This is a genomic window from Vibrio sp. V01_P9A10T6 (assembly GCF_963877065.1).
GTDB classification, from domain to species: domain Bacteria; phylum Pseudomonadota; class Gammaproteobacteria; order Enterobacterales; family Vibrionaceae; genus Vibrio; species Vibrio anguillarum.
In genome coordinates this window covers 1-42,209 of record NZ_CAWNTB010000076.1, presented here as the reverse complement: position 1 = coordinate 42,209, position 42,209 = coordinate 1, and the positions used below count along the sequence as shown (strand labels likewise).

Annotated in this window: 41 protein-coding genes, 2 tRNA genes, 1 rRNA gene and 1 riboswitch; of the genes, 10 read left to right on the top strand and 34 right to left on the bottom strand. The window is 45.4% G+C overall.

The features are described from left to right. Positions 1 to 279: 279 nt before the first annotated feature. The 4 genes from AACQ21_RS17395 to hemB form a co-directional block, all read right to left on the bottom strand. Positions 280 to 327, bottom strand: coding sequence for a hypothetical protein (locus tag AACQ21_RS17395; protein ID WP_438356636.1), 48 nt, complete (start codon positions 325 to 327; stop codon positions 280 to 282). Positions 328 to 521: 194 nt separating this feature from the next. Then, positions 522 to 3,314, bottom strand: coding sequence for a DNA polymerase I (gene polA / locus AACQ21_RS04430; RefSeq protein ID WP_026028799.1), 2,793 nt, complete (start codon positions 3,312 to 3,314; stop codon positions 522 to 524). Then, positions 3,298 to 3,465 carry a hypothetical protein gene (locus tag AACQ21_RS04425; protein WP_156117117.1) on the bottom strand — a complete coding sequence of 56 codons (168 nt, stop codon included), beginning with the start codon at positions 3,463 to 3,465 and terminating at the stop codon, positions 3,298 to 3,300. Before AACQ21_RS04425 ends, polA begins: the two co-directional genes overlap by 17 nt. A gap of 583 nt (positions 3,466 to 4,048) precedes the next feature. Next, a complete protein-coding gene (gene hemB / locus AACQ21_RS04420; protein ID WP_026028265.1) occupies positions 4,049 to 5,095 on the bottom strand; it encodes a porphobilinogen synthase in 1,047 nt (348 codons plus the stop codon). 188 nt (positions 5,096 to 5,283) lie between these two features. Here hemB and AACQ21_RS04415 point away from each other — a divergent pair, with 188 nt between their 5' ends. Further along, entirely contained in the window at positions 5,284 to 6,045 is a 762-nt protein-coding gene (locus AACQ21_RS04415) for a TatD family hydrolase (protein ID WP_105977175.1), read from the top strand. 280 nt (positions 6,046 to 6,325) lie between these two features. Here the strand turns inward: AACQ21_RS04415 and tatC are convergent, their stop codons facing one another. From tatC to rmuC, 7 genes are read right to left on the bottom strand one after another with little or no spacing between them, the layout of a single operon-like run. After that, on the bottom strand, positions 6,326 to 7,078 hold the full coding sequence (tatC, locus tag AACQ21_RS04410) for a twin-arginine translocase subunit TatC (protein ID WP_088721434.1): 753 nt from the start codon (positions 7,076 to 7,078) through the stop codon (positions 6,326 to 6,328). 60 nt (positions 7,079 to 7,138) lie between these two features. Further along, the gene (tatB, locus tag AACQ21_RS04405) at positions 7,139 to 7,546 is read right to left on the bottom strand and encodes a Sec-independent protein translocase protein TatB (RefSeq protein WP_105977174.1); all 408 of its coding nucleotides are present in this window, start codon (positions 7,544 to 7,546) and stop codon (positions 7,139 to 7,141) included. A gap of 3 nt (positions 7,547 to 7,549) precedes the next feature. Continuing rightward, on the bottom strand, positions 7,550 to 7,786 hold the full coding sequence (gene tatA, locus AACQ21_RS04400; RefSeq protein ID WP_010319841.1) for a Sec-independent protein translocase subunit TatA: 237 nt from the start codon (positions 7,784 to 7,786) through the stop codon (positions 7,550 to 7,552). 51 nt (positions 7,787 to 7,837) lie between these two features. Continuing rightward, a complete protein-coding gene (ubiB, locus tag AACQ21_RS04395; protein ID WP_013855638.1) occupies positions 7,838 to 9,472 on the bottom strand; it encodes a ubiquinone biosynthesis regulatory protein kinase UbiB in 1,635 nt (544 codons plus the stop codon). After that, the gene (locus AACQ21_RS04390; RefSeq protein ID WP_047690304.1) at positions 9,469 to 10,074 is read right to left on the bottom strand and encodes a ubiquinone biosynthesis accessory factor UbiJ; all 606 of its coding nucleotides are present in this window, start codon (positions 10,072 to 10,074) and stop codon (positions 9,469 to 9,471) included. Before AACQ21_RS04390 ends, ubiB begins: the two co-directional genes overlap by 4 nt. A gap of 9 nt (positions 10,075 to 10,083) precedes the next feature. Then, entirely contained in the window at positions 10,084 to 10,866 is a 783-nt protein-coding gene (ubiE, locus tag AACQ21_RS04385; protein WP_010319838.1) for a bifunctional demethylmenaquinone methyltransferase/2-methoxy-6-polyprenyl-1,4-benzoquinol methylase UbiE, read from the bottom strand. A gap of 49 nt (positions 10,867 to 10,915) precedes the next feature. Next, entirely contained in the window at positions 10,916 to 12,460 is a 1,545-nt protein-coding gene (gene rmuC / locus AACQ21_RS04380) for a DNA recombination protein RmuC (RefSeq protein ID WP_013855636.1), read from the bottom strand. 140 nt (positions 12,461 to 12,600) lie between these two features. Here rmuC and AACQ21_RS04375 point away from each other — a divergent pair, with 140 nt between their 5' ends. Next, positions 12,601 to 13,494, top strand: a complete 894-nt coding sequence (locus tag AACQ21_RS04375) for a DMT family transporter (RefSeq protein WP_105977173.1) — start codon at positions 12,601 to 12,603, stop codon at positions 13,492 to 13,494. A 47-nt stretch (positions 13,495 to 13,541) separates the two neighbouring features. Here AACQ21_RS04375 and araC read toward each other — a convergent pair whose 3' ends face one another. The 5 genes from araC to AACQ21_RS04350 are packed head-to-tail and all read right to left on the bottom strand — an operon-like array spanning position 13,542 to position 18,992. After that, a complete protein-coding gene (gene araC / locus AACQ21_RS04370; RefSeq protein WP_029189931.1) occupies positions 13,542 to 14,381 on the bottom strand; it encodes an arabinose operon transcriptional regulator AraC in 840 nt (279 codons plus the stop codon). A 47-nt stretch (positions 14,382 to 14,428) separates the two neighbouring features. Continuing rightward, complete coding sequence (locus tag AACQ21_RS04365; protein ID WP_017044513.1) at positions 14,429 to 14,968, bottom strand: hypothetical protein; 540 nt, start codon at positions 14,966 to 14,968, stop codon at positions 14,429 to 14,431. 54 nt (positions 14,969 to 15,022) lie between these two features. Next, the gene (gene araA, locus AACQ21_RS04360) at positions 15,023 to 16,525 is read right to left on the bottom strand and encodes an L-arabinose isomerase (RefSeq protein ID WP_105977172.1); all 1,503 of its coding nucleotides are present in this window, start codon (positions 16,523 to 16,525) and stop codon (positions 15,023 to 15,025) included. 9 nt (positions 16,526 to 16,534) lie between these two features. Beyond that, on the bottom strand, positions 16,535 to 17,296 hold the full coding sequence (locus AACQ21_RS04355) for an L-ribulose-5-phosphate 4-epimerase (RefSeq protein ID WP_105977171.1): 762 nt from the start codon (positions 17,294 to 17,296) through the stop codon (positions 16,535 to 16,537). After that, positions 17,286 to 18,992 (bottom strand): ribulokinase, encoded by a 1,707-nt coding sequence (locus AACQ21_RS04350; protein WP_181185566.1) that lies wholly within the window; start codon positions 18,990 to 18,992, stop codon positions 17,286 to 17,288. Before AACQ21_RS04350 ends, AACQ21_RS04355 begins: the two co-directional genes overlap by 11 nt. 365 nt (positions 18,993 to 19,357) lie before the next feature. On the opposite strand from AACQ21_RS04350, the gene AACQ21_RS04345 reads away from it, so the two are divergent. The 3 genes from AACQ21_RS04345 to araH all read left to right on the top strand — a co-directional run bounded on the left by AACQ21_RS04345 (position 19,358) and on the right by araH (position 22,950). Beyond that, entirely contained in the window at positions 19,358 to 20,359 is a 1,002-nt protein-coding gene (locus AACQ21_RS04345; RefSeq protein ID WP_181185565.1) for an arabinose ABC transporter substrate-binding protein, read from the top strand. Positions 20,360 to 20,434: 75 nt separating this feature from the next. Further along, the gene (gene araG, locus AACQ21_RS04340) at positions 20,435 to 21,946 is read left to right on the top strand and encodes an L-arabinose ABC transporter ATP-binding protein AraG (RefSeq protein ID WP_013855628.1); all 1,512 of its coding nucleotides are present in this window, start codon (positions 20,435 to 20,437) and stop codon (positions 21,944 to 21,946) included. A 14-nt stretch (positions 21,947 to 21,960) separates the two neighbouring features. Beyond that, on the top strand, positions 21,961 to 22,950 hold the full coding sequence (gene araH / locus AACQ21_RS04335) for an L-arabinose ABC transporter permease AraH (protein ID WP_013855627.1): 990 nt from the start codon (positions 21,961 to 21,963) through the stop codon (positions 22,948 to 22,950). A 138-nt stretch (positions 22,951 to 23,088) separates the two neighbouring features. Here araH and AACQ21_RS04330 read toward each other — a convergent pair whose 3' ends face one another. The 4 genes from AACQ21_RS04330 to ftnA all read right to left on the bottom strand — a co-directional run bounded on the left by AACQ21_RS04330 (position 23,089) and on the right by ftnA (position 26,307). Next, positions 23,089 to 24,276, bottom strand: coding sequence for an NAD(P)/FAD-dependent oxidoreductase (locus AACQ21_RS04330; RefSeq protein ID WP_105977169.1), 1,188 nt, complete (start codon positions 24,274 to 24,276; stop codon positions 23,089 to 23,091). Between the two features lie 142 nt (positions 24,277 to 24,418). Next, complete coding sequence (locus AACQ21_RS04325) at positions 24,419 to 25,240, bottom strand: HDOD domain-containing protein (protein WP_019282127.1); 822 nt, start codon at positions 25,238 to 25,240, stop codon at positions 24,419 to 24,421. Between the two features lie 145 nt (positions 25,241 to 25,385). Beyond that, positions 25,386 to 25,709 (bottom strand): universal stress protein UspB, encoded by a 324-nt coding sequence (uspB, locus tag AACQ21_RS04320; protein ID WP_010319583.1) that lies wholly within the window; start codon positions 25,707 to 25,709, stop codon positions 25,386 to 25,388. Between the two features lie 70 nt (positions 25,710 to 25,779). Then, entirely contained in the window at positions 25,780 to 26,307 is a 528-nt protein-coding gene (ftnA, locus tag AACQ21_RS04315; protein ID WP_013855622.1) for a non-heme ferritin, read from the bottom strand. Between the two features lie 154 nt (positions 26,308 to 26,461). Between ftnA and AACQ21_RS04310 the strand changes: the two genes are divergently transcribed. Both AACQ21_RS04310 and AACQ21_RS04305 read left to right on the top strand, forming a co-directional pair. Beyond that, complete coding sequence (locus tag AACQ21_RS04310; RefSeq protein WP_010319581.1) at positions 26,462 to 26,887, top strand: universal stress protein; 426 nt, start codon at positions 26,462 to 26,464, stop codon at positions 26,885 to 26,887. 56 nt (positions 26,888 to 26,943) lie between these two features. Then, positions 26,944 to 27,819 (top strand): carboxylate/amino acid/amine transporter, encoded by an 876-nt coding sequence (locus AACQ21_RS04305; RefSeq protein WP_088733018.1) that lies wholly within the window; start codon positions 26,944 to 26,946, stop codon positions 27,817 to 27,819. A 134-nt stretch (positions 27,820 to 27,953) separates the two neighbouring features. On the opposite strand, the gene AACQ21_RS04300 is transcribed toward AACQ21_RS04305, so the two are convergent. Together AACQ21_RS04300 and AACQ21_RS04295 are read right to left on the bottom strand one after the other, a co-directional pair. Continuing rightward, on the bottom strand, positions 27,954 to 28,400 hold the full coding sequence (locus AACQ21_RS04300) for a hypothetical protein (protein ID WP_013855620.1): 447 nt from the start codon (positions 28,398 to 28,400) through the stop codon (positions 27,954 to 27,956). Between the two features lie 111 nt (positions 28,401 to 28,511). After that, positions 28,512 to 29,291, bottom strand: a complete 780-nt coding sequence (locus tag AACQ21_RS04295; RefSeq protein WP_047690329.1) for a class I SAM-dependent methyltransferase — start codon at positions 29,289 to 29,291, stop codon at positions 28,512 to 28,514. Positions 29,292 to 29,446: 155 nt separating this feature from the next. On the opposite strand from AACQ21_RS04295, the gene asnC reads away from it, so the two are divergent. Further along, on the top strand, positions 29,447 to 29,911 hold the full coding sequence (gene asnC / locus AACQ21_RS04290; RefSeq protein WP_010319577.1) for a transcriptional regulator AsnC: 465 nt from the start codon (positions 29,447 to 29,449) through the stop codon (positions 29,909 to 29,911). Positions 29,912 to 29,988: 77 nt separating this feature from the next. Here the strand turns inward: asnC and tsrA are convergent, their stop codons facing one another. Both tsrA and AACQ21_RS04280 read right to left on the bottom strand, forming a co-directional pair. Then, positions 29,989 to 30,270 carry an H-NS-like global regulator TsrA gene (gene tsrA / locus AACQ21_RS04285; RefSeq protein ID WP_105977168.1) on the bottom strand — a complete coding sequence of 94 codons (282 nt, stop codon included), beginning with the start codon at positions 30,268 to 30,270 and terminating at the stop codon, positions 29,989 to 29,991. A 90-nt stretch (positions 30,271 to 30,360) separates the two neighbouring features. Continuing rightward, a complete protein-coding gene (locus AACQ21_RS04280) occupies positions 30,361 to 31,560 on the bottom strand; it encodes a multidrug effflux MFS transporter (RefSeq protein WP_258174226.1) in 1,200 nt (399 codons plus the stop codon). A 116-nt stretch (positions 31,561 to 31,676) separates the two neighbouring features. Between AACQ21_RS04280 and AACQ21_RS04275 the strand changes: the two genes are divergently transcribed. Continuing rightward, a complete protein-coding gene (locus tag AACQ21_RS04275) occupies positions 31,677 to 32,618 on the top strand; it encodes a LysR family transcriptional regulator (RefSeq protein ID WP_094500756.1) in 942 nt (313 codons plus the stop codon). 158 nt (positions 32,619 to 32,776) lie between these two features. Then, positions 32,777 to 34,567 (top strand): aminopeptidase P family protein, encoded by a 1,791-nt coding sequence (locus AACQ21_RS04270; RefSeq protein WP_181185564.1) that lies wholly within the window; start codon positions 32,777 to 32,779, stop codon positions 34,565 to 34,567. 191 nt (positions 34,568 to 34,758) lie between these two features. On the opposite strand, the gene thiH is transcribed toward AACQ21_RS04270, so the two are convergent. The 10 genes from thiH to rrf all read right to left on the bottom strand — a co-directional run. Next, complete coding sequence (thiH, locus tag AACQ21_RS04265) at positions 34,759 to 35,871, bottom strand: 2-iminoacetate synthase ThiH (protein ID WP_105977165.1); 1,113 nt, start codon at positions 35,869 to 35,871, stop codon at positions 34,759 to 34,761. A 2-nt stretch (positions 35,872 to 35,873) separates the two neighbouring features. Continuing rightward, a complete protein-coding gene (locus tag AACQ21_RS04260; protein WP_105977164.1) occupies positions 35,874 to 36,638 on the bottom strand; it encodes a thiazole synthase in 765 nt (254 codons plus the stop codon). Beyond that, the gene (gene thiS, locus AACQ21_RS04255; RefSeq protein WP_010319419.1) at positions 36,639 to 36,848 is read right to left on the bottom strand and encodes a sulfur carrier protein ThiS; all 210 of its coding nucleotides are present in this window, start codon (positions 36,846 to 36,848) and stop codon (positions 36,639 to 36,641) included. Then, the gene (locus AACQ21_RS04250; RefSeq protein ID WP_105977163.1) at positions 36,836 to 37,624 is read right to left on the bottom strand and encodes a HesA/MoeB/ThiF family protein; all 789 of its coding nucleotides are present in this window, start codon (positions 37,622 to 37,624) and stop codon (positions 36,836 to 36,838) included. Before AACQ21_RS04250 ends, thiS begins: the two co-directional genes overlap by 13 nt. After that, positions 37,614 to 38,918, bottom strand: a complete 1,305-nt coding sequence (gene thiE / locus AACQ21_RS04245; RefSeq protein WP_105977162.1) for a thiamine phosphate synthase — start codon at positions 38,916 to 38,918, stop codon at positions 37,614 to 37,616. Before thiE ends, AACQ21_RS04250 begins: the two co-directional genes overlap by 11 nt. 4 nt (positions 38,919 to 38,922) lie before the next feature. Next, the gene (thiC, locus tag AACQ21_RS04240; protein WP_105977161.1) at positions 38,923 to 40,872 is read right to left on the bottom strand and encodes a phosphomethylpyrimidine synthase ThiC; all 1,950 of its coding nucleotides are present in this window, start codon (positions 40,870 to 40,872) and stop codon (positions 38,923 to 38,925) included. 109 nt (positions 40,873 to 40,981) lie between these two features. After that, positions 40,982 to 41,080: riboswitch (TPP riboswitch) on the bottom strand. Positions 41,081 to 41,132: 52 nt separating this feature from the next. Further along, positions 41,133 to 41,516: a fluoride efflux transporter CrcB gene (gene crcB / locus AACQ21_RS04235; protein WP_013855606.1), complete on the bottom strand. Its 384-nt coding sequence runs from the start codon at positions 41,514 to 41,516 to the stop codon at positions 41,133 to 41,135. 367 nt (positions 41,517 to 41,883) lie between these two features. Beyond that, positions 41,884 to 41,960 (bottom strand) — tRNA-Trp (locus AACQ21_RS04230). A 60-nt stretch (positions 41,961 to 42,020) separates the two neighbouring features. Continuing rightward, a tRNA-Asp gene (locus AACQ21_RS04225) sits at positions 42,021 to 42,097 on the bottom strand. Positions 42,098 to 42,126: 29 nt separating this feature from the next. Further along, positions 42,127 to 42,209, bottom strand: a 5S ribosomal RNA gene (gene rrf / locus AACQ21_RS17390); the annotation flags it as partial.

The following is a 42,209-nucleotide window of genomic DNA, read 5'->3' as shown; positions in this document are numbered from 1 at the left end:
CCTCTGGCTCATCCCAATAAAATCAACATAACATAATGAATACTAATGATATTTAAACATATTCTTTGCGTTTGAGGCGAACTTGATTTCTCATTAGAAATAATCAAAGTGTGACTGTTAGCCAGTTACAGAATTGGGTGTTTATAAAAGAAATAAAGTAACTACTCAGCAATAGAATAGTGTGTTTTTATCACCTAAATTCTCGTAAAAAACAGTGATGAATATTTTCTTTGGCCCAATAAAAAACGCCCCAGTCAAATACTGACTGGGGCGGCTGAATCAGCCTAATCCAATAACGTGAAACAAAAGGTCTGAAAGATAGAACATCTTACCTCTGTACCCTACGAGAGTTAATGTATAACAAATGGTCAGAAATGAAAACTATTTTTGTAGTTTTTTTTCATGAAAATTTTATTAAACAACACAAAGTTTAAAATCAAGAACACTTGTTTCTAGGCCATAAAAAAGCCGACATTTGTGCGTCGGCTCATATAAATTAGCTAATTTTGCTCAAAAAACAACTAATGCGCCTGATCCCAGTTGTCTCCATGACCAGTATCCGCGACCAATGGCACCGCTAGCGTTGCCGCTGATTCCATCAATTGTTGTACTTTAATTTCAATTTCGGCTAAAGCCGTCTCTTGCACCTCAAACACCAGTTCATCGTGCACTTGCATCAAGAGTTTAACGCGTCCCTGTCCATGCTCCTCAATCCAAGCATCGACTAATAGCATCGCTTTTTTGATGATATCCGCCGCCGTACCTTGCATTGGAGCATTGATCGCGGCACGTTCAGCGGCTTTGCGGCGCATCCCATTACGCGATTTAATTTCAGGCAGATGCAAACGACGACCAAATAAAGTTTCAACATAGCCAAGTTCACTAGCCGTAGAGCGTGTATCTTCCATGTATTGCATCACGCCAGGATAACGCTCAAAGTATTTATCCATATATTCTTGGGCTTCATAACGAGGAATGCCGAGCTGCTTAGCTAAACCAAAGGCGCTCATCCCGTAAATCAAACCAAAGTTAACCGCTTTCGCACGGCGACGCTGCTCACTGCTGACTTGCTCAATACTCACTCCAAGAATTTCAGCCGCGGTCGCTGCATGGATATCTTTCCCTTGCTGGAATGCTTCAAGCAGCGCTTTATCGCCGGACAAGTGCGCCATAATCCGCAGCTCAATTTGCGAGTAATCGATGGCCAGAATTTTCCAGCCATGAGGAGCGATAAAGGCTTGACGGATCCGGCGTCCTTCTTCGTTACGGATCGGAATGTTTTGCAAATTTGGATCGGTTGAAGACAAACGACCAGTGGCGGTTACAGCTTGGTGATACGAGGTATGCACTCGCCCTGTGGTTGGGTTGATCATTTTAGGCAGTTTATCGGTATAGGTTGATTTCAACTTAGCTAAACCACGATGTTCAATGATTACTTTAGGCAGAGGATAACCGTCGAGTGCCAACTCTTGCAGTACTTCTTCATTGGTGGAAGGTGTACCTGTTGGCGTTTTCTTAATCACCGGTAGCCCCATCTGTTCAAACAAAATGGTTTGCAGCTGTTTTGGTGAGCTTAGGTTGAAAGGTTGACCCGCGATATCAAACGCTTGCTGTTCTAGTTGCTCTAAACGAGCAGCGATTTCATGCGATTGCGCGCCAAGCAACATATCATCAATCATCACGCCTGTGCGTTCCATACGTGACAACACGGGAACAAGAGGTACTTCTATCTGTTGGTAGATGCGATTGAGCTTCTCATCTTGCTCAATATGACTCATCAAACGGTGATGAAGTCGCAAAGTCACATCAGCATCTTCCGCAGCGTACGGTGCCGCTTGCTCAAGTTCAATTTGGTTGAAGGTCAGTTGGTTTTTACCTTTGCCCGCTACCTGTTCAAATGAAATACAGCTGTGTTGCAAGAATCGTAGCGCCAAACTGTCCATATCATGTTTGCCACCGACGCTGTTGTACACATAAGATGCGAGCATCGTATCGTGCTTGATGCCTTTCATATTGATACCGTAACGCGCAACAATGCTGGCATCGTATTTTAGGTTCTGCCCCACTTTGGCTTGGCTTTCATCTTCTAAAATGGGTTTAAGTTGGGCGAGTACCCAATCACGGTCCAGTTGCTTTGGTGCATCAAGATAGTCATGCGCAACAGGAACATACGCTGCAACGCCCTCTTCGATTGCAAAAGAGAGGCCAACTAAATTCGCTACCATATAATCGAGGCTGTCGGTTTCCGTATCAAACGCAAACACTTCTGCCGCTTTCAGTTTTTCTAACCAAGCATTAAATGTCTCTTCATCTAAAATGGTTTGATATTGGCTGCGATCAATCGTGGCGGCGGTTGTATCCATCTCCCTTGCTTGTGAAGAAGAAGTGTTTACCGCACCCACTTTTTCATCAGCGTCAATCACTCCATTACCACCATCTAGCAATTCTGTTAGCCAAGATTTAAACGTGAGCTGACCATAAAGTTTAATCAACTCATCAATATTGGGCTGGGTTTTGCACAAGGTTTCTGGTTTCTCTTCCAAAGCGACATCCAGCTTGATGGTGGCTAATTGGTAAGAGAGAAAAGCGTTTTCACGGTTATCCGCCAGTTTTTGCGCCATGGTTTTAGAGCCGCGAAAACCCAATTGCGCAATTTTATCGAGGTTATCGTAAATTTGCTCTAGGCTGCCAATGCCTTGTAGTAACGCAATCGCTGTTTTCTCACCGACACCCGGTACACCAGGAATGTTATCGACTTTATCGCCCATCAAGGCCAGATAATCGATGATAAGCTCAGGAGGGATACCGAATTTTTCAATCACCCCTTCACGGTCAAGTACCACATTCGTCATGGTATTGATCAAGGTGACATTCTCGTCCACCAGCTGTGCCATGTCTTTATCACCAGTGCTGATCAGCACTGGCATGCCGGCTTGTGATGCTTGAGAGGCTAGCGTACCAATCACGTCATCGGCTTCGACACCTTCAATCGATATCAGCGGTAGCCCCATCGCACGGATAACATTGTGCAACGGCTCAATCTGACAACGTAGATCATCAGGCATTGGTGGACGGTTAGCTTTGTATTGTGGGTACATATCATCGCGGAAGGTTTTTCCTTTCGCGTCAAAAATAACCACCATACGCTCAGCGGAAAACTGGCGCATCATGCTACGGAGCATATTGACCACGCCATAGACAGCATTAGTTGGAATTTCGCCATTACTCATGGTGCCTGGGTAGGCATGAAATGCACGGTAAAGGTAAGAAGAGCCATCAATCAGAATGAACGGGTTGTCAGGTATGCGAGCCATAGTCTTTTGCAATCCAAAGCGAGTACGAAATGTAATGACTAAGGATGCCATGACTGTCTTGAGGATTCCACGCCAATGCACCTTGAGCAACGAAACATTTTGCTGATTTGTCCACCACCGCAAATGACATTCTGTGGATAACTCTGTTCATAGTTTTTATCCACTGGTTATTAAACAGTGATTAACGAGGAAAACAATGACATTAACTTATTGTTTATAAATGAATAAAACAAAGATCGAACATTCCTATCATGATCTTTTTACGATCATTGATTGTGGAAAAGACTATCGATGGCCTTTTATTCACAACAAAAGCATCCTCTTGAAAATGAGCGATAAAAAAAGCGACACCCGAGGATGTCGCCTAGCAAAAACAGGTAAAACTAAGTGAAGTGATTCATTCAGCCTTACGATAAAGCTATAAATTACACTGGAAGCAATGTGAGCAATGTCGTGTCAAAAAGAACTTGCGCAAGTTCGTCGCCAATTTGTCTTGTTACTTTTAACACCTAGCAATTCGTTAATCGTAAACTCGACGTCCTTGTGAACTTCGCCATTCCCTAAGACAGTGTTAATAATAATGATTCTCATTTAATTATCAACCCCTAAATGAGAAAAAATCTCATTTATTTTCTAATCATGCTAAAAACACCTACCCATCTATTTCATGAAATCTTTTTTTAATTGATTTTCAAATAGATAAAAAAATTCGCTCCCCTGTCTAAATTCACGACTTAGTTATCTTGATGTAAATATTGTGCCGTTTTGGCGTTATCTTCTGCCAGCCACTGCGCAACGTCTTTAGCAAAATAGGTTAAAATGCCGTCTGCCCCAGCGCGTTTAAAGCACAATAATGACTCCATTACGGTTTCACGTTCTTTAAGCCAACCATTTAAAATGGCCGCTTTATGCATCGCATATTCGCCAGACACTTGATACGCAAACGTAGGAACTTGTAATTCAGATTTCACGCGGCGCACCACATCAAGGTATGGCATGCCGGGCTTCACCATCACCATGTCAGCCCCTTCATTGATATCCATCGCCACTTCGTGAATGGCTTCATCGCTGTTGGCCGGATCCATCTGATAGTTTTTCTTGTCTCCCCCTTTCAGGTTCGAAGAGGAACCAACCGCATCGCGGAATGGGCCGTAATAACATGACGCGTATTTCGCAGAGTAAGCCATGATCTGTGTGTGAATAAAACCTGCCTCTTCAAGCGCTTCGCGGATCTTACCAATTCGTCCATCCATCATATCGGAAGGGGCAACCACATCGGCACCGGCTGCAGCGTGAGACAGCGCTTGTTTGATCAACACCTCGGTGGTCTCATCATTCATCACATAGCCACTTTCATCGATGATGCCATCTTGGCCATGGGTCGTGAAAGGATCCAGCGCGACGTCGGTAATGACACCCATTTGTGGTATATGCTCTTTTAATAATTTCACCGCACGTTGCACTAAGCCGTCAGGATTATGCGCTTCAGCAGCACACAAACTTTTAGCATCTTGGTTAACCACTGGAAAAAGTGCGATGGCTGGCACGCCGAGATTAGCCAAATACAGCGCTTCTTCGAGCATTAAGTCGATAGAGAGACGCTCAATACCAGGCATAGACTCCACTGGCTCGCGGCGATCTTTACCCATCAAAATAAACATGGGATAAATTAAATCATTAACCGATAACTGATTCTCAGCCATCAAACGGCGGCTAAAATCATGCTTGCGTAAGCGACGCATGCGACGCCCTGGGAACTGACCTTGAATGGATACTGACACTCTCTTCTCCTTGTTTATACGCGGTGTGAGAAAGCATTCTTTCTTCACTACCGCTATCGCTCAAGTGTGGCGAAATCATATCACTCTCGCTTTTTGACGCTAGCGCCAATCGACAAAAATCAGAAAAATGACCTCAGGCTCACACTTCCGTATACTGTTCTCCCATTCTCTGTTTATCGAGATACACCATGATTGACACTCACGCTCACATTTATGCCACTGAATTTGATCACGATCGAGATGAGGTCGTGCAACGCGCTAAGGCGCAAGGCATTGAGGCTATTTTGTTGCCCAATATCGATCTTGCCTCCATTGAGCCTATGCTTAAAACGGAAGCGGCTTACCCTGAACTTTGCCGATCGATGATGGGGCTGCACCCATGCTATGTAGATGGAAATGTGAAGCAAACGCTAGCGGTTATAGAATCTTGGCTAGATAAACACCCCTTTATCGCCATTGGTGAAATTGGCATTGATCTGTATTGGGACAAAACCTTTCAGGCCGAACAAGAGATGGCTTTCGTCACTCAACTTAATTGGGCCAAAGAGCGCGATTTGCCTGTTGTCATCCACACCCGTGATTCCATCACTCAAACTCTACAACTGCTGGAAAAAGAGCAAGATGGCTCACTTAGCGGTGTATTCCACTGTTTTGGCGGCACGCTTGAAGAAGCTAAAGCAATTAATGAGCTAGGGTTTCATCTTGGGATTGGTGGTGTATCAACGTTTAAAAATGGCGGTATGGATAAAGTATTACCGCATCTCGATATGAACTTTGTTCTGCTAGAAACAGATTGTCCCTATTTAGCCCCTGTCCCTCACAGAGGTAAGCGCAACGAACCAGCTTACACAACGCTAGTTGCCAAACGCATCGCAGAACTCACCGAACTCTCGTTGGTTGAAGTGAATAACATTACAAACACTAATGCTAACTCACTGTTTAAATTATAATTTATAGAACTATAGATAGAGTGACATACACATCAGCGTGATATATATCACAAAAATAATCACACAAACACTATAGTATGCGGCAAAATTTTAATACATAAACGTGGCTAATATGTGTGAACATGGTAATCACTTACAACGTCAACATCGAACCTTCTGGCAAAAACTGCTGGGCATCAAGGAAGTCTATCGATGCTCTCAGTGCGGTTATCTTTTGAAGATTAAATAGTCCACTATCATAGGTACAAAAAAAGCGGCTATTCGCCGCTTTTTTCATGTATTAATGACTTTCATCTTCCTGCTCTTCCTCATCTTTGCGCACATAAAAACGAGCAAAGAAAAGTCCAACCTCAAACAATAAACACATCGGAATGGCGAGCAAGGTTTGCGACACCATATCAGGTGGCGTCAGTAACATACCCACCACAAATGCCCCAACCACGATATAAGGCCTTTTCTCACTCAAGGTTTTCGGCGTCGTCGCCCCCGTCCAACACAGTAAAATGATGGCGACGGGAACCTCAAAGGCGATACCAAAAGCGAAAAAGAGCGCAAGCACAAAATCGAGATAACTGGCAATGTCCGTTGCAAACTCAACACCGCCTAAAGAGATGGCCGTAAAAAAGCCAAACACCAGTGGAAATACCACAAAGTACGCAAACGCCACACCGCAATAGAACAACAATGAGCTTGAAAACATCAATGGCATGACTAAACGGCGTTCATGCTTATACAAACCTGGAGCGACAAAGGCCCAGATTTGATAAAGGATAAAAGGCACCGCGAGAAAAGCGGACGCGATCAAAGTAAGTTTGAGTGGCGTGAAAAAGGGCGAGGCAACATCGGTCGCAATCATCGTCGCCCCTTCAGGCAAACGCTCAACCAATGGTTTGGAGACAAAATCGTAGATGTCGCTAGAGAAATAGACTAAGCCGATAAAAATCACGATCACCGCAGCTATTGAACGCAATAAACGATCGCGCAGCTCTAGCAAGTGACTGATTAAAGGCTGTGTCTGCTCAACGGAAGACATATCGAACCTCGTATAAATAGAGCATAAGAGGAGGAGTTACAGTGGTAACAATAACTCCTCCTACAGAGATGAGTCGGCTTTCTTATCGGCCGTTTCAGGCGACGAAATCGTTGTAGCGGGAATCGCTTCAACGCTTTGTTCATCGCGCTCTGTTTTTGTTTCAGAGGGCGATGAGTTCGCATAAGGGCGTTGTACATCTTGCGCAGCCTGCTTGAGCTGATCCACAGAAGATTTTAGCTCTGGAGATAAATTTTCCATCCCCATTTGCTCTGCTTTACGCAAGTTTTCTTGCAGCTCTTGAATTTTGAGCTCATGTGCTAATTCATCTTTGACACTGTTCGCCATGTTCTTTGCTGTGCTAACAAATTTTGCCACACTGCGAATAGCATGAGGTAAACGCTCAGGGCCAAGAACGACCAACGCGACAACCGATATTAATACCAGCTCCCAAAAACCGATATCAAACACGTGTTAGGCCTGCTCTTTATCTTTTTTAGTCTCAGCAGTCGCTTCTGTCTTCTGCTGCTCTATATTTTTAGGTTCAAAATCTGCGTCTTTCTTGGCTGGCTCTTCATCGCTCATCGCCTTTTTGAACCCCTTAACCGCACCACCGAGATCGCTACCGATACCACGCAGTTTCTTGGTTCCAAATAGTAATACAACAATCACGGCAATAATTAGAAGTTGCCAAATACTGATACCACCCATTCTCTACACCTCAGGAATTTCTCAACAAATTGATTTCAAATAAAAGACCGCTTAACGACGGTAAGCACTCCAACTGAGTAGCCAAAATACAACACCTGCAATTGCACTGGTTATTGCAAACGGCTGATAAGCACTGGTCACTAATATCGCCGAGCATACGACCAAAGTGGCGCCAATACCAAATAAAAACTTTCCTGTTGCCTGTTGACGCTTACTGGCTCGATAACCTTGGTACAACTGATCCAACCTTTGGTTCATTGCTTTACCTTGTTTGAGGCTATCGTAAAGCAGCTCTGGCAACTCAGGTAATTTTTCAGCCCAAAGCGGAGCTCGCTCTTTCACTGCGCGGATAAACGCTTGCGGCCCAACTTGGTTCATCATCCATTTTTCTAAAAATGGTTTAGCGGTTTGCCACAAATCCAATTGAGGATAAAGCTGACGCCCTAACCCTTCGACATACAATAACGTTTTTTGCAGCAAGACCAATTGCGGCTGCACTTCCATATTGAAGCGACGAGCCGTGTTAAACAAGTTTAGCAACACATGACCAAATGAGATTTCGCACAATGGCTTGGCAAAAATTGGCTCACAGACCACACGAATAGCAAACTCAAATTCATCGATGTTGGTTTCACGTGGAACCCAACCAGAATCAACGTGCAATTGTGCCACTCGGCGGTAATCTCGGTTGAAAAAAGCTAAGAAGTTTTCGGCTAAATAACGTTTATCTTCACTGTTTAAGGTACCGACAATACCACAATCTAAGCCAATCCATTGTGGATTGTCAGGATGCGCGGGATTAACAAAGACATTGCCCGGGTGCATATCGGCATGGAAAAAACTGTCGCGGAACACTTGGGTAAAGAATACGCTCACTCCGCGTTCAGCAAGCAACTTCATATTAGTGCCGTTGGCCGCTAAACCTTCAATATCAGAAACTTGAATGCCGTATATTCGCTCAGAAACCATGACAGTTTCATTACTAAAGTCAGGAATTATCTCTGGAATGTATAACTCTTCACTATTTTCAAAGTTACGACGTAGTTGAATGGCGTTGGCTGCTTCTCGGCGTAGGTCGAGTTCAGCAAGCAGAGTTTTTTCGTATTCACGTACCACTTCAACGGGCTTCAGTCGCCTTGCTTCAGGTAATGCTTTGGCAACAATTTTCGCCATGCGATACATGAGTTTGATATCGGCATCAATCACTGGCCGAATATCTGGCCGAATCACCTTGAGTACGATTTCCCGGCCAGATGATTTGAGTTTGGCGGTATGGACTTGAGCAATCGATGCAGAAGCAAGTGGTTCAATATCAAATTCATCAAACCAAGTTTCTAAAGCGCCGCCCAACGCTTTTTCCATCTGAGTTTTAGCAAGTACACCATCAAACGGAGCGACTTTATCTTGCAGTAACGCAAGTTGGTCTGCGATGTGCGGTGGAAACAGGTCACGCCGCGTTGACATCATCTGACCAAACTTAATCCACACTGGACCAAGCTCTTGCAAGGCTAAGCGCAAGCGCTCACCTAATGGTTTGTCCGCATGCTGATTTTTAATCCAGAACAATCCTTTGCGCGCTAATATTGGCGCTTTGGTGAGTTGATGTTCTGGCAACAGTTCATCTAGACCATATTCCAATTGTACCTTGATAATTCGGTACAACCGCTTGAGTTCAGTTGGCGTCATGCTTGCTCCAACAAGTGTTGAATTTTGGCTTCGATACGCGCCGCTTGGCTATTGAGATCATCCACTTGGTCACAAAAATAGGCCACCTCGAGCGAGCTAGGTAATAAACGCCACTCTTCCGTTAACACTTGGCTGAGATGGTTTTGATGCTTGCTTCGTTGTGATTGCAGCGCTTGGCCTATGTCTTTCACACCCTGCACTAAAGCGTGAGCCAGCACATCGCCCGTCAGGCGTGACAACCACTCTTCAACATCCGGCTTGCAATCAGTGATCAACTGGGCAAATTTTTGCGCCAGTTGAATATCGCCCTCCAGCACCAACTTATCTTGTTTGATCAGTTGGGTGATGTTCGCTTGCTCACGTAGCTCGGGCAAAATGGAAACATTGAGCGACAGGTAGCAATTCGACTCGCCTTCGTAAGCCGCTAACACATCAATTTGCTGGCTAAAAATGAAGGTCAGCGTTTTATTGAACTCTTTGAGATGCACTTGGATGACTTGCCCTTTCAGGCGTGATAATCGGCGCACCAACTCAGGATCGTCTTGAATTAAGGTGTTGAGTGTGGTCTCAATCGCGGCGGTAACTAAAGGCTCAAACGGCATGCCCAATCCTTAGAATTTGTAACCACGGTGCAGCGCAACAATACCGCCCGTTAAGTTGTAGTAACTCGTTTGCTCAAAACCAACCTGATCCATCATCCCTTTTAAGGTTTCTTGATCGGGATGCATGCGGATAGATTCCGCAAGATAGCGGTAGCTGTCGGCATCATTGGCAATGATTTGGCCCATTTTCGGCAATAGATGGAACGAATACGCATCGTATACTTTGGATAATGGCTCAAGCACTGGCTTGGAGAACTCAAGTACCAACAAACGACCACCCGGTTTTAAAACGCGGAACATCGAGCTCAGCGCTTTATCTTTATCGGTTACATTACGCAGGCAAAAACTGATGGTAATGCAGTCAAAATAGTTATCAGGAAAAGGCAGTTCTTCGGCATTGGCTTGCACGTAATGTACGTTGCCCACTACACCCTTATCACGCAATTTATCGCGTCCGACATTGAGCATCGAGTTGTTGATATCAGCCAGAATAACATGACCTTTTTCGCCCACAATACGTGAAAATTTGGCGGTGAGATCGCCCGTACCACCACCAAGATCCAAAATACGTTGACCCGGGCGAGCGCCACTGCAATCAATGGTAAAACGCTTCCATAAGCGATGAATGCCACCAGACATCAGGTCATTCATCATGTCGTATTTGGCCGCAACCGAGTGAAAAACTTGCGCGACTTTGGCGACTTTTTCTTCTTTCGCTACGGTTTCAAAACCAAAGTGAGTGGTATTTTGTGTCTCTAATGCTGTTTTTGATTGCACGCTGGTATCCGTCATGAAGGTTCCTCTTGGGCAGCACTGTGTTGTTAAAGGCGACTGCGAGCGATCAGTTTACTTTATCCTCAGCGTGATGTCTTTCTACTAAAGGTGCATTTTCCACCGCACTGTCTGCCCATGCCTCATTTTGTGCTTGTTCGACCCATTCACTGTTTATGGAACGTTTTATCTCGACGCCAAGTTGTTTGAAACTTTCGGCTTGACGCAGTGCGTTGCCACGCCCTGTCGCGAGCTTATTCATCGCCCCTTGATAGTTTTGGTTTGCACGGTCTAACGCGCCACCAAGCCCTTCCATGTCCTCCATAAACAAGCGTAATTTATCGTACAATTTGCTGGCCCGCTCAGCGATCAACTTCGCGTTCTGGTTTTGTCGATCATTGCGCCATAAATTATCGATCGTACGCAGCGCAACCAACAAGGTGGTTGGGCTAACCAGCAAAATATTTTGCTCCATCGCCTCTTTTACCAAGCTGGGATCAGCTTGAATCGCCACTTGGAATGCAGGTTCGACGGGAATAAACATCAGCACGTAATCCAGGCTTTGTAGCCCTTTGAGCTGATGATAATCTTTCTGACCGAGTCCTTTTATATGGGCACGCAGCGCAAGTAAATGCTCACTTAATGCGCGAGCACGTTCACTTTCAGTTTGAGCATGGAAATAACGCTCATAAGCCACCAGCGCCATTTTCGAGTCAATCACCACCTGTTTGTCGTGTGGCAAATTGACGATCACATCCGGTTGATAGCGCTTACCAGCCTCGTTTTGCAAACTGACTTGAGTGTGATATTCGTGCCCTTCACGCAGGCCCGATTCGGTCAGCACCCGCGCGAGAACCACTTCGCCCCAATTGCCTTGCTGTTTATTGTCGCCTTTCAGCGCTTGGGTCAAATTGAGTGCCTCTTGCGCCATCTGTTCATTGAGGCGTTGTAAGTTTTTCAATTCATGAACCAACGTATGGCGCTCTTTCGCTTCATGATTGAAGCTGTCATTGACCTGCTTTTTAAACCCTTCGAGCTGCTCTTTCAGTGGAGAAAGTAGCCCTTCCAAACTTTGACGGTTCTGCTGATCCACTTTCGCAGTTTTGACTTCAAATAACTGATTAGCTAGCTGCTCAAACTGCTGCTTTAGGCGTTCCTCAGCGTGTTCAAGTAACTGTAGTTTTTCTTGGCTCGATTGAATTTGCTGTTCATGCCGTGCTTCTTGCTCACGCAGTTGAGCCTCAAGTTGCGATTTCTGCTCACGCAGAGCGTGCGCATCTTCCATGCTCTGTTGCCGCTCTTGCTTAACCACTTCGAAATAGCGCAACTTTTCCATCGCGGCCATGAATTTCCCGTGCGATTGCTTAAGCTCAAATGCGGCTTTATCTCGTTCTTCATCCAGCTCATCCAACTCTTGTCGCGCCTGCTGCAAGGCTTGTTTGAGTTCGATTATCTGCTGCTGATGATGGGCTTGATGAGTCTCTAACTGCTGTTGTAATAGCTCACTTTTCAAATTGAGCTTCTGCTTAACCCACCAGCCAGCGACTGAGCCACTCAGTACGGCGCTGCCTAACGTTGAAAGCACTAACGCTTGATTTTCGATAATCCATTGCATGATAACGGGTTAACTCATTTTATCAGTCATGGACAAATGGTATTTCGATACTGGATAAATGTCCAGTTTGTACAAGTTAACAGCAAACTATAGACTTGCGCCGCTGAACACTATTTCAACAATTATTCTAACGAGGATTCATGGACGAACGACGCGCACTCGGCTTTGGCTTATCTGCCGTATTATTGTGGTCAACGGTTGCCACGGCTTTCAAACTTACGCTAGCTGAATTTACGCCGATCCAGATGCTGACGGTTGCGAGTGCTGTCTCTGGGTGCGTACTGCTGGGCATTTGCGCGCTGCAAGGCAAGCTCAACCAAGTGGTGAGTACCTTTCTCGCTAACCCTTGGTATTACTTACTGTTGGGCTTAATTAACCCTCTCGCATACTACCTCATTCTGTTTAAGGCCTACTCACTGCTGCCCGCCTCTCAAGCGCAAGCGATCAACTACAGTTGGGCCATCACCCTAACACTGATGGCCGCTGTATTTTTAGGACAAACCATTCGTAAACAAGATTGGATAGCGTGTGCACTGAGCTATTTTGGTGTGGTGGTTATCGCGACTAAGGGTGATATTTTAGCCATGCAGTTTGATAGCCCGCAGGGCGTTGGGCTGGCACTATTATCAACGCTTCTTTGGGCTGGCTACTGGATTCTTAATACCAAAAACACCGCCGACCCCGTGATTGGCGTTTTACTGGGGTTTTTGATCGCCATCCCTTTTGCGATTGGTTTAAGTTGTGATGAAGGTGCAAGCTGGCATCAGATTACGATTAAAGGGTGGAGCGCGGTAACTTATGTCGGCTTGTTTGAAATGGGGATCACCTTCGTGCTGTGGTTGAGTGCATTAAAACTCACGGCCAACACCGCAAGGATCAGCAATCTCATTTTTGCTTCACCTTTCATCTCACTGCTGTTGCTGGCTACTATTATTGGCGAAACTATTCACCCCACCACTCTGATTGGTTTAGTGCTGATCATCACAGGGCTTGTCGTGCAGCAGTTTAAAACGCCTAAAACGATCACTCAATGACAGCGGCCCAAATTGACGAAAAGCCCAAACGGACAGATTGCATAGGTTTACAAAGTAATTTGATCGCGGTAAATCTTAGGGCTCACACCGGCCTTACGTTTAAAAACACGAGAAAAATAGAGTGGGTCTGAATAGCCCACAATTCGACCAATGTGATTGACCGAGTAGTTAGACGTGACCAGTAATTGTTTGGCTCGGCTGATCCTTTGGTCGTCGCGCCATTGGGTTATGGTCATCTCCATTTCAGAACGAAATAGATGGCCTAAACGCGATGGTGATAAACAGATATGGGCCGAAACATCCTCGATAGTGAAGTCTTGATTGAGGTTTTGCGTCATATAATTCATCGCTTCCACCACCCTAGGGTCAAGCGGTTTGCTGACGACATCCGGTTGCAGTGTCTTACATCTAATCAATAATTGTTCGAGCAAGTTAATCGATAAATCATTTCGATAAGGGACATCTTGTTTTGAAGTGTATTCAATATCGATAAACAGGTTTTCAATATATCGAATGGTATTCTCATCCAACCCTTGCGTTAAGTAGACGCCATTTTTTTGCTGTTGCCATGTTAGCCAGTCATGCCAAAAGGCTCGTGGCCGAAAATAAACCCAACGGTGAAACCAAGAAGCACAATCTTTTTTTCGATGATAATAGTGAGCCGCTGTTGGAGGGAAAAGAAGTAAGTCTCCAGGTTTCACGTGAAACTCATCTTCGCCATAAAAAATGGTTCCCTCGCCTTTGCTCGTAAAATTGACAATAAAACCTTTCATGCCATTAGGTCGATCAATCGTAAAATCCAGTTCATCTCCCTCAATAATTGGCGTTAGTCCAGCCACTAAATGAGCATTAAAGTTATATCCAGGTTTTAGAGGGTTATTCTGCATGGGGCAATATTCACTGTAATTTACGTGTAGTGTAAGCAACCTCTTCGTTAAGTACGATTTTTCAGTTCACACTTTTCATCTAAGACTATCCATTGTGTCGCAGAAAAAGCCTCACAGAAGCCATGCCCTACGGGTTCGATTAAGTATTCACTGGGTTGGTCATTACGTTTTCTTTGCCAACCTTTAATCGAAGAGATGATGTCTTCAGGTTGCGTAGCTAGTTGGTGGCTAACGTCTGTTTGAGTAATGTGATGTCGAATATCAAGCCGAGTTGGGATGCTATTTCGCGCAAGATAATCAATCACCAATGCACCTTGAAAAAAGGTGTAAGTCATACTCAATGAGAGTGTTTCGTTAAGCTGAATGTTGCACCACTGCTCTAAATGGTTTTGCTTAGATCTGAAATGCCAAACCACAGAGCGCATATCAATGATAAGCCCATTGTTGATCAGCTCAAGCTGCCCAACGAATACAGGTTTATCCTCACAACACAGCTGAAATTGATCGGGTGTATCGGCTTTTAATTCCAAATACCATTCTTTATAACGCAGTAATGGTAAGCCAGTGGATAAAGGAAGAGCATTCATGTTCACACCATAGCTTAATGAACACTCCCTCAGATGAGGGAGTGTTCCGCGGGTTTAAATACCTGAAGATAAACGGTAATAAACGCTGTTTGTTTTGAGTGCGGACTTGAATGGATACAAGGAGGTTTGGTTATCGATTAATACCATTTCGATCCCCGCCATTTCGGCATAATCCGCTAACATCTCAACGCTCACCGCTTGGCTGTATACGGTATGATGCGCGCCACCCGCATGGATCCATGCTGCGGCCGCCGTCTCAAGGTTGGGTTGCGGCGTCCATAACGCATGCGCCACGGGTAATTTAGGTAGCGATTGTGGTGGAGCTTGAGTATCGACCGTATTGACTATCATGCGAAAGCGATTTCCAAGATCAATCAAGGATACGTTTACCGCAGGCCCCGCTTTTCCGCTGAACATCATACGAGCAATATCGCATTTGCAGCCAATAGTGTGACGATGAATTTCAATCTTTGGCTTGTCTTGAGCAATAGAAGGGCAAACTTCCAGCATATGAGCGCCGAGCACTTGGCTTTGCTGACCAAAGTTGTAGGTGTAGTCTTCCATAAACGATGTTCCGCCCGCTCGGCCTTGCCCCATCACTTTCATGATGCGAGTCATCGCTGCGGTCTTCCAATCCCCCTCACCACCGTACCCGAAGCCTTTTTCCATCAAGCGTTGTGTGGCCAAGCCCGGCAGGTTCGAAATACCCGATAAATTTTCAAAGGTGTTGGTGAATGCCTTCGCGCCCACGGAATCCAAGAAACGCAGCATACCCAATTCCAACTTTGCTTCTTGGGTTAGAATATTGATACTTGCGCTGTCTTTGAAAAGTTCAGGGCTCATGGTGTAGCAAGAAGCGTATTCATCCATTAAAGCCTTAGCATCACTGTCTGAAACTTGATTGACGCTCTCGCTCAGCTCACCCAAGCCATAGCCATGAACTTCATAACCAAATTGAATTTGCGCAGAGACTTTGTTTCCTTCCGTCACCGCGACTTGACGCATGTTGTCGCCAAAACGCGCTACTTTAAGCGACTTCCCTTCATGAATAGCAATCGCTGCACGGCACCAATCATCCACCTGTTGGTGAACAATCGGGCTCTCCCAATGCCCCACGACTACTTTTCGATCAATCCCCAGTCGCGTGCCAATAAAACCAAACTCACGACAACCATGGGCACTTTGATTTAGGTTCATAAAACCCATATCAATTTCATCCCAAGGTAAGGCCGCATTGAATTGAGTATGAAGATGCAAGAACGGCTTGTTGAGCTGACTTAACCCTGAAATCCACATTTTTGCAGGCGAAAAAGTATGCATCCAAAGCACGAGACCAATACATGAATCATCATTATTGGCTTGGCGACAAACCTCTAATATCTCATCTGGCGTCTTCACTGTACCTTTGTTCACCAAAGGAACCGAAATGGCTGGAGAGTGATTTAAACCATGGATAATTTCTTGGCTATTTTGCGCGACATTTTGTAATACTTGAGGTCCGTAAAGGTGCTGCGACCCAGTGACAAACCACACTTGTTGATTGGTAAACGTGTTCATTGTTATCCCTTATTTATTTTTTACATTACTTTGACCGTAATAAGCATTAGCTCCGTGTTTACGTAAGTAATGTTTATCCAGTAGGGCTTGATTGATGAATGTCACTTGAGGATTGATCTGCAAAGTTTGCAGTGCCATTTTGGCGACAACCTCCATGACAACTGAGTTATGAACGGCGTGATCAGCATCCTTACCCCAGCTGAATGGGCCGTGTTCATTAACAATAACCCCAGGAATGGCCAACACTTCGCCACCACTGATCGTTTCAATGATGACCTTGCCTGTATGGTGTTCGTAGTCGGTGGCGATTTCGGCATTGGTCAAGGAGCGAGTACAGGGAATGCTGCCGTAGAAATAGTCAGCATGAGTAGTACCCAATGCTGGGATGGCTTTACCTGCTTGAGCCCAAGAGGTGGCATGAGGAGAATGCGTGTGCACAATGCCGCCAAGTTCTGGGTAAGCGCAATATAAGGCCAAATGGGTAGCGGTGTCAGAAGAGGGTTTAAGATCGCCCTCGACAACCAAGCCATTCAGATCAACCACCACCATATTGTCGGCATTGAGTGCTTCGTATTCGACACCACTTGGCTTAATCACAACTAACCCTGTTAAGCGGTCAATGCCTGATACATTGCCCCAAGTAAAGGTAACTAAACCGTGGGTCTGTAGCGCCATATTGGCTTGCCATACTTGCTGCCGAAGCTCACTCAGACGTTGCTTTGCTTGTGGGTCGCTCGCTAAATCGAAGCCTAGAGAAGTCTTAACACTCATCAGTACACTCCTGTGCCAACAAGAATTCAGAAAATTGTTCGATCTGCTGCCCTAACTGGCGATAAGCATGATAACGCCATTCGCTGGTCCCTTTGGTATCAGCATCTGGGTAGTAAACATCGCAGATTGGGCTCGCCATTTGAGTTTGAGCTTGCTCGGCATCGCTATAAACCCCGGCCGCAACAGCTGCAAAAATGGCCGCACCTAATGCACAACACTGCTCTGAAGCGACAACGGCGATTTCTCGCCCAATGACATTGGCACAGGTTTGCATCACAAATGGTGACTTTTGAGAAATTCCGCCAATGGCGATGACACGTTTCACTTCGACACCTTGCTCAACGAAACAATCGACGATTGATTTCGCGCCATGAGCCGTTGATTCCACCAGTGATGCAAAGATATCTGGTGCACTAGAGCCTAAATTCAGCCCCGTGATTGCGCCCTTGAGACGTTGATTGGCATAAGGCGTTCGCCGCCCGTTATGCCAATCTAAGGCAAGAGGCGTTTCCAGTAGCAGACGTTTTGACTGTGCTTTCGCCGTAAGTTGAGGAATTAACAAGGCCTCAGCGGCGTCCAGATCAATTCCTAATTGTGGGTTTTGCTTAGCCAGTTGTGCGATTGGCCACAACATCACACGTTTGTACCAAGCATAAATATCACCAAATGCTGATTGCCCAGCCTCCAGTGCCATTAAGTCTGGCATCGCACTACCCGTAACTTGGCCACATATTCCATGAATGGTTCGATCACCGATACTTTGTGCATCCACCATCAAAATATCGCATGTTGACGTACCAATAACTTTCACTAAATCATGTTCGCCAGCGCCAGCGCCCACCGCGCCCATATGGCAATCAAAAGCACCAATGGCAATGGCAATTCCCTCTGGTAAGCCTAACCGCTGCGCCCACTCCGCACTCAGATGCCCAGCTAATTGGTCTGAGGTGTATACCTCAGTAAACATTCGATCTCGCATGTCATCGAGCGTGGGAGAAATGGCCGATAAAAAATCTTGCGAAGGTAAACCGCCCCAGCTTTCATGCCACATCGCTTTATGCCCTGCAGCACAAATACCACGGCGTAAATTTGTAGGATGCTGACACCCTGCAAGGAGAGCTGGAACCCAATCACACAACTCAACCCAGCTATGGATATAAGGAACAAGCCCTGCATCTTGTTCCGCTACCCACGCGGCTTTCGCCCAAAACCACTCCGATGAATACAATCCCCCGATGTATTTGGTGTAGTCTGGAAAAGTGTGTGAATGGGCCAGCTCATTAATACGTTCCGCTTTGGTCACGGAAGTATGATCTTTCCACAAGATAAACATGGCATTGGGGTTATGCTCAAACTCAGGAAGCAACGCCAACACATTACCCTCTTTATCGATAGGGGCTGGAGTTGAACCCGTACTGTCCACGCCAATGCCAACAACAGATTGTGCGATCTCTGTGGAAACCTGCGCCAACGTTTCTCGGACAGCAACGGTCAGAGACTCAATATAATCAAGAGGATGATGACGAAATTGAGATTGGTTCGAGTCGCTGTATTGTCCTTTTGCCCACCTTGGGTAGTTAGCCACGCCAGACGCAACCTCTTCACCATTGCGAGCATTCACCAATAAAGCTCGTACAGAATCAGAGCCAAAATCTAAGCCGATCACGTAAGGTGAATCTATATTCAAATTATTCATGGTCACTCCACATCAGACCGATTAACTGCCTATTTTTATAACGGTCTTACGTCAATATCACCATGAACCCAATAGCTAAAAATATGGATAAATTAGTCGACACACTCATTCTGTGCTAATGGTTTTAAAATCATCACTTCAGCTTTTTTCCAGAAAAAAAAGCGCATAAAAACGCTAAATAGCCGATTAACATATAAAATCAAACACATAAAACCATAAAAAGTGAGAGGTACTTCATGCCCTACCTCGCTACATAAATGGACAAAAACGCTACATTTTTCTGCTGTGATTTTCATCACTTCAAAGCTCGTCAACTTCCTTAAGTATGGAGATGAAACAACCCTACCAGTGGACGGACAAATAAGATGAAAAGCATAAAAACCACACTCGCTGCCGCAATACTCACCGGAACCGCATTATTCAGTATTTCTGCTAATGCCTTTTTCGGTAGCAACGATGAACTCAAATTAGGTTATTTGGTAAAACAACCTGAAGAGCCTTGGTTCCAAACAGAATGGAATTTTGCTGAGCAAGCCAGTAAGCAATATAACTTTGAAGTGATCAAAATGGCGGTGCCTGATGGAGAAAAAACACTGAACGCTATCGATACGCTAGCGGCAAGTGGCGCCAAAGGCTTTGTCATCTGCACACCTGACCCTAAGCTTGGGCCTGCAATTATGGCTAAAGCAAAAAGCTACGATTTGAAAGTCATCACGGTTGATGACCAGTTCCTTAATGCGAAAGGCGAACCGATGACAAACGTGCCTTTGGTGATGATGGCTGCCAGTGAAATTGGTTATCGCCAAGGTTCTGAACTGTACAAAGAGATGACAAAACGTAACTGGGATACCGCAACAACGGGCGTTATGGCCATAACCGCAGACGAGCTGGATACCGCGCGTCGTCGTGTCGATGGTTCGATTAAGGCACTGAAAGAAGCGGGTTTCCCATCCAACCAAATTTACCGCGTGCCAACCAAAGCAAATGACATCCCTGGCGCTCTGGATGCAGCAAACTCGCTACTGGTGCAATACCCAATGGTCAAGCAGTGGCTTATCGTCGGTATGAACGACAATACCGTTCTCGGCGGCGTTCGTGCGACAGAAGGACAAGGGTTTAACGCAAGTAATGTGATTGGTGTTGGCATTAATGGCGTCGATGCTGTCAGTGAATTAGCTAAATCGAAACCAACAGGGTTCTATGGTTCTCTTTTACCGAGCCCAGATGTACACGGCTTCAAAAGCATCGAATCACTCTATAAATGGGTGAAAGACGGTGTTGAACCACAAAAATTCGTTGAAGTGACGGACGTTGTCTTAATTACTCGCGACAACTACGAAGCAGAACTGGCGAAGAAAGGCCTGTAAGGCGTTCGTCGTCAATGGCTAAAAGCGGTACAGCTTCTTCGTACCGCTTTCGCGAAGTAAACAGGAGTACAGACTATGGCAGCTTCACACTCTTGCTTAGAGTTTTGCCAAATATCAAAACACTTTACGGGTGTTAAGGCACTGACCGACATTAGCTTTCGCGTTAACAGCGGTAGTGTTCATGCCTTAATGGGAGAAAATGGGGCTGGGAAATCGACTCTATTGAAAACGCTAAGCGGGCTGCATCAACCCACCCACGGCAAGCTGCTCATTGATGGGCATCCAGTAACATTTCAATCGACGGTTGACGCATTAGAGCAAGGTATCGCCATTATTTATCAAGAGCTTAATTTGGTTCCTGAACTCAGCGTGGCAGAAAACATTTTCTTAGGGCAACTTCCCACTAAACATGGCCGGGTCGATACCGAAACCCTCAATCGTAACGCACGTAAACAGTTATTGCGCTTGGGGGAAAATTTTGACCCCTCTCGCCCATTAAAAGAGTTTTCTATTGGCCAGTGGCAAATGGTTGAAATTGCTAAAGCGCTAAGTCGCAATGCACACATCATCGCTTTTGACGAACCAACCAGTAGCTTGTCTCAACGTGAAATTGAAAACCTATTTAAAGTGATCCGCGAATTGCGCGACGACGGCAAAATCATTCTTTACGTTTCTCATCGTATGGAAGAAATATTCGCTCTGTGTGATGCAATCACCATCTTCAAAGATGGTACCCATGTGCAAACCTGTTATGACCTTTCGACTCTCACTCATGACCGTTTAGTTGAGTTAATGGTTGGCCGGGAAATCAATGACATTTACAACTACCGCTCTCGTCCTCTTGGTCAAAGTGGATTAGCGATTAAAAACCTGATGGGCAGAGGGCTCACCGCTCCTCTCTCGCTAGAAATAAAGCAAGGCGAAATATTAGGTTTGTTTGGTCTGGTCGGTGCGGGCAGAACAGAACTTACCCGTTTGATTTTCGGAGCAGAAAAAGCCACCGCGGGCGATGTTTATCTTCACGGACAAAAAATACGGATTACTAAACCTGAAGATGCCATTCGGGCGGGCATTACCTTATGCCCTGAAGATCGCAAAGCAGACGGTATCGTGCCTATTTTATCGGTGCAAGAAAACACCAACATCAGCGCTCGTCCATGGCATCTAAAGCTTGGCGGGTTAATCAACTTCCAGTGGGAGTCGAGCAATGCCCTCAAACAAAACCAGTCATTAAACGTCAAAACCGCTTCGTTAGATCAACCCATTGGCGAGCTCTCCGGTGGCAATCAACAAAAAGTGATCCTTGGTCGTTGGTTATCTACCGATATGAGCGTCATTTTGCTAGATGAGCCGACGCGCGGCATTGATGTTGGCGCTAAGTCTGAGATATACGAATTGATCTTCAAATTGGCAGAAAATGGCGTGACTGTCTTAGTTGTCTCTAGTGACATGCCTGAAGTGCTTGGTATCGCTGACCGATTACTGGTTATGAAAGATGGCAAAGTAACTGGTGAATTAACACGAACTGAATTTAACGAACAATCTGCGTTGCGTCTTGCCATGATTGGCAACGACGTCGCTGCGTAAAAAGGAATATCCTAATGGCTGTAACGAGTTCAACCAAAATAGACAATACCGAGAGCCCGACTCGCTCTTTTAAATTCTCTTCCATCTGGGATAAGTTCGGCATGCTGATGGTCTTTGCTGGCCTATTTTTGCTTTGCAGTTTATTTGTCCCTTATTTTGCTACATTCATTAATATGAAAGGGCTCGGTCTGGCTATCTCCATGAGCGGCATGGTTGCGTGCGCCATGCTCTTTTGCCTAGCCTGTGGGGATTTAGATCTCTCGATTGCTTCGGTTATTGCCTGCTCTGGCGTAGTCACGGCGGTAGCGATTAACGCAACCAGCAGTGTGGTATTGGGTATCGGCGCAGGCTTACTTTCAGGTGTACTCTTTGGTTTGCTAAATGGCTTCGTTATTGCCAAATTGCAGATCAATGCGCTGATAACGACTCTCGCAACGATGCAAATAGCTCGTGGTCTTGGTTATATCATCTCTGACGGTAAGGCGGTTGGGATCACTGAAGAACATTTCTTCACCCTAGGTAACTCCTCTTTACTTGGTATCCCAACGCCAATTTGGTTAACCATAGTCACCTTCGCTATTTTTGCCTTTTTACTAAATCGTACGGTTTATGGGCGCAATACATTAGCGATTGGCGGTAATGAAGAAGCCGCACGATTAGCGGGTGTCAACGTCGTAAAAACTAAAATCATCATTTTCACTATCTCTGGCTTTATCTCTGCGCTCGCTGGGGTCATTTTGGCCGCGCGTATGACCAGCGGTCAGCCGATGACTTCCGTCGGTTTTGAGCTAGTGGTCATCTCTGCTTGTGTGCTCGGTGGGGTATCGCTCAAAGGCGGGATAGGTAAAGTATCTTACGTTATTGCGGGTGTGCTCATCCTCGGTACGGTAGAGAATGCGATGAATCTACTGAATATGTCACCTTTTTCTCAATACGTAGTGCGAGGAACTATTTTGCTCGCGGCGGTTATCTTTGACCGCTATAAACAAAATAAATCCAGCTAGAACCAACCCATTATCACATAACGAAAAAAGGAGGGCTAACATGGGCAGCCCTCCTTTTTTCTAAAAAACTATCCATTGGTTTGACAGTGCTCTTCAGTGACATTTATCGTTGAGGATGGCTTTTTATCTCGAAACAGCTTACACCCATTGCCCGGCGACATAGCCGCTTGACCAACACCATTGGAAATTATAGCCGCCAAGCCAGCCCGTCACATCCATTACCTCACCAATAAAATAGAGGCCCGGAACCGATTTGCATTCCATGGTTTTCGATGAGAGGCAATCGGTGTCTACGCCACCTAATGTGACTTCGGCTGTGCGATAACCTTCAGTACCATTGGGAAGAATCGGCCAATGTTGTAAGTCGTGTGCGATAGCGGTTATTTCGTGTGGGTTTAACTGTTTGAGCGGTTTATCGACAAAAGCTTTGCGCTCAATCAGTACTTCAACTAAACGCTTAGGCAGTACTTTCGCGAGTGTATTTTTTAAGCTTTGATTTGGGTGTGCTTCACGTGATTCATTCAATAGCCGCTCGATGTCTACTTCCGGCACTAAGTTGATACTGACCTTCTGCCCCGCTTTCCAGTAAGAAGAAATTTGCAACACCGCCGGCCCAGATAAACCACGATGAGTAAACAGCAGTGCTTCTTTAAACACTGTGCCATCTTCAGTAGTGATTTCAGTTGGAATGGCAATGCCGGCTAGTTCGGCGAAATCTTCTTTATCTTGTTTATGCAGTGTAAAAGGCACGAGCCCGGCCGTGGTTGGGATCACCGCCAGTCCAAACTGCTCTGCAATTTTGTAACCAAAAGGAGTCGCACCAAGCTTGGGCATCGACAAGCCACCCGTTGCGACCACCAGTGACTGGCACTCGATCGGCCCGTCATTGGTGGTGAGCTGAAAGCCGTTTGGCACCTTATCTATCGATTGAATCTCGACTTGATAACGCTGCTTGACCGTCGGTAAATCGCACTCTTTTAGCAAAATATTGACGATGTCCTTCGCCGAATCAAGGCAAAAGAGCTGGCCATGATCGCGCTCTTCAAACGCAATATTGTATTTACTGACCAGCGAGATAAAGTCCCACTGGCTGTACTGCGATAACGCTGATTTAACGAAATGGGGATTGCGGCATAAATAGTTGGCGGCCGATAGTTCATAATTGGTGAAATTACAGCGACCGCCACCTGAGATCAAAATTTTACGGCCAGGCTTTTTGGCATGATCGAGAACGCATACGCTGCGCCCGCGCAGGCCAGCTTGCGCGGCGCACATTAGCCCGGCGGCGCCAGCACCAATAACGACAACATCAAACGACTGACTCATGCTTTCACCTTCATTTAATTAGACGCACACGCACCTAATGACAAACAAAAAGGATGCAGCGCTAGTGGCGTACATCCTTATCAATGGGGGACATTTTAACGACTAATTGAGTGAAGACAAGGTTAATCCACCAGCGACGGTATTAGACGAGCTGCTCTGCAAGCTCGCGCCCTTTTCCGCGAACGGCGTCAATTGTTTCAGCAAATGTGGCAGATATTGCCAGCACACGAGCATCTGGGTGCTCAGCCAGAAATAAGCGTTTTTCTTTTTCGGTCAGGATATCCCATTGATGGTGGATATCACGGGCAAAATGCAATACACGGGCAAGTTTTGGTGAAAGCTGCGCTTTTTCTGGCTGCGCAGAGTAGGCGATCGCATCGACCATCTCATCAGGAAACTTCCAAGCTTTGGCTAGCTTCGCCCCCAGTACATTCGCATCGGTATGGATGATTTGCTGTTGTGCTTCTAGTTCAACTTCACCAGCATCAACACAAAGGCGAATTTTCAACGCTTCTTGCGGCGCTAATGTGTGGATCATCAATTGGCCAATGTTGTGCAATATTCCGGTAGTAAAGACGCTATTAGCATCGAGTTTACAAGCGGCCCCCAGTTTGCTGGCGATAATGGCAATTTCAAAGGTATCGGACCAATATTGCTGCAGATCCAAGGTGTCAATTTTAGGAAAAGCACTGGATAATACCGATGCCACCACCATAGTTCTCACCGAGCCACTTCCGACACGAATCACCGCATCATTGATAGAGGCCACTGTGCGGCTTCCGCCAAAATGTGCCGAATTTGCAAGGCGAAGCAGCCGCGCACTCAACACTTGTTCCATGGCAATTTTTTTTGTGAGCGCACCAAAATCGACCTCTTCCTTATTAACCATTTCGAGTAGTTCTTGTAATACTTGTTGAATACGAGGTAACTCATTCAAACGTGCGAGCAGTGCTTTTTCATCCATTATTTTTCTCCTTTCGATTGCTCTTGCTAATAATAGTCGCCGCACAATGAAGATGCATAATAGTGAAGAAATAAGTCGATGACTTTATACAGACGATAAAAAAGGAGCACGATAGCTCCTTTAATCAATACAATGACTGGCTCAGTTATACGATACAAGCCGCGAAAGTTGTCACCGCCAGCAATGACATCGACAAGATAAACAGCGCTCTAACGCGATCACACTTGCCCGTAAATAGGGGATCGTGGTGATGGTGATACTCTTTACCTTTCAAATAATGGAAAAGACGAACCTGCTTGGTGACATTACCGTGAGTGGTAAAAAAGCCACCGCCATCCACTTGTTGATAAAGCAATGGATGAGCTTCACGCATGATGTAAATAAGTGAGCGTAGCGCCGTAAGATACCTGACTAGGTTAACCCCAGTGACCAGCATTAGCGCAAATAAAATTGTATCTCCAGTGATCATCTTTTCCTCCCTACACCTTTGCATAGAACCCAAAGAAAAAGACGATCGCTTCATACTCTTTCTGCTGCGATTACACAGCTTGGGTATCCATTACAGAAGATGAGCCGGCTTTTGCCATTGCGGCTAGGTCTTTGTCGATGAAGAACAGCGCCTTACCATCATCACCCACAAGCTCTAGCTTATCTAAAATCCCTTTAAACAACTTCTCTTCTTCATGTTGCTCCGCAACGTACCACTGAAGGAAGTTAAACGTTGAGTAGTCTTGAGATGTGAACGCCGCATGAGCGAGTTTATTAATCTGCTGAGTAATCATCTGCTCATGTTGATAAGTTTCGCGAAACACTTCACCAAGGCTCGTAAACTTATGTTTTGGCGCTGCGATCGCACCAAGGATAGGCAGTGCACCCGTTTCACTCACGTAGGTGAATAAACGCTGCATGTGCTGCATTTCTTCTACGGCATGAGCGCGTAAAAACTCGGCAGCACCTTCAAATCCTTTATCTTCACACCAAGCACTCATTTGTAAGTATAGATTGGATGAAAAAAATTCCAGATTAATTTGTTCATTCAGTTTTTCAACCATAGCTTGTGACAACATGTCGACTCCTAGTTTATGTAACGATTTGAATTGACTATACCATGAACCTCACCATAACACTTTGAGTCAGGTATGCGGATATGAGATCACGGCGACAAAAAACTCTCGGCCTCAGTGCTAATCTTTAATCAGTACCCCATCAGGAGATAATACAATGAGTTATCAACATATTTTGGTTGCCATTGATCTTTCAGAAGACAGTAAACTCTTAGTCGACAAAGCTGTTGCACTGGCAAAACCACTCGATGCTGACGTTTCTTTCATTCACATTGATGTCAACTATGCCGAGCTGTATACCGGACTCATTGATATCAATTTAGCAGAAACTCAACATCACGCGATGGAAGCGTCACAAAAGCAGCTGCAAGCCTTAGCGGAACACGCGCAATACCCTATCCGCCATACACTAGTAGGCAGCGGCGACCTCAGTAATGAGCTCTGCGAAACCATCGCTGAATTCAGTGTTGATTTGGTGGTCTGCGGTCATCATCAAGATTTTTGGAGCAAGTTACTCTCATCCACTCGGCAACTGATTAACTGTTCGCCAGTCGACATGCTTGTAATACCACTTCACGACTGACGACAAGCCAAAACTCGGTTAGACTGCGGGTTATTTACTGTTCAGCGTTGTTTGTTATGGCCTATCTCTCTGCAGTCACCCTACTTTGGGCATTTTCATTTAGCTTGATCGGCGTTTATCTCGCCGGTCAAGTTGATTCTTGGTTCGCGGTTTGGATGCGCGTTGCATTAGCGAGCTTAGTATTTCTACCTTTGATCAGGTTTAAAACCGTTCCCGCTCCGTTGATCGCTAAGTTGATGACCATTGGTGGAATTCAACTGGGCCTGATGTACTGTTTCTACTATCAATCATTTTTACTGCTATCGGTTCCTGAAGTTTTGCTGTTTACGGTGTTTACACCAATCTACGTCACGCTGATCTACGATCTACTGAAAGGCCGCTTTTCTCCGTGGTACTTAGTGACGGCGGCCATTGCCGTAATCGGTGCCGTTTTTATTAAATTTGCGGCAATAAACGAGCACTTTTTGCTGGGCTTTTTGGTGGTGCAAGGGGCTAACCTCTGTTTTGCTATCGGCCAAGTGGCTTATAAATACCTCATGGAAAAAGAGACCATTACTTTAGCGCAACACAGCGTATTCGGTTATTTCTACTTAGGTGCATTGGTGGTAGCAAGCGTGGCATTTTTACTGTTTGGTAATAGTGAAAAACTGCCCACTACCTCTTTGCAATGGGGTATTTTGATCTACTTAGGGGTAATTGCTTCTGGGCTTGGTTACTTCGTGTGGAACAAAGGAGCCTGTTTAGTCAATGCAGGCGCATTAGCGATTATGAATAATGCGCTGGTTCCCGCCGGATTAGTGGTGAACATTCTGATTTGGAATCGCGACGTAGATTTAATCCGCCTTGCAATTGGCGGCGTGATCATTTTGTTCTCACTGTGGGTCAATGAAACTTGGGTAAAGCGCAAAGTCGCTGCCAGCCGTACTCACTGAATCAGGTTGAGCGTTAAAAACAACAAAGCCCGCAATCATCGCGGGCTTTGTTGTTGAAAAAGGGGCTATCGTGGCTCGGTTTAACTCACCATCTGTTTTCAGTAAACCATATATTTTTAGTAAACTATCTGTTTTTAGTGAATCTGCCGTTGTAGTGAACGTTCACTAACCGAAGAAATTCGTTGATTCACATCGGCAAACTTTACTTGTAATGCAGGGTGTTTCTTTAACAGTTTTTGCTGCTGTTTCAGCACTTTTTCTAACTTCTTCAGTACTTTTTTTTGTTTTTTTAACGCTTTCTTGTTCTGTTTTTCCGATCGCTTGGCGGCCTTTTTACCTTTGTCCGTCATGCCATTTGACGTACCAGAGCGCAGTTGTTTCTTCCCTTCCGAAACAAGCTTTGTCGATGCACTCGGAATAGCAGCAGGCTTACACAGCGTGTTTTTATCCGATGATGAACGAGCACATGAGCGACAAAGAAATTTTGGCGCAGCCACAATCTGATGGATATCCCCAAGCTGGCTAGTAATATCGTGTCGGTTCAATTTGCATAAACGCTTATTCATGTACGCCTCGATCACGAATAGGAATAATTATTAGTTAGATATACAATTCCAAACACGATTAAGCAAGCACTAAATTACATCTATGGGCCATGAGATTTTCTCGCCAAAGCTAACGTATTGAATGCGTTAGATCATCGCCGCTTTCACATACACATCAAAACGATTTTTCTTGGTTTCAATCGCCATACTCGGCTTTTGTTTGTCTAGCCAATCGGCATAGTCAGGGCGCTTCACCACCACGCGTTTGGTCGCCAAACTCAAGGCTGGGTTTAATAATGCATCAGCATCCAAGTCAGCGCCCACCAGCGATTGAAAGACGCGCATCTCCTTTTTTACCAAAGCCGTTTGTTTTTTACTTTCCGGGTGCGGGTACATGGGGTCAAGATACACCACATCTGGCTTTACAAAATTTTCATCTTGCGCCAGTTTTTCGAGCGCATCATGACTCGAAGCGTGAAGTAACGACATTCGCTCGCTTACCCAGCCGCCAATCTCTGCATCTTGCTTGGCACGCTCTAAACCATCATCGAGCAGCGCGGCCACAACGGGATGCCGCTCGACCATTTGCACTTTACAGCCGAGCGAGGCCAACACAAATGCATCACGACCTAACCCGGCCGTTGCATCTAACACGGTAGGTGTCGCTCCTTTGTTTAGTCCAGCAGCTTTGGCTATCGACTGACCTTTACCGCCACCAAATTTACGTCGGTGAGCAACCGCCCCCGTGACTAAATCGACATAAATAGCGCCGAGTTTAGGCTCATCCAGTTTACGCAACTCAAGACGATACTGAGTTAATACCAAGGCAAATGGGCTCTCAGCGCATGGTTTTAATCCCCAACGCGCGGCTAATGTATCCAAATGTGCTTGCTGAGCAGGAACTTCGCAAATCAGTTGTAGCTGCAAGTTAACTCCGAAACAAAAGAAATAATGATGAGGCTTGAGTTTACCCAATTTTCACTGACGTGACTAAAGCTTATCGCTTTTCTTAAACGGCGGCTTACGAGAAACAACGACCAGTGATAAACTGAGCGAACCGTTTCAATGATAAGGATGCTGTGATGCAAGCCACTACCGCTAAACTGGACGAACTCGACCGCGCCATTTTAAAAATTTTAATGGACGATGCACGCACGCCCTACGCAGAAATGGCCAAGCAGTTCAACGTTAGTCCTGCCACTATCCATGTTCGCATTGAAAAGATGAAATCGGCCGATATCATTCAGGGTACGGAAGTGATCGTCAATACCAAAAAATTGGGTTATGACGTGTGTTGTTTTATCGGTATCAATCTCAATGCCGCGCGAGACTACCATTCGGCGCTCGCCAAACTCAATGCGCTGGATGAAGTGGTGGAAGCCTATTACACTACAGGAGCCTATAATATTTTTGTGAAGTTAATGTGCCGCTCGATTGAGGAATTACAATTTGTGCTGATCGACAAATTACAGGCAATTGATGAAGTGCAATCCACAGAGACGCTTATTTCCTTGCAGAACCCGATTAACCGAAATGTGAATCCTTAATCACCGAAGCCGCAAACACCACGCAATAAAAAGCCCGAAACTAAATTCCGGGCTATGACATCGGTACTGATAATAAATTATTTGCTCAGATAAGTTAAAAGCTCTTCAGCCGAAATACCCTGCTTTGCCAATTCCTTCGCCATGATTTCGACTTGCTCGCCTTTACGCGCTTCAATCACTTGTTGAAACTGAAAGACTAAATCACGCAGAACTGGTAGTGGTACTTGTTTGGCGGCACTGCGAATACGCTCACTACTTTGGTTGCCTAATTCATTCAGCAATTTTCCGAACATGACCTTTTCTGGAGACTCGTCGAGTTGTTCCCAAATTCGAGCCATTTCATAGGTTGTCATTGACATTGTTGTTTCGTTTCCAAAGTGCAATTGAAATAATTAAGTGGCTAAATATACACCCGTTAAAAAGAATATAAAACAGCAGGTGACAATTTATTAATTCACCACTAATTGATGCCAATAACGCCCTGCTTTAGAAAACAGGATAAACAACGCTGGCGCAATCAGCCACATTTGCAGTGCAATTAATATCTGAGGTTCTAACCCAACACGCTGCATGGTACCAACTAACAGGCCAGCACCACTCATCTGAAACAAACCAAGCAGTGCTGCGGCGGTTCCCGCACGGTCACCAAATGGCGCCAGTGCTTTTCCTGCGGCCGCTCCCAGAATCCAAGCAAAACCGATTGATGACATAAAAATGGGCAGCATAAAGGCAATCGCCGTTTTCTGTTGTGCCAGCGCGACCATGGTAGTCCCCGCAACCAATAGCGTGCCAATTCCAACCACCAGCGCCATATGGGTACCAAACCTATCCATAAATTTCGGCGCACTTAGGCAGGCAACGATATTAATGATGGCATTGAGTCCAAACCAGAAAGTAAATTCATTCATGGTCAATCCATAACCTTCCATTAATACCACTGGGGCAGAAGTGACATAGGCTAAAATAACCGCCATCGCTAACATACATAATGAAGCATGGAAGAGAAAAGATGGTGTTTTCAATACGGACCAGTAACGCGATAACTTAAAGAACGCTTGCTGTTCGGTGGCTTGCGGGTTGGTTTCTTTCATACCAATCACCATCATTAAACCCGCGACCACGGCAAAACCAGCCATAAAGCTGAAGTTACTGCGCCAGCCAAATTGCTGAGTTAACCAACTACCAAGGATTGGCGCTAATGCAGGAATAAAACAGATTGCACCATTTAAGTAGCTGATCATTTTGCCGCTACGTTGTGGGCCAAAAATATCGCGAACTGTTGCAAAAGCCGCTACCGATGTCGCGCACGCACCGAAGCCTTGTAGTAGCCGAGCCATCAGCATCCATTCAATACTTTGAGCGGCCCACGCCAAGCAAGCACTCAATGCATAAATACTGACCCCTCCTAATGCAACAGTTCGACGACCGAGTTTGTCCGCTAGCGGACCAGCAAAGAGCTGACCGACTCCCATAGCAAACAGAAGCCAAGTAATCGTATCTTGTGCATAAGCGTGTTCCACGTGAAACGTTTGAGAAATTTGCGGTAAAGCTGGTAGATAAATATCAATCGCTAACGGGCTAAACAGAACCAACAAAATCAGTAATGCCAATTGACGCTTGCTATGCGCGTCAGAGGTTATTTGCTTCACGAAACACTCCAGTAATGAGAAAGAACACACTTTTACAACTGAGCCATAATAGAGCAATGATGATATGAATAGAAATGGCTTATACTCATCACAATTATTCCCAAATGGAAATACAGATGAATATAGAAAAATTAGCCAGAATCGATCTTAATTTACTTGTTTGTCTGTCGGTACTGCTAGAAGAACTGAACGTCACGCGCGCTGCTCGTCGCCTCTGTTTGAGTCAATCTGCCGTCAGTAAATCGCTTGCCAAGCTTCGTCAGCAGTTTAATGACCCGTTGTTTATTCGTAATTCACATGGCTTAAAGGCAACGCCGCAAGCGCTCTATCTCAAACCCAAACTCGACACTCTCATCAATCAGCTCGAGCTACTCACTCAACCACAACAATTTTCACCACAAAGCAGTGAATACCGTTTTCATATTGCGGCAGTAGAAAGCGTCTACCCATTAATTCTCCCTCATTTTTTGCCCGCTATTTTCAGCCAAGGTCCAAATCTCAACATCAACACTCACTCATGGAACGATCAAACCTTTAAGAAATTGCAGCTTGGTGAGTTGGATTTAGGCATTACCGGCAAGGACATTGATATCAATGATGCCAAATTAACAATGCTGCCACCCAGTGATATCTGTGAGCAAGAGATCTATCGAGATAGCCAAATGTGCGTGGTACGTAAAGACCACCCAGCATTACGAGACAATTGGACGTTAGAGCGCTATTTATCGCTACGTCACGTACAAGTGCGCTGCGATGGTAATGATCGCTGGCTACTCGACTATCGCTTGGCGGATATCGGCCGGGAAAGGGACATCGCAATTACAGTACCGGATTTCAATAGTGCCGCCAGCCTTTGTACTTATACTGATTTTATCTTTACCGCGCCGAGCCACTTCACCCACCTAGTAGCCAAGCAGATGGATCTCGTCGTTTTGCCATTACCGATGGAATTTCCACCTATGGCTTATACGTTATTTTGGCACAGAGACAGAGAAAGTGACCCCGCATTGAGCTGGTTAAGGCAGATGATCCAAACCAAAACACTGCATCTCAGATGAAGCTGCGGTTTGCGCCAGTTCGATAAAAAGAGTAGCTTATTGAAGCTCGTCCCCATCGCCACAACCCCATAGACACAATAATAAAGTCAGGGTTTGCTATGGATTTGCACAGTTCCCTACACCTACAACGGACGGTTATGAGAAAGGATATAACACAGATGCATGATTCAATCGCACAACGCGTATCAGCCTTACGTGGCTGGCTCACACAACAAGGGCTTGATGCCATCATCATTCCACACGAAGATGAATATCTCGGGGAATATGTACCGCAACACAACGAACGCCTGCATTGGTTAACTGGTTTTACTGGCTCGGCAGGCGCGGCTGTGGTCACCCACGATAGCGCGGCTATTTTTGTGGATGGCCGCTATACCGTGCAAGTTCGTAAACAAGTGCCAGAGGCAACCTTTGAGTACCGTCACTTTATTGAAGAGCCCGTTCTCGATTGGCTCCAAAGCGCATTGGTCTCAGGTAGTAAAGTGGGATTTGATCCGTGCATGCATCGAGCAAGCTGGCTTAAAGCAGCACAGGCAAAATTGTCTGATGAGTTACAGCTTATTGCCGTCGGCAGTAATCCAATCGATGAGTTATGGAAGGACCGTCCTAGCGCTGCAATTTCAGCAGTGCGCTTGATGGGTAATGAACTCGTCGGTATCAGTAGCCATGATAAGCGTGAGCAAATAGCTCATCAGCTGAGTAAGAAAAAGATTGATGCGGCGGTACTGACAGAACTTGATTCCATCTGCTGGCTGCTAAATATCCGTGGCCTTGATGTTTCCCGATTACCAGTATTACTTTCCCATGCCATTATTTATGCTGACTCCAGCGTCGATTTCTTCCTTGACCCTGCTCGTCTTCCTGCGGAATTTGCCAAGCATGTCGGTGGCGGCGTTCGCGTTCACCATCCAGATCAATTAGAAAAGCAGCTTAACTTACTCGCAGGTAAAAAGGTGATGATCGATCCTGCTACCAGTAATGCATGGTTTACGCTGACTTTACAAAATTCCGCTGCTGAAATCATTAATGACGCCGATCCGTGCTTACTGCTAAAAGCAGCAAAAAACACAACCGAAGTCTCTGGAATGAAAGCGTGCCACGTGCGTGATGGTGTGGCGATGACGAAATTTCTTGCTTGGTTGGATAATGAAGTGGCTAGCCAAAGACTGCACGACGAAGGCTATTTATCTGACCGCTTACAAGCATTTAGAGAGGAAGATCCAACTCTAGCCGATCTTAGTTTTGATACTATTTCAGCAGCAGGCAGTAATGCAGCTATGTGCCATTACAACCACATCAACCAAGTAAAACCAGGACAATTAGCTCAAGACTCACTTTATCTTGTCGATTCTGGCGGCCAATATTGTGACGGTACGACTGACATTACGCGTACCATTGCTATTGGTAACCCCAGTGAAGAGATGAAAAAACAGTTCACTTTAGTGCTTAAAGGTCATATTGCACTAGCCAGAGCACGCTTTCCAAAAGGCACTTGTGGTCATCAGCTTGATGTGCTTGCCCGTCAGCACCTATGGGCTAATGGCTTCGATTATGATCATGGCACTGGTCATGGAGTCGGCCACTTTTTGAGTGTCCATGAAGGGCCACAACGCATCAGCAAAGTTTTCAACAACGTCGCACTGCTTCCGGGTATGGTACTGTCGAACGAACCCGGTTATTACCGTGCCGATGCGTTTGGCATTCGTATAGAAAACTTAGAACTGGTGGTCGAAGTTGAAACACAAGGTGATTTCTCTGTGTTGGGGTTTGAGTCACTCACGCGTTGCCCGATTGATAAGCGCGCGATCAACATCAATATGTTAACTCGACCAGAGCTCACATGGCTAAATGACTACCATCAAAAAGTATGGGATCAAGTTGGTCCACTCGTTGAGGGTGATAACAAAGCGTGGTTGCGCCAAGCGACGCTGCCTATTGAGCATGATTAAACAACAGCATGATAAAACAAATGCGCTGTAGGTAGTTTATCTGTAGTAACTTAACCTAGAAAGATGAAAGGCGACCTCGAGTCGCCTTTACTTTAACTTATGATTCTCTTAACTCGAACTCACCTTAATTAGCTAAATCATCATACTTTAATGCATCCATATGTTTCACGTGAAACGTGCAAGCCATAATCTCATCCAGAATAGGCAGCATGCCAATCTCGCCACACGACTTCAAAACCTTGCCCTTTAACAGCGGCGGCAACTTGTGCGGCTGTACGTTCATCGCTAATCACAAATTGCTCAAGTTCGGTCTCTTGCATTGCATAACCTCCAGGCTGTGTTTTTGATCCCGCCGATATGCTGGTGATCCCAAGTGGGATGAGCTTATCCCTAAAGTGCGCCGATTCGCGGGTAGAAAGCGAGAGTTCCACTTCTGAATTTAGCAAGCGAAATGCACAGATGAGCTGAACCAGTTGCTTGTCAGACATAACCGATTTAGGTTGCAGACCACCTTCACAAGGTCGCAAGCGAGGAAACGAAATCGAATAGCGCGTCTTCCAATATCTCTTTTCAAGATAATCCAGGTGAGCGGCCACGTAAAAACAATCGGCCCGCCAATCTTCCAAGCCAATCAAAGCGCCAAGACCAATCTTATCAATCCCTGCCCGGGCAAGTCGGTCCGGTGTTTCAAGGCGAAAGTTAAAATCCATTTTGTTGCCTCGCAGATGATGTAAAGCGTAAGTCGATGGATGATAAGTCTCTTGATATACCATTACCGCATCTAAACCTAAGCTCTTTAGCTCCGCATACTGCGCTTGCTGAAGCGGTTGAACCTCCATAGCAACATAGCTGACTTCACGCTTTATCAACGGCAGTATCTGCCGGAAATAGTTCATGCCTACTTTGGTTTCATGCTCACCGGTTACCAACAACACATTCTCAAACTGCATCTGCTTGATAACTGCCAATTCACGTTCAACTTCATGCAAACTTAATGTACGCCGCTTAATGCGATTCTCCATCGAAAATCCACAATAAGTGCACGCATTGGCACACAAATTTGAAAGATAAAGCGGGATATAAAAAGAAAGAGTATTGCCAAAGCGTTGCCTCGTCAGTGCGTAAGAAAGTTGCGCTAACTGCTCGATATAAGGCTCAGCAGCAGGAGAGATTAATGCCTTAAAATCCTCCAAATCGCGCTTCTCTTTATGCAATGCTCGCTCGACATCTGACGCTGTTTTGGAACGGATTGATAACGCAATATCGTCCCAATCGAGTTGTTTGAAACGTTCTAAAAAGCTCATCGCTATTGATCCAAAAATGCAGTTAGAGGGCTGGATGCGATAGCATGATGAACCTGAGTTGCAAGCCCAGCCTCATAGGCCATTCGACCCGACTCCACCGCCAACTTAAATGCCAACGCCATTTGTATCGGATCGCGCGCGGCCGCAATTGCGGTGTTAACTAAGACAGCATCCGCGCCCAATTCCATCGCAAAAGCCGCATGCGAAGGCGCGCCAATACCGGCATCAATAATCACGGGTACACGAGCTTGGTTAATGATGATTTCTAAAAAATCTCGTGAGACCAGTCCCTTATTCGATCCAATTGGCGCACCTAATGGCATTACGGCCGCGCACCCCACTTCCTCTAAACGCTTACACAACACGGGGTCAGCATGGCAATAAGGTAATACGATAAATCCATCTTTCACCAATTGTTCCGCTGCTTTTAACGTTTCGATAGGGTCAGGCATCAGATACTTAGGATCGGGATGAATTTCTAGCTTCAGCCACGATGTCGATAACGCTTCACGCGCTAAATGGGCAGCAAAAATCGCATCCTTCGCATTTTTCGCACCCGATGTGTTGGGTAAAAGATGGACGCCTGACTCGATAAGTGGCGCTAAAATATCATCATTTAATTGATTAAGATCGACTCGCTTTAATGCCATCGTCGCCATTTGTGAACCAGCTATGGCAATAGCTTTTGTCATTAACTCTCGGTTGGCAAATTTCCCCGTACCAGTGAACAGGCGAGATTCAAACTGTTTATTCGCTATCGTTAACATTTAGCCTCCTGCAATGGCTTGAAACAGCGATATTTGATCGCCTTCACTTAATAGGGTCGTTGACCACGCACTACGTGGCACCACGCTCTGATTCAGGGCAAACACACAACCGGTAATAGTGATCGAAAGCAGTTTGGTGAGATCCGCAATACTGGTTCCCGCTGAAACTTGATGAAACTGCTGATTAATCTTGATCGTTATATCTGACATGTGGCTTCTCCCTTTATCTGATCAGCCTGTGGGTACCCACACACCTCGCACTGAGGATCTTTAACAACATTTAAGGTTTGGAATTGAAACAAATGAGCATCAAACAGTGTCAGTTGGTTAGCATTACGCATCGTCTGTCGAGTCAATATCATGATGGCTTGTAAAGCTTGCAGGGTTCCGATGATTCCGACGACAGGCCCCAGAATACCGAATTCATCACAACGCTGCGCGGCAGGCAGTTCGCTATCAGGCACTAAACAGTGATAACAAGGTGACAACGGCAGTTGATCAAAAGCAATGACTTGCCCCTTCCATCCAATAGCCGAACCTGAAATCAATGGCTTAATTAGTTTACGGCACAACTGGTTAATTTGCTGACGACTGTAGATGTTATCCGTGCAGTCAAGAACGACATCAGCATTAAGCACTTCCAGTTCGAGCTGAGTACCAATAAGGCGTTTAGATATCGCTCTTACTCTGCAATCAAGGTTGATGGCTTTAATTTGCTCTGCCATCGCATCGACTTTGGTTTGACCAATTTGCCTCTCTCGGTAGATCACCTGCCGAGGTAAGTTGCTGCTTTCAACTCGGTCATCATCCACTATTACCAGTTGTCCAATACCAGCACTCGCCAAATACAAAACGGCCGCAGACCCTAAACCACCACAACCAATAACCAGCACTCGGCTATCAAGTAAAGATTGCTGTCCATTCTCACCTATTTCAGGGAGCGCAAGTTGCCTTTGATAACGGATAAATTGTGCATCAGAAAGCATAATCACATACCTCCTCAGCACTACTTGGTAATCGGTTTTGTATGATCTGATTGAAACTATCAATGACCAACTGAGGTGATTTTGCTTCTGTTACTGCACGTACAACGGCCAAGCCTGATACATCGCACTGCCAAACTTGCAATGCGTTCTCTAGGTTAATTCCGCCAATTGCAACTGTGGGTATTTTTGCACTTACAACTTCATCTGAGTTGGCGGCACAACTTAAACTCTCAATTAGCAGCTGGTAAAGTTTCAACCTAACAAGCCCCTGTGGCTTAGAGGGCATAATTTTGGTGGGGGTTGGGAATATGTGACCCAAAGCGATATAGCTGGGATTTAGTGAAGCGATGTTCAGAATCTCATAATAGCCGTGAGTTGAAATGCCTAAACAGATCCCAGCTTGAGCAATTTGTGCTAAATCTGCATTGGTGAGATCTTCTTGTCCAAGATGAATGCCAAAAGCACCATGCTTTATCGCAAGCTGCCAATGATCATTAATAAAAACCTGTGCTTGATAGGCTTGTCCAAGCTCAATAGCGGCGATAATTTGTGATTCGAGATCAGGATGTGTTGAATCTTTTATTCGCAGTTGGATTGTCTTTACATCAAACTTCAATAACCGCTCGACCCACTCAGCGCTATCCACAACAGGGTAAAGGCCAATATTTTTGTCTATCTTTGGAAAACAGATATGATTTTGTTTATCGTCAGCAAAGATGCCAGCTACTGAATGTTGTAGCTGAGGAAAATATCGGCTATCCGTTGGCCATGTTTCACGTGAAACACTCATTGCCGCGCGAGCAACCACTAAAGCATCCTCTAGCGGAAAGTCGAGACACAACAATGATAGAACCCAAGCAAAGTGCTCACTCTTTGCATCAGCAGCATGAGCAGCATGAGCATTCGTAGAATATCTTATACTACGCAGCTCTTCTCCGTGATACCACTCATCAACATAGTCGTGTGAGTCAGCAGCTGTAAGCCCTATCTTGACCAAACAAGTTTCTCGTTTCTGGGAGTGCTCAAATGGCATTTGAGCGCAAAAATTGACTTGGTATTGCAAGAATAAATTGGGCTTATCAGTTAAAACACTTAGCGCATCTTCGCACGAGGCTAAGCAATCGCTGCCAATCAAAGATGAGTATGAAGGCGTTACTAATTGACAATATAAAGTTGGGCTGGCACCCAAAAAAATATCATCGATATCAAAACCATGATGCTTGGCCAATAGCAAAACCTGTTGTACTTGAGCAGTCAACGCAATGTCATCACGGGGGATAAGTAATTGAATCATCTAATTACTCCTCGCTAACGACTGACTGTTGACTAACAGCAGGATGATAAAGCTCTGATCCTGAGGCTTTAAACTCTTGCGATTTCTGTCTCATGCCTTGTAACGGGTCATCTAGCAGCGTAATGGAAATGAGCGCATCAGCAGCAACTTGCTTGGTATCTAGCGCATACTCTCGAACCTCTTGAGAGATTTTCATCGAGCAGAATTTCGGCCCGCACATAGAGCAAAAATGCGCGACTTTACCAGACTCTTGCGGAAGAGTTTCATCGTGAAAAGCACGCGCTGTAACTGGGTCTAATGCAAGATTGAATTGGTCTTCCCAACGAAACTCAAAACGTGCTTTCGATAACGCATTATCGCGCACTTGTGCTCCCGGGTGCCCTTTCGCAAGGTCTGCAGCATGTGCTGCCAATTTATAAGTAATTAAACCCGTTTTAACATCTTCTTTGTTTGGTAAACCAAGGTGCTCTTTCGGTGTTACATAGCAAAGCATCGCGCAGCCATACCAGCCAATCATCGCAGCACCAATACCGGAAGTGATGTGATCATATCCCGGAGCAATATCGGTAGTTAATGGGCCCAAAGTATAGAATGGCGCTTCATGGCAATGCTTTAATTGTTCATCCATATTCTCTTTAATCAAATGCATGGGGATATGGCCAGGGCCTTCAATAATGACCTGTACATCATATTCCCACGCTATTTTGGTCAACTCACCTAAAGTGCGCAGCTCTGCAAATTGTGCTTCATCGTTAGCATCGGCAATGGATCCTGGCCGTAGTCCATCCCCTAAGGAAAGGGCGACGTCATACTTGGCGCAAATTTCACAAATTTCACGGAAATGAGTGTAAAGAAAACTCTCAGTATGATGGGCTAAACACCATTTAGCGATAATAGAGCCGCCACGCGAAACGATGCCCGTAACACGTTTCGCGGTCATTGGCACATAACGAAGCAATAAACCAGCATGAATTGTAAAGTAATCAACACCTTGTTCCGCTTGCTCGAGTAAGGTATCGCGCATTACTTCCCATGATAAATCCTCCGCAATACCATTTACTTTTTCCAATGCTTGATACATGGGCACAGTGCCAATCGGTACGGGACTATTACGCAAAATCCATTCTCGAGTTTCGTGAATATTGCGCCCAGTAGAGAGATCCATCACGGTATCCCCACCCCAGCGGGTTGCCCATACCAATTTTTCAACCTCTTCTTCAATTGATGAAGAGACGGATGAGTTACCGATATTCGCATTCACTTTGACGAGAAAATTACGACCAATGATCATCGGCTCTGATTCAGGATGGTTAATATTCGACGGGATGATGGCTCGTCCTTCGGCAACTTCACGACGCACAAACTCAGGAGTTATTTGCTTTGGTAAATTAGCCCCCAAATGAATCCCTGCATGTTGCTGGCTCAGCTGTGCATCCATACACTCTCCACGTCGCGTATTTTCGCGAATGGCAATGTATTCCATTTCGGGTGTGATAACACCTTGCCGCGCATAATGAAGTTGAGTAACGCACTTCCCTTTCTTTGCTCGGCGTATGGCTGGCAGGTTCCCATAACGTAGTTCGTCCAATGTATCATCAGATAAACGTTCTTTAGTGTAAGCAGAACTGACCTCATCAAGCCACTCGGTATCATCCCGATCAGCGATCCATTTTTCCCTTAATTTAGGCAAACCTTGATATAAGTCGATAGTATGAGATGGGTCGGTATAGACACCTGAAGTGTCATAAACACATATAGATTCATTCGGTTGATAAATCGGTGAGGACTTTGTGCCTCCGACCAAGCTGTCAGCTAGTTTAATCTCACGCATTGGCACGCGGATATCCGAACGTGAACCAGTAATATAGATTTTAGAAGAATTTGGGTAGGGTTCGACAGACAATGTGTCAATGAATTGTTTGGCTTTCAGTCTCGCTTGTTTGCGACTCGACATAGCATCTTCCTTTTTTGTACTAGGGATAAATGCTTGACGGATTAATGCACAAGAGTTGATCAAAATGGAATTTTGATCTTAAGGATATAACGCTAGATAGATCACCAGCAGGTTATAGTCTCTTGTTCCCTTCGCAGGTATTAGCCTGATCAGGTTCAACGGATCCCGAAAATACGGTCTCAGCCTTATGGCACTCCGACAAGTTGAGTCACGATTATAGGGAAAGACTATCCATTAACCAAGATGAAATTATGATTTCGTTAACTTCTCATCAACAACTGGAAACCTATCCAAGCCGCTGAGATACTTAACACCACGTTTAATAAGACATTAACACCCATTTTCAGAAAGGCTCCTTGCTGCATCAGCAATACATTATCCATAGAGAATGTAGAAAATGTGGTTAATGCACCCAAGAAACCCAAACCAATAATCTGGCGCCATGGCTCAGTTGCAAGTAATTCACTCTCAAAAGCAGCGATCAATAATCCCATAATAAATGAGCCGACAACGTTAACGGTGAGCGTTCCATAAGGAAACCCGCGTCCTAACAAGAACACACATAGCTCGGTAACTAGATAACGTGCACATGCGCCAAATGCGCCACCTAATGCAATAAAACCTAAAATAGACAGCTGTCCCATAACGAATTCCTAAAAGTAACCGTCGTTATTTTAACCGCTAAGCATAATAAATCGAACCTAATTACTAAAATAATCAAGGAAAGTTATGCTGATAATCTAGTGCTTTTAAAAAGTTACATCAGTCACTTACTGAGTAAATGGATAAGCTAAACCGCTCTTAATGTCAATTGAAGTAACAATATGATCTAATTAAGGCTATTTCACGCTCGGGATCGCTTTCTTGGATACAGCTTGAGTACAGAGAGCTGGCCACAAAAATGTGCCGAAGGGATGAGGTAAACGGAATTAGTTAATTTTTCGGATTGTTATTATAGAGGAAGTGAACAGATAGCAAAAAGCCTCAGCATTTCTGCGGAGGCTTGATAGATGGCAGGGGTGGAGAGATTCGAACTCCCAACACGCGGATTTGGAATCCGCTGCTCTGCCAGTTGGAGCTACACCCCTAAATAATTTATGCTTCTCATTGAAGAAAACCTCAACATGACTGCTGAGGCTCTTAATAAGTGGCGGAGCGGACGGGACTCGAACCCGCGACCCCCGGCGTGACAGGCCGGTATTCTAACCAACTGAACTACCGCTCCGCAGCGTGTCTGGTTAGACAATATTCAAAGCCTGGCGATGTCCTACTCTCACATGGGGAGACCCCACACTACCATCGGCGCTGTTGTGTTTCACTTCTGAGTTCGGCATGGA

Excerpts from the sequence above, each read along its gene's own strand:
- AACQ21_RS04425 (WP_156117117.1), bottom strand. The coding sequence starts at position 3,465 with ATGAACAGAGTTATCCACAGAATGTCATTTGCGGTGGTGGACAAATCA.
- AACQ21_RS04390 (WP_047690304.1), bottom strand. The coding sequence starts at position 10,074 with ATGCCGTTTGAGCCTTTAGTTACCGCCGCGATTGAGACCACACTCAAC.
- tsrA (WP_105977168.1), bottom strand. The coding sequence starts at position 30,270 with ATGTCAATGACAACCTATGAAATGGCTCGAATTTGGGAACAACTCGAC.
- AACQ21_RS04365 (WP_017044513.1), bottom strand. The coding sequence starts at position 14,968 with ATGAATGCTCTTCCTTTATCCACTGGCTTACCATTACTGCGTTATAAA.
- polA (WP_026028799.1), bottom strand. The coding sequence starts at position 3,314 with ATGGCTCGCATACCTGACAACCCGTTCATTCTGATTGATGGCTCTTCT.
- thiC (WP_105977161.1), bottom strand. The coding sequence starts at position 40,872 with ATGTCGAGTCGCAAACAAGCGAGACTGAAAGCCAAACAATTCATTGAC.
- AACQ21_RS04350 (WP_181185566.1), bottom strand. The coding sequence starts at position 18,992 with ATGAATAATTTGAATATAGATTCACCTTACGTGATCGGCTTAGATTTT.
- AACQ21_RS04260 (WP_105977164.1), bottom strand. The coding sequence starts at position 36,638 with ATGTTAACGATAGCGAATAAACAGTTTGAATCTCGCCTGTTCACTGGT.
- uspB (WP_010319583.1), bottom strand. The coding sequence starts at position 25,709 with ATGATCACTGGAGATACAATTTTATTTGCGCTAATGCTGGTCACTGGG.
- AACQ21_RS04330 (WP_105977169.1), bottom strand. The coding sequence starts at position 24,276 with ATGAGTCAGTCGTTTGATGTTGTCGTTATTGGTGCTGGCGCCGCCGGG.
- ubiE (WP_010319838.1), bottom strand. The coding sequence starts at position 10,866 with ATGACGGATACCAGCGTGCAATCAAAAACAGCATTAGAGACACAAAAT.
- tatC (WP_088721434.1), bottom strand. The coding sequence starts at position 7,078 with ATGTCTTCCGTTGAGCAGACACAGCCTTTAATCAGTCACTTGCTAGAG.
- ftnA (WP_013855622.1), bottom strand. The coding sequence starts at position 26,307 with ATGTTGTCACAAGCTATGGTTGAAAAACTGAATGAACAAATTAATCTG.
- AACQ21_RS04305 (WP_088733018.1), top strand. The coding sequence starts at position 26,944 with ATGGCCTATCTCTCTGCAGTCACCCTACTTTGGGCATTTTCATTTAGC.
- AACQ21_RS04415 (WP_105977175.1), top strand. The coding sequence starts at position 5,284 with ATGATTGACACTCACGCTCACATTTATGCCACTGAATTTGATCACGAT.
- AACQ21_RS04310 (WP_010319581.1), top strand. The coding sequence starts at position 26,462 with ATGAGTTATCAACATATTTTGGTTGCCATTGATCTTTCAGAAGACAGT.
- crcB (WP_013855606.1), bottom strand. The coding sequence starts at position 41,516 with ATGGGACAGCTGTCTATTTTAGGTTTTATTGCATTAGGTGGCGCATTT.
- araH (WP_013855627.1), top strand. The coding sequence starts at position 21,961 with ATGGCTGTAACGAGTTCAACCAAAATAGACAATACCGAGAGCCCGACT.
- AACQ21_RS04355 (WP_105977171.1), bottom strand. The coding sequence starts at position 17,296 with ATGAGTGTTAAGACTTCTCTAGGCTTCGATTTAGCGAGCGACCCACAA.
- AACQ21_RS04345 (WP_181185565.1), top strand. The coding sequence starts at position 19,358 with ATGAAAAGCATAAAAACCACACTCGCTGCCGCAATACTCACCGGAACC.
- ubiB (WP_013855638.1), bottom strand. The coding sequence starts at position 9,472 with ATGACGCCAACTGAACTCAAGCGGTTGTACCGAATTATCAAGGTACAA.
- AACQ21_RS04375 (WP_105977173.1), top strand. The coding sequence starts at position 12,601 with ATGGACGAACGACGCGCACTCGGCTTTGGCTTATCTGCCGTATTATTG.
- AACQ21_RS04250 (WP_105977163.1), bottom strand. The coding sequence starts at position 37,624 with ATGCTTTCTGATGCACAATTTATCCGTTATCAAAGGCAACTTGCGCTC.
- araC (WP_029189931.1), bottom strand. The coding sequence starts at position 14,381 with ATGCAGAATAACCCTCTAAAACCTGGATATAACTTTAATGCTCATTTA.
- thiH (WP_105977165.1), bottom strand. The coding sequence starts at position 35,871 with ATGAGCTTTTTAGAACGTTTCAAACAACTCGATTGGGACGATATTGCG.
- asnC (WP_010319577.1), top strand. The coding sequence starts at position 29,447 with ATGCAAGCCACTACCGCTAAACTGGACGAACTCGACCGCGCCATTTTA.
- rmuC (WP_013855636.1), bottom strand. The coding sequence starts at position 12,460 with ATGCAATGGATTATCGAAAATCAAGCGTTAGTGCTTTCAACGTTAGGC.
- AACQ21_RS04270 (WP_181185564.1), top strand. The coding sequence starts at position 32,777 with ATGCATGATTCAATCGCACAACGCGTATCAGCCTTACGTGGCTGGCTC.
- tatA (WP_010319841.1), bottom strand. The coding sequence starts at position 7,786 with ATGGGTGGTATCAGTATTTGGCAACTTCTAATTATTGCCGTGATTGTT.
- AACQ21_RS04325 (WP_019282127.1), bottom strand. The coding sequence starts at position 25,240 with ATGGATGAAAAAGCACTGCTCGCACGTTTGAATGAGTTACCTCGTATT.
- thiS (WP_010319419.1), bottom strand. The coding sequence starts at position 36,848 with ATGTCAGATATAACGATCAAGATTAATCAGCAGTTTCATCAAGTTTCA.
- araG (WP_013855628.1), top strand. The coding sequence starts at position 20,435 with ATGGCAGCTTCACACTCTTGCTTAGAGTTTTGCCAAATATCAAAACAC.
- araA (WP_105977172.1), bottom strand. The coding sequence starts at position 16,525 with ATGAACACGTTTACCAATCAACAAGTGTGGTTTGTCACTGGGTCGCAG.
- AACQ21_RS04275 (WP_094500756.1), top strand. The coding sequence starts at position 31,677 with ATGAATATAGAAAAATTAGCCAGAATCGATCTTAATTTACTTGTTTGT.
- thiE (WP_105977162.1), bottom strand. The coding sequence starts at position 38,918 with ATGATTCAATTACTTATCCCCCGTGATGACATTGCGTTGACTGCTCAA.